Origin of the sequence: Synechococcus lacustris str. Tous (assembly GCF_003011125.1) — a bacterium.
Classification (GTDB): domain Bacteria; phylum Cyanobacteriota; class Cyanobacteriia; order PCC-6307; family Cyanobiaceae; genus Synechococcus_D; species Synechococcus_D lacustris.
Genome location: NZ_PXVC01000008.1, coordinates 1 through 48,472 on the forward strand (window position 1 = coordinate 1; position 48,472 = coordinate 48,472).

Genomic DNA, 48,472 nt, shown 5'->3' on the forward strand with positions numbered 1-48,472 from the left:
CTGTTAATGGTGGAATGTTCCAATTCAATGCCCTCGCCCAAGCCCCTGGAGATATCCCCATGGCCGGCTATTTGGGCAGCTGGGTGATTGAAGTTACCAACTAGGCAAGCTTGCTGGTAAACTTAGAAATTGGCCCACAGCCCAGCCCAGTCCCATGACCAAGCGCACCCTTGAAGGAACCAGCCGTAAGCGCAAGCGCGTATCTGGCTTCCGCGTGCGCATGCGCACCCACACCGGCAGGCGCCTGATCCGCACCCGCCGCAAGCGTGGYCGCGCCCGCTTAGCGGTGTGATCCMMTTGGGTTTAAGCCTTTAAATTCAAATTTTYGGTTGGTGAATTAAGGTGGTTCTCCCGCAAAGGCACCGCCTCAGGGGCAAGAATCTTTTTGATTACATCTATAAACAAAGCCGCCGTTACTACGGAGGTTCTCTAWTGGTTTTGAGGGTRGCTGCTGCCAAACCCAATCTTCTAAAACCAGATGAGGCCTCCACCGCAATGGAGTTGCGCCTTGCTGTTGTGATCAGCAGCAAAGTTAGTAAGCGGGCTGTGCAACGCAACCGGCTTAGGCGTCAATTTCATCAGAGTTTTGTGGATTTGTGCCACCGCTGGGAAAAGCCGGAATCCCCCTGCCTTCGGCCTCAAAGTTGGCTGCTGTTAAGCCTCAAACCAGAGGCGGGTTCCGCCACTKGCAACGATCTACTGAGAGAATGGCAAGCAGTGTTGCAACAGGCAGGCTTTTTAGATGACAACAACACCCCCCATCACCCTTCAGGAGGAACTCTTCTATGAAGGCGGGCCAGCCAAAGGGGACCTGATCTTGAACTTGGTTTTTGGAATTACCTTGATTGGCCTGCCTTTTGCGGTGGGGGCCATCGTGCGGGCCCTATGGCTGAGGTTTCGAATCACCAGCCGCCGGGTATCGGTWACTGGTGGCTGGCTGGGTAGGGATCGCAGCCAGGTCACCTACAGCCAAATCAAAGAAGTGCGCGCTGTGGCCAGGGGCTTTGGTGCCTGGGGGGACATGTGCCTTCTACTCAACGATGGAGCGCGGCTGGAAATGCGCGCCGTACCTAGGTTTAGGGARGTTGAAGCATTTATCAAAGAACGCATGGATAGCCAAAGCCGCAGCAGCACTCCCCCCAGCGGTTTTGCCGTAGCCAGCTGAAGCTGAGCCCGCGCTCGGGCACACTCACACCACATACATTCCCACCGCCCTTAATCGCCTGTGATCGGTTACATCTCCGACAACCTGCTGCTGCCAATCCTTGATTTCTTCTATGGACTAGTGCCCAGCTACGGCCTTGCAATCATTGCCCTCACGGTGGTGATTCGCCTGGCCCTATTCCCTTTGAGTGCTGGTTCGATYCGTAATGCCCGCCGCATGCGCATTGCCCAACCGGTGATGCAAAAGCGCCAGGCTGAAATCCGCGCCAAATTCGCCAGCAATCCCCAAAAGCAGCAGGAGGAACTGGGCAAATTAATGAAGGAATTCGGCAGTCCCCTGGCGGGCTGCCTGCCCCTAGTGGTGCAGATGCCGATTTTGTTTGCCCTGTTTGCCACCCTGCGGGGATCACCCTTTGCCGATGTGCCCTACACCTTCAATGTGAAGGTGGTTCCAGCTGATCAGGTGGCTTCCGTAGAGGCCAAACCATTTGCCAGTGCYAGCCATTCGATTTTCATCACCGAAACAAACCACATTCCCGTGGTAGCTGCCCTGCCGGGTGGTAATCGCCTTGGCGTTGGCGAACAGGCCAAGGTTTTATTGCAAACCAAAGACGGCAGCGAAAGCCTTGAGGCCGTGGAGCAGCGGCTCACACCAACGATCGACATGAGCCCCCAATGGAAGCTCACAAAAGGCGATGGCGTGGTTTCCCTGGCGGCGGATGGCAGCTTGAAAGCGCTCAGCCCCGGTGATGCCACCGTTGAGGTGAAAATCCCCGGTTTAGCTGCCCGCAGCGGCTTCCTCTTTATCAAGGCCCTTGGCCAGGTTGGGATTCGCACCGATGGCCAAGTGAATTGGGATATTGCAGGGCTTGTGGCTGGTTTTGGCATCAGCCTTTTCCTTTCCCAAATCCTTTCCGGCTGGGGGATGCCGGCTAACCCTCAACAGGCCACCGCCAACAAGATCACACCGGTGATGATCACGGGCATGTTTTTGTTTTTCCCCCTGCCCGCTGGGGTGCTGCTYTATATGGTGATCGCCAATATTTTCCAAGCGYTCCAAACCTTTGTKCTTATCCGTGAACCCCTGCCTGAAAATCTCCAGGCAATTCTCGATCAACAGATGTCYCAGCAAACGGTAACGGCAAGTGCCACTGCGATTTCATCGGAGCGCTTGCCATTTGAACCAAAAGGGAAGCGCTAATGAAGCCGATCCCATTAMGGGAACTGCGTTTGCTAGGGGTGGCAAAACGCTGGCAAATCGATTACMCCCTTAGCCAGCTCGATAGCCTTGAACCGGTTAAAGGCTGGGTGCAAGCGCAATTGAGTGGTTCTGAACTGCAGGTGAGTGGCTCTGGCTCCACCTTGGTGGAACTCTGTTGTGATCGCTGCTTAAAAACTTTTAGTTATCGGCTTAAGGCCCACGCCGAGGAATTAATTGCGGTTGGCTCAAATTTAGATAGCGGCTTGAATRCTGAATTGGATGGTGCCGTGGAAAGCCTTRATCCAGAAGCCAGTTTTGATGGCRATCAATGGTTATTTGAACAGCTAAGCCTGCAATTACCGCTTAAGCGCCTTTGTGATTTCAACTGCAGCGGCATCATGGTYAACCAAATCAACCATGAACCAAAGGCCGTTGACCCCCGCTGGGCAGCTTTAGGGGAGTTAAGCGAAAAACCATGAGCGCCGCCTGGATCGCTCAACTTGATCTATTGATCCGCAGCCGCACGCCAATCCTKTGGATACGCCAGCARGAGGAGGAACGCCTGGTGCGTTTACTGCAACAGGTGGCCCAAGGTTTRGAGCAACGGCCATTGCTGCGTTGGGATTTTGTTGCTGGTTTGCAGGGTTTACCAAACCACGCTGGTGCCGCCGCCCGCCAACCGCTAGCGGCCCTAGACAGCCTTGATCTATTGCCATCAGGTAACCCAGGCCTGTTGCTGCTGCTTGATTTCCATCGCTTTGTAGACGACAGCGCCATCTGCAGGCGCCTGCGCAACCTGGCGGTGGAGCTATGCCAACAACCGCGCACCTTGGTAATCGCCGCTCCSGATCTGCAATTGCCGCGGGAATTGGAGGCCACCGTAACGGTGTTGGAATTGCCATTGCCGGATGCAACTGAAATTCGTGCCCTCCTTGGYGGCATTGGCATCGCAGCTGGCAGCCCCCTGGAGCCCCAAGCCCTGGAACTACTGGTGCGCAGCTGTAGGGGCCTGCCGGAGCAAAGGATTAGGCAATTGGCGGCTAGGGCTTTAGCCCGCCACGGCCGACTAGATGCCGCCGACCTAAGCGATGTGTTGGAGGAAAAAAGACTCGCCCTAGCCCGCAGCGATCTACTCGAATACTGCCCCGCCGATGCTGATCCCAGTGAAATTGGTGGTTTAGATCAATTAAAACTTTGGCTGGAAAGGCGCCGGCTTGCTTTCACAGCAGAAGCACAGAGCTATGGGCTGCCCAATCCCAGGGGGGTGCTGCTGGTGGGTCCCCAAGGCACTGGTAAGTCGTTAACGGCAAAAGCAATTGCCCACAGTTGGGGAATGCCKCTGCTGCGCCTTGATTTAGGGCGCCTATTTGCCGGCCTGGTGGGAGCCAGTGAAGCCCGCAGCCGCGACATGATCCGTACGGCGGAGGCCATGGCCCCTTGCATCCTTTGGATCGATGAAATCGATAAAGGTTTTAGTTTGGATGGCCGCAGTGATGGCGGCACAAGCCAAAGGGTATTAGCAACGCTGCTCACTTGGATGGCAGAAAAAAGCAGCCCCGTTTTTGTTGTGGCAACYGCAAATGCAATCGATAAATTGCCGCCGGAACTGTTGCGAAAGGGCCGTTTCGATGAGCTGTTTGTTTTAAACCTGCCTGAAGCCGAGGAAAGGCGTCAAATCCTCAACCTGCACCTGCGCAGGCGCCGGCCCCAACACCTGATCCCACTCGACACGCTCGTGGATCGCTGCGCTGGCTTCTCRGGTGCCGAATTGGAACAGGTGGTTCTTGAGGCAATGTTGGTGGCCTTTAGTGAAGGGCGCGAATTTGGCGAAGCGGATCTGATCGCCGCTGCCGCCGATCTGGTGCCCCTAAGCCGCACTGCTCGAGAACCGCTGGAGCGGCTGCAGCAATGGGCAAGAGAAGGCAGAGCAAGGCCMGCTTGCTAGGGCGCAAATATATAAATTCAGATGTATTTACATTGCGGAGAGTAAAGAAGMAAAGCTTTTGTCAAGTGTTCCCTGGCACTTCTGCCTACGGTCTTTTTATTAACACCACCGGCAGGCTGCGATGAAGCTGAATCTTCCCCCAAACCGCGCTGAACTCACCAATCAATTGGCCGTTGCTGCCCTTGGTGCTGGCGTGATCACCACCTTGGCCGTAGCCCAAGGTCAATCACCGATCACAGCCCTCGGTATCACATTGTTTTCTGCAGTTGCTGCAGTAGCTGTGGGTCAGATGCTCTGAAGCATTGAGCCTCACTCTGCGGCAGCAAATGCCTGCCCTCACGGGCAAGCATTATTTCAATTACGGCGGCCAAGGCCCATTACCAAATGACTCCTTGGCGGCCATGGTGGCCTGCTGGCAAAAATTGCAGCAACTKGGTCCCTTTGGCCGTGATGTGTGGCCCTGGTTAAACCTTGAACTTTCCGCCTTACGCAAGGCCCTGAGCCAATTATGTGGGGTGCCACCCCAGCGGATAACACTCACKGAAAATGTGAGCAGCGGCTGCGTTTTACCCCTATGGGGCCTGCCCTTTGAAGCTGGTGATCGCCTYCTAATTAGCAACGCAGAACACCCCGGGGTGGTGGCTGCCTGCCGTGAACTTGCTAGGCGCCAGGGTTTGGCCATTGATTTTTTTCCTGTGCAACAGGTGCGCAGCGATAGGGAGCTGCTGGAGGCGCTGAACCAAGGATTGCAAGCYCGCACCCGCTTGGTGGTKTTATCCCATCTGCTCTGGAATACGGGAGTTGTGATGCCMATTGCGGCGGTAGCGCAACAGCTGCAAGCAAAGCAAAACCAGCCTTGGTTGTTGGTTGATGCCGCCCAATCGGTGGGCAGCCTTGAGCTGGGTGATGCGGCGGCCCAAGCTGATATCTACGCGTTTACAGGCCACAAATGGTGTTGCGGGCCTGAAGGTTTAGGGGCAGTGGTGCTTTCAGAGCGGSTTCTAGCAGAAKCAAACCCCACGCTGATCGGTTGGCGCAGCCTGAGCAATGAAAGCGAAGGCAGCAGCARCTGGCATAAAGATGGCAGACGTTTTGAAGTGGCCACAAGCTGTGTTCCCCTCGGGGCTGGCCTGCGGAGATCTCTGCAACTACTAGAAAACTGCGGTGATGCAGGCCAGCGCCATGGCCGCATCTGCGGGCTGAGCWGCAGGCTCTGGCACGGCTTAACCACCATTGAGGGAGTGGAGCCGTTGCTGGAGGCGGGGCCACCCCAAAGCGGCCTGGTGAGCTTTCGAATGCACAACCAAAAGCCAGCGGAGCTGGTGAACTACCTAGCTGATGCCGGCCTGCATTTACGCAGCCTGGAYGATCCTGCCTGCCTGAGGGCCTGCACCCATRTCACCAGCACGGAGGCTGAAATCGATCTGTTGCTAGAGCACCTAGCGAACATCAGCAAAGGCGGATGAGGTCCTAAGGTTGCGCCACTTGGGGGAACTCCCATGTTGTACGAGGCGCAGGCCAGTTTTCTGCACCCGCTCTCGGTGGTAGAGCCGAGTGATGATCCAGAGGTGCTCTTATTTAATGCATTTGCCCTTGGCGAGGAGATGGTTGTTGCGGCTTTGAGCCCCGAGCGACCAGATGCCAATTTCCGTGTGGTGCGRATCTTGTTTGAAACCGGATTGCCCACTAGCCACATCCAAGAGATGTTTGCAGAAACCCGCTCTGGTAACAAGCAGGCACTTCTACGRCTGATTGAATACGTGGCGGATGCATTGGTGGATGAAAGTGATGCTMGAGAAATTGAAACTGCTAATTAATTAATAGCTTGCTGAGCAAGAAACCGGGCGGCTTCYTCCCTGTCGCTGAAATGACTTTTTTCAGTGCCGATAATTTGATAATCCTCATGGCCCTTRCCGGCAATTAGCACTAAATCACCAGAGCCACCAAGGGCGATCGCCTTTTGTATTGCTAAGCCACGATCAGGTTCCACAATCATGTTGCTGCCAGCTGGCATGCCCGCCAACACGTCGTTGAGTATTTGCTGGGGATCTTCCGTACGGGGATTATCGGAGGTGAGTACCACTTGATCAGCAAGGCGAGCTGCGATTTCACCCATTAAGGGGCGTTTGCCACGGTCGCGATCACCGCCGCAACCAAATAAACAAATCAAACGGCCTTGCGCAAAAGGTTTACATGCACCTAAAGCATTTGCCAAACCATCTGGTGTGTGGGCGTAATCAACCAAAACAGCAGGTTGGCCGGGGCCATGGGACACCCGTTCCATCCGGCCAGGTACCCCCTGAAAACTGTGCAAACCCTGGAGCAGTAATTCCAATTCAACCCCCTGCTGCAGCAACACACCAACCGCCTGCAGCAGGTTCATCAGATTGAAACGGCCCACCAGCGGTGATTGAAAAGCGGCGGCACCTTTAGGGCTATGGATCACACCTGCAACACCAGCTGCGCTGAATTGCAAAGCGTCCATAAATAATTCAGCGGTGGGATCCAGCAAGGAACTACGCCAACATTTGGCGGCTAAATGTGCTGCCAGGCGTTTGCCATGGTGATCATCGCTATTAATTACCGCCATACCTTTTAGGTAAATAGGTTCAAATAGCATTGCCTTGGCTTCGTAATAGGCCTCTAGGGATGGGTGGTAATCAAGATGATCCTGGCTGAGGTTTGTGAACACAGCGCCGCTAAAGTTGCAACCGGCTACGCGTTGCTGATGCAAGGCATGRGAACTCACCTCCATGGCAGCTAGCTGAACACCAGTGGCTAGAGCTGCTGCCAACTGGGCCTGCAACTGATCAGCGAATGGTGTGGTGTGGGTGGCGGTGATATTGCAACCGGGCCAGCGGTTGGCCAAGGTGCCAAACAAGGCAGTGCTCAAACCAGCTTTAGCGGCCAGGTGTTCGATCAAAAAGGTGGTGGTGGTTTTGCCATTGGTGCCAGTTACACCAATCAAACTCAGGTGGCTGCTGGGCTCAGCCCAGAAAGCGGCAGCTATCCTGCCCGCCACCTCAGCCACCGGATCTGCCACCACTAAAACGGGATCACMGGGGGCAGGGGGATCAGCCTGGGCTGCGGCAGGGCCAATAACAGTGGCGGTGGCACCTGATTGCAATGCCGCCCGCCAAAAACTGCCGCCATCAACTTTGGCGCCGGGTAAACCAATAAATAAGGTGCCAGCGCCCACCCGGCGGGAATCGCAAGTTACATCGCAAATCAAGGGGTTAGGTAATAGGGCGGGCACACTGAGGCCGGCATCTCTCAACAGCTGGTGCAACCTGCCTAGGGGGGGGGCCTCAGCCATGGCTAGGGAACAAAAACTTCTAGTGGTTTTAGGCTAATTCTTGGCTTGCTATTTGTTTTTGCAGCCATTGGGCTAAGCGATCCCCCTGCAACCTGGGGGGCACCCTGGCCAGCAACTCGCCGTTGTGGCTTAAAAGCGGCACTTCCAAACCATATTTGGCTTGAAGATTGGGATTGGAATCCACATCAAGCAGCTCCAACTCAGGCGGATTGGCCAATTCCCGCAGGCGTTCTTCTAGGCCAACGCAAAGGCAACAGCCTTGACGGGTGAATAACAGCAATTTCATTCCGGCACCGGATCAAAACCACCGGCACTGAAGGGATGACAGCGCAAAAAGCGGCGCAAACTGAGCCAACAACCACGCCARGGGCCATGGCGTTCGATCGCTTCTCGGGCATAGCCACTGCAACTGGGCACAAAACGACAGCGGGGTGGGCCGAGCAGRGGGGAGATCAGCCTTTGATAGAAGCTTATTAATGCYAGGAGCAACCAACTGATGGGGTTCCGGCTTGGRGCTAAGCTATTGGATTGGTTAGCTGTTTCCTTGCACACTTARGTGAGGCAATGGTTGGTCAATTTCCATCCTGACGGTTTTTTCATTTATGTCTCGTTACCGCGGTGCTCGATTAAGGGTGACGCGGCGCTTGGGGGACCTTCCCGGTCTCACCCGTAAGTCTGCTAAGCGGGCTTATCCACCAGGTCAGCACGGCCAAGCCCGTCGCAAGCGCTCCGAATACGCCATCCGCCTAGAAGAAAAGCAAAAGCTGCGCTTCAACTACGGCATTTCCGAACGGCAGCTCGTTCGCTACGTGAAGAAGGCCCGRGCCCAAGAGGGTTCAACGGGTACCAATCTTCTCAAGCTGCTGGAAGGTCGCCTCGACAATGTTTGTTTCCGCCTTGGCCTTGGGCCCACAATCCCCGGTGCCCGCCAATTGGTGAACCACGGCCACATAACCGTTAATGGACGGGTGGTTGATATTCCCAGTTATCAATGCCGGGCCGGTGATGTGGTGGCAGTGCGTGAAACAAAACCCAGCAAACAGCTGGCAGAAACCAACCTTGCTTTCCCTGGCCTTGCCAATATTCCACCTCATCTGGAATTTGAAAAAACCAAAATGGTGGCMAAGGTAACTGGTAGATGTGAAAGGGAATGGGTAGCCCTTGAAATCAACGAACTACTTGTGGTGGAATTCTATTCACGCAAGGTTTAATTACCAGAGCTCAAACCTGTTCCGCTCCAAATAACCCTGAAAACCCCGCCAAGGCGGGGTTTTTTCATAGCTGCCATTTCGTAAATACCCTAACGTGRGCAGGCTTRCATGAAGTGATGCCCGGCTGTTATGAATCGAAAGCMACCMYCCTTAGTTTCTGAAGATAACAACGGGGCAAGGGTTCCATTGGAGGATTTTAAAAAACTATTTATCATTGGCGAAGCYAGGTTTTTGCTTGCCTGCCTCTCAAGGGAGTTTGATCCCTCATTTATTSTTGTTGGCAAAAGCAATTTCGAGTTTGYYRCGGGATACAAGGCGGTTAAAATAACTAAAGATTTTCGTGGTGCCGCAAAATCRTCWGCCCARGCYATTRATTTGCTARMYGAAGTTAAWCCTGGATTTGTTTTTATCCATGAGAGRGGCGAGCAACTTGAATTCGCAGAACTAGCTCAATATATATCTCAATCGCGCCCAAATACAAGGTCTTACATATTAATTGATAGCTTAAATRTGTTGGAAGATTACACAAAAATTGACCCTGATGTAATCGTWGCAGACGCAGACATTTTCTTGCCGAATAATCCTTTAGTACAAGGTTTAATGGCTATGGTTGCCGGCACCACATACCGTAGCCCTTCGGTWGAAAATTATCTTAATCAAATCTCCCAGCCYATTGATCAATCAGCTTCCAGCCGTGTTGTATTAAGCCTGCGGGAACAGCAGCTTTTGGAGGCCTATGTTTTAGGACTTAGCAATCGCGAAGTGGCCGAACAGCTAAATCTTTCCGTGCGMAGTGTTCAAACCTATAGCGGYCAGCTTCTTACACGCTTGGGAGTGAATAATCGCCAGAAAGCATTAATACAGATTGCCAAAATGGGCRTATCAGTAACTACTAGATTTYTSAAAGGCAATCCTAATTAAAAAATAGCAACCTATAAATGCAAYCATTGCTTGTTTTTTTTGCGCTTTCTACTAATATATAACTSGGCTGCAACTGGAGAATTTGGCTATCTAAATCACGTAATTAATTAGATCTMACWGCCATGAATCAAAGCTTGCAAWGCATCCGCTATGTGCTCTTCTCGCATCAACGCTTCACCTACCAAAACAGCATCAGCACCAGCAGTTTGAACGCGATCAAGATCATCACGGCTGAATAAACCGGATTCACTCACAAGCAGGCAACCCTTAGCACGGATTTGCGAACCATAAATTGCGGTGAGTTGTTCAGTGGTGGCTAGATCAGTGTGAAAACTAGCCAGATCGCGATTATTAATACCAATAAGTTGCACCCCATCAAGGGCAAGTGCTCGCTGGAGTTCCTCAGCGTTATGCACCTCAAGCAACACCGCCAGCTGTAGCGCCTTGGCTGCTTTTAGCAAATAAGCCAAATCTTGATCGCTGAGGATTGCTGCAATCAGCAGCACTGCATCAGCGCCAGCTGCTCGCGCTTGATAAAGCTGATAGGGGGAAAGAATGAATTCTTTGCATAGCAGCGGCAGGTTCACAACTTCGCGCACCTGCACAAGCACATCAAAACCACCCTGGAAGAATTGCTTATCAGTTAAAACTGAGATGCAGCTGGCACCTGCACTTGCATATTCTTTTGCGATTGCAACCGGATCAAAATTTTCCCGGATTACACCTTTACTGGGGCTGGCCTTTTTAATTTCAGCAATCACTGCGGGCTTAAGGCAGGCTGCTTTTAAAGCCGCCACAAAATCTAAAGGTGCTGGCAATAAAGCAACTTGCTCCTTCAGTTTTGCAAGTGGCACTCKCTCCCTTGCGATAGYAATTTCACGATCTTTTGCCCACACAATCTCCTCAAGAATGTGTTGGGGCTTTTCATCCGGCAGGGGCACACCATATTCAAGATATGAAACCCGCACCTTGGGGCTTGGTGGTTTACGGCGGATCTGCATAACTCAACCTGCCACTGCCATAGCCGCCTGTTTATAGGCAACTTCTACCACTTCACTAAGGGTTGGATGGGTATGAACTTCATTAGCTAATTGCTTCACACTTAAMCGCCTGGCTACTGCATTTGCAACCTCCTGAATCAAATCAGCGGCATGGAGACCATAAATATGGGCACCGAGCACTTCACCMGTGCCCTTATTAAATAACAACTTCATGATCCCATCACTTTCTAATTCCGCTAATGCCTTGGAATTAGCCTTGAAATAACTGCGCACCGTACCCAATTCAAAACCAGCCTCCACTGCTAATGCCTTAGCCTCAACTTCACTTAAACCAACGGAACTGATCTCYGGATGGGTGAAGGTAGCMGCTGGAATTGAGCGGTAATCAATCTGGCGTTGATGGCCCAAGATATTATCTACAGCAACAGCCCCCTGGGCTGCAGCCGTGTGGGCAAGCATCATCTTTCCTGTTACATCACCAACGGCCCATAGGTGGGGTACCGGCTCAGCATTCGCCAGCACCCGCATCTGATCATCAACGGGTATGAAACCACGGTTGGTTTCTACACCAACGGCAGCAAGATTTAGATCTTTACTGGTTGGAACGCGGCCGGTGGCCACCAGCACCGCATCAACTTCCAACACCTCAACTAATTCCTTGCTATTGGCATCAATTAATTCAATCCGCACCGGATTCCCGGGGACAACCTTACTAGCAAAAACACCAACCTTTGTTTCAATATCGCGGCCGTCAATTAGTTTGCGGGCTGCTAGTTTTGCAATATCTGGATCAAATGTAGGCATCACTCGATCTAAGGCTTCAATCATCGTTACTTCACAACCWAGCGCTGTATACACATCAGCAAATTCAAGGCCGATATATCCACTGCCGATAATTGCAAGCCAAGGGGGCAAGCTTTCTAATTTGATTGCATCRTCACTTGTAAATACCGTTGAGCCATCGGTTGTAATACCCGGGGGCACGAAGGGGTCTGAACCACTGGCAAGCACCACATCTTTTGCCGTGAGCAACCTTTCGATGCCATCCAGTTGGCGCAATGCCACCTGCTGGCTTCCCTGCATCCGCCCTTCACCCCTGAGGATTGATACCCCAGCTCGCTCAAGGGTTTTGGTGAGATTTTCGCGGATATTTGCCACTAATTGATTGGCATGGTTTGCAATGGCCTGGCGATCAAAACTATGGCCGCTTGTTTTGATCCCAAATTGGGCTAGGTGGCCAGCATCACTAAGTTCTCGCACCTTGCCACTGGCAGCTAACAGCGCCTTAGAAGGCACACAGCCGCGGTTAACGCAGGTGCCACCCATGTCGCCTTTTTCAATAATTGCCGTGCGCAAGCCATGGTCGGCAGCATGTTTTGCGGCATCAAAGCCGCCATATCCAGCGCCAATCACGATCAAGTCGTAATCGAAATTGTTTTGGGATCCCTTTGCAGCGGTCAAGGGTGTGGCTCAGCTATGGATGATTCTCCCCTGCCATGGCCCGCCATTAGTTTTTGCCTGTTCCGCTCCATCAAAAGCAAGCCTGCCGCCACTGCCACATTTAAAGATTCCACCCGATTGCCATGGGGAATGGTTACCAATTGAACGCCCTCCAAAAGGTTGGCAGCTAGGCCACTGCCCTCATTGCCAAGCAATAACAAACTTGGCAATTGCCAATCCACAGCCCAATAGGGCTTTCCGCCCTGCTGCACCGCCGCTAAAACCTGCAGCCCGGAGTTCAAAGCAAGGGCAAGGCCAGCTTCCAAATTTGGGTAGCGGCGCATTGCTAATTGCAATGAAGCACCAGCAGAGGCGCGTAAAACCTTTGGTTGCCATGGATCGGCGCCAGCGCCCAACCAAACCTGATCAACGCCTGCCGCAAGGGCAGTGCGCAAAATCGTTCCCATGTTGCCTGGATCCTGCACCCGATCAAGGCCAAGCAGGAGGGGCCTAGGCGCTAAATCCAGCTCAGCCAGCTCGGTTTCATCCTTGGGCGCAGCTAATAAAGCCACCACACCATCGGGGCTTTCGGTGCTGGCCATGGCCGCCAACACCTCAGGGCTAACCGGTTGGCAAGGGGCTAATTGCAATAAATCGGGATGGCGCTGGCCCCAGGCTGTGGTGGCACAGATCAGCTGCAGTTTTAATTGCAGCCGCCCACATTCCTGCAGCAGATGGGTGCCCTCTAACAGGATTAGGCCCTGCTCCCTCCTGCCCTTGGCTTGATGCAGAGCCCGCAACTTGGCAACAAGTGGATTGCGCCTACTTGTAATTATTTCAGTGGCCAGGATTTATATCTCCTCAAAACGACGCATATGTAGGTCTGTTTTCAGCTTTAGGCCATCGCTTGAGAGGTCTAGCCCTTTTACAGATGCCACCGAACCACGAATGCCCTCTGCCCGCAGGTTTTCAACAAGCTTTTTGATTACCTCCTCCTCCACCTTGGCTTCATCAAGGCCATCGGGGGTGAGCATTTCTAAAAACCTGCCAACCTTTGAAGCAACCAAATCCGATGCATTGCTGATTTTGAGAACGATCACCGCATCTGAGATATCACACCCATAAAGGATGGCAACAATCCACAGTTCTAGCTAGCAATTAAAGAAAGAAATGCGGATGGGGAGACTTGAACTCCCACGACATTGCTGCCACTAGTACCTGAAACTAGCGCGTCTACCAATTCCGCCACATCCGCTGGCGTTGCCGTAAAACACGGCAGCCCCAAACCATAACCCACAACCAAACCGCCCCAACCATTAACAACCAAGACAGTTCGGTGGCCGGCCGTCTAGACGGTCTCAAACTTGATTGTCATTATGTGGTGCGCAGACGGCAGCCTCCATGACAGCAACCCTCATACCGTCTCAGCAGCTTCTTGTTCCCCAATTAGAGATTCGCGGCGGCAAAAAACTGGAAGGCGAAGTGAGGGTTAGCGGCGCAAAAAACTCGGCCCTCGTTTTAATGGCCGCCAGTTTATTAACCGAAAACAGCTTGCGGCTGCGCAATATGCCAGCCCTTTCTGATATCGGTGGCATGGCCGATATCCTTGCCGCCCTTGGCGTTCAAATCGAACGCGGCTCCGATTGGGTTGAACTGCAAGCAAATCACCTCAGCCATATTTCGCCGCCCTACGAACTTGTAAACAGCCTTAGGGCAAGCTTTTTTTGCATCGGCCCCCTGCTTGCCCGCCTCGGGGTAGCGCGGGTGCCATTGCCTGGGGGTTGCAAAATCGGCGCCCGCCCGGTGGTGGAGCACGTAAAAGGTTTAAAGGCCCTAGGCGCCCAGGTAACGATTGAACATGGTGTTGTGTCTGCGGTGGTGCCAGGCCGCGGCCACCGCCTAACTGGTGGACGCATCTACCTCGATTGCCCCAGCGTTGGCGCCACCGAAACATTAATGATGGCCGCCGCCTTGGCGGATGGCGAAACGGTGATTGAAAATGCCGCCCAGGAACCAGAGGTAATTGATTTAGCTGGCTTGATCATCGCCATGGGTGGCAGGGTTCGTGGCGCTGGCACACCCACCATCACGATCGTGGGCATGGAGAAACTCCATGGTGCCAACTACATGGTTATTCCAGATCGCATTGAGGCGGGCACCCTCTTGCTTGCTGGTGCGATCACCCGCTCCTGTTTACGGGTAACACCTGTAATTCCAGAGCACTTAGGGGCTGTTATCAGCAAGCTTGAGGAATGTGGTTGCCAACTTAATAACGATGGCATCGGCATAACGATCAAGGCAGATCGCATTAATGCCGTTGATCTGCGCACCCAACCATTTCCAGGGTTCCCCACCGATTTGCAGGCTCCATTTATGAGCTTGCTGGCCACTGCCGAGGGCTCCAGTGTGATCACTGAAGCGATTTTTGAAAACCGCCTCCAACATGTGGGTGATCTGCAAAGGATGGGAGCTGATATCCGCACCCAAGGCAACACCGCCTTTGTGGAAGGTGTGGCTCGGCTTAGCGGCGCCCCTGTTACCGGCAGCGATCTAAGGGCAGCTGCTGCGATGGTGCTCGCTGGTTTAGCTGCAGATGGCACCACATCAGTGCAGGGTTTACAACACCTGGATCGCGGCTACGACAACCTAGAAGGCAAGCTAAATGCAGTAGGTGCCTCGATTAAGCGAACCTACGCTTGATGGGGGCAGTCGGACTCGAACYGACAAAGCCGAAGCCGGCGCATTTTGAGTGCGCTGCGTCTACCAATTCCGCCATGCCCCCAAGCCCTAAATCTACCGCTGTGATGGCCACCTATGGCCGTTACCCCTTAAAAATTGAAAAAGGTAGGGGCGTATGGCTAAAAGCCAGTGATGGCAAGTGGTATTTGGATTGCGTTGCCGGGATCGCCACCTGCAGCCTTGGCCACAGCAATCCGCGCCTGCGCCAAGCCCTAACCAGGCAATTGAGCAAATTGCAGCATGTTTCCAACCTTTATGAAATTCCTGAACAAGAGGAACTAGCAACCTGGTTGCAGGAGCACAGCTGCGCTGATCAGCTTTTTTTCTGCAATTCAGGCGCGGAAGCGAATGAAGCAGCGATCAAATTGGCCCGTAAATACGGCCACAGCAAAAAGCAAATTGAGCGCCCCTTAGTGCTGAGTGCAAGGGCCAGTTTCCATGGCCGCACCCTCGCTGCCGTTACCGCCACCGGCCAAGACAAATATCACCGCGGCTTTGAGCCCCTACCCGATGGCTTTGCCTATTTCACCTACAACGACATCGATAGTTTTAAAAGCAGCCTTCAACAGCATTGCGATCGGGCTGTTGCGGTTTTGATTGAACCCCTCCAGGGAGAAGGGGGAGTGGTGCCTGGCAATCCAGCCTTTTTCAAAGAACTGCGGCAGCTATGCAGCCAACATCAACTGCTACTTATCTCTGATGAGGTGCAAGTGGGGATGGGGCGCAGCGGCAGCCTCTGGGGCTATGAACAGCTGGGCATCGAACCTGATGCTTTCACCATTGCCAAGGGTTTAGGGGGTGGTATTCCCATCGGTGCTTTGGCCGTTAAAAACCACTGCGCCGTATTTGAACCGGGCGACCATGCCAGCACCTTTGGTGGCAACCCCTTTGCCTGCAGGGCCGCCTTAACCGTTGCAAAGGAACTGGATCGCCGTCAATTGCTTTTTAATGTGCAGCAACGCGGCGAACAGCTGCGGGATGGCCTCAGCCAAAGGGTGGCTAAGTGGCCCCAGCTATTAAGTGGCGAAAGGGGCTGGGGGTTAATTCAAGGTTTATTGCTGCGGGATGGGGCGATAACCGCAGCAGAACTGGTAAAAGCWGCAATGGCTGAAGGTTTGCTATTGGTGCCCGCCGGTGCCCAAGTGGTGCGTTTTGTGCCGCCTTTAGTGATCAGCCGCCGGGAGTTAAACCAGGCCCTTCATCGGCTTGATCGAGCCCTGGCCAAGCTCTGAAGGATTTGCAGCTACCCGAGCCGGTTGATCTTTCCGATCTACTTGAACCCTTTGCCCGCCGGGGCATCCAGCTTGGCCTTGGCCGGCTGCTGGCTGCCCTAGGGGAGGCAGGCCAACCACAGCTCTGCTTCCCTGCCGTGCAGGTGGCCGGCACCAATGGCAAAGGTTCGATTTGCACCATGCTTGGCGCAATGCTGCAGGCGGCAGAAATTCGCACCGCCATCTACCGCTCCCCTCACCTGGTGAGCTGGTGCGAACGCTTGGAAGTGGCTGGTGAACTGATTAGCCCCGGGGAATTAAGGCAAGCCTTACAAAACTGGCAGGGCCTGGCCGCTAAACATCAGCTAACCCCCTTTGAACTGATAACAGGGGCAGCTTTTAGCCACTGCGCCAGCGCAGCAATCAAATTGGCGGTGCTGGAGGTGGGCCTTGGCGGAAGGCTGGATGCCACTACCACCCACAACAACCGTTCCGTGCTGGGCATAGCAAGCATCGGCCTCGACCATTGCGAACACTTGGGCAACAGCCTGGCGGCAATCGCCAGGGAAAAAGCAGGTATTTTCTCCCCCGGGGCCATTGCCATCAGCGGCCCCCAACCAGAGGCAGTGGCAAGGGTGCTAGAGGAGCAAGCAGCCGCCTGCAATACCCAGCTGCGCTGGGTGGAACCCCTCAGCAGCGAACAACCACTGGCCCTAGCTGGGCACTGGCAGCGCACGAACGCCGCCGTAGCCCTTGGCATTGCAAGGGCACTTAAGGAAAAGGGCTGGTTGATCAGCGATGGCGCCATGGCTAAAGGTTTAAGCACGGCCCGCTGGCCCGGCCGCCTGCAGCAACTGGAGTGGCGCGGCCGCAAAATATTGCTTGATGGTGCCCACAACCCGCCGGCAGCCCTTGCCCTACGCCAGGAGTTATCAGCTCAACCGCGCCGCTGGCTGCTGGGAATTCAACGCCATAAGGAGGGTGCTGCGATTGTGGAAACCCTGTTGGCTAAGGGAGATCAGGCCTGGATCCTTGCCCTACCAAACCACCCCAGCTGGAGTGCCGCCGATTTGATAGCAGCCCTGCCCCATCGAAGTGAACAAATTCAGCAGGCAAACAGCCCCCTGGAGGGCTTAGAGCAATTGCTAAAGCCAGGCGCAACACCTGTTATTGCGGGATCGCTATACCTGATCGCCACCCTGGGGGAATATTTAAAATAAAAACATAAATTAATCCAGCAATTAAATCATGTAAGCTGATTTCTACATCCGAGCAGCGCCAGTAACATGGCCAGTAGCATGCACTTTAAAATGTTTAATATTAGGCAGAATTTGCTTGTGCTGCGAAATATAATTGCCGTATTTTCGCTGGCATTTGTTTTATCACTAATCAACTTTTCAAACAGCGCGAATACCGCCCTGGCCGTTTCTAGTTATTTAGAAAAAACCGATTACACCCTCACAAATCAGAGCAACGGCGATTTTGAAAATCAAAAACTTGAAGGCAGCTCTTTTGCCGGAACCCTAGCCCGCGGTGCTAATTTTTCTGGCGCCCAGCTCCAGGGGGCGATCTTTACCCAGGGCTCTTTTGCTGGTGCAAATTTTGAAGGGGCAAACCTTAGCGATGCCCTTATGGATAGGGCTGATTTTAGTGGCTCAAATTTAAAAAATAGTATTTTAACCAATGCAATTGCCAGCGGCAGCAGCTTTGCTAATGCTGAAATTGAAGGGGCCGATTTTAGTGATGCTTTACTTGATCGGGAAGATTTAAAAAATCTATGCCGCAGGGCAAGCGGTAGCAATCCCACAAGCGGGATCACAACACGCAACAGCTTAAATTGCCCCTAAAATAACATTTTATATCTCTTTCTAAGCCTGGCCAATTGCCTCCATATAGCCCTTTAATTTACCTGGATTAAGCAAGCCTTTTGGATCATTGGCAAATTTTGCTGCCACCTGATCGCCATCAACTACCCCTAGGCCACCCGCTTCCACCGTGATGGCATGGGCATTGAAAACCAAACCACCGGCTGCTGCCATTGCCTGATTAAGGGCAATGAACTGCTCTTCTCCCCGCCAAGGGAAAACCGGCAGCCCCACCCAACGCTGCTTACCGCCTTGGCGCACCCGCTCCAGGTGCCAATGGAGCCAACCGGGCCAATGGCCATCGATGGCATCGATAAAGGCCAACTCCGGCTCCGGTAGCAACACAAGCTGATAGGTGAAGCTGGGATCCAAGGAACGCATCTGCAGGGTGGTGTGGTTCCAGCAGAGCTCCCGCAATAGCAATCCCTTGGGCGGCCATTGGGGCCGTTGCCAAACAAGGCAGCCGCCGGCTTGGGCCGTGAGTTGTTCGATCACTGGGATCGAGCAAGGGCTTGCCAAAAGAAGCAAACGATCACCCCTGGCAGTTGCTAGCTCAGGCAGATCGGGCAGCTGCTGCGCCAGGCGCTGCTCCAGGTAGCAAAGGGCATCTATTTCAAGGGCAGCAACACCTAATTGCGCTGCTAGCGCCAAGGCCTTGGGGCGATCAGGCAATTCCAAAACCAGCTCCTGCCAGTTTTGCCATGGGGCCGTGGGCACTGTGATGGCAGTGAAGATGCCGTTGCTGCCATAGGCATGGTTTAAGGCCTGGGCTTGGGCTGGCCCCAGCTGCAAAAGGCGTGGTTCCGCCTCAACTGTTACCACCTCAAGCCCCAACAAATTGCCTGGATCCCGCAATAACCCCCAGCGCAAACTGCCAACACCGCTGGAGCCACCGGCGATAAAACCACCCAAGGTGGCGGTGCGCCAGGTACTAGGTGCCAAGCGCAGGGCCCAACCTTGGGGTTGCAACCATTGATCCAATTCCAACAACTTGCAGCCCGGTTCTGCCGTTAACAACCCAGTGCTGCTGTTGAAACTACGCACTTGCTCCAGGCCAGAGGTGTCGAGCACCACACCCCCCTGGATGGGCACGCATTGGCCGTAGTTGCCACTACCGGCTCCCCGAGGTGTGAGGGGAATGCCCAGGCGATAACAAGCAGCAGCCACCTGCAACACCTCATGGGGCTGCTTCACCCGCACAACTAAATCGGCTARGCAGGGTTGCAACTGCGGCTGTAGCAGGGGCGAGAAGCAAAATTGATCGTGGGAGAGGCGTTCCAATAGGGGGCCCTGCTCCACCAGCTCAAGGCCGCTGCAGGCTTCGATWAATGCGGCCCTATCGGCTTCAAGGAGCATTGCTTTCGGTTGCTTTTAACACCAGGAATTGACCAGCCACCGCAAGGGTTTTCAGTTCATAGCCAGGCAGGGCCAATTGGGGCAGCAGCTGCCCRCCAGCCAGCTGGGTTGTGTAAACGCTAAACAGGCCGAAGTTGAGCCGTTGGCTGAACTGATCTGCCAGGGCACCTAGGGGTTCCCGTTGGGCGCGGATCAGTTCAGGGCAGTTCTGCACCACCAAACGCAGCATCAGGGGAAGCTTGCCTGGCGGGCAAAATTCCGCCACTGCTTGCTCTGCAAGTTCCGTGCCAGCAAATTCACGGAAATCCTTAGGGCTTGGGTTGGTGATAACCAACAGGGCACCAATCCCCACAACAAGTAACCCCAAAGGTTTTGCTAGAGCTTCAGCCACTGGGTTGTTTCTGYCTAACTGGTAGATTTTGTACTCCACGGCGGGCGTCGCCAAGTGGTTAAGGCAGCGGCTTGTGGTGCCGCCATACGGGGGTTCGAATCCCCTCGCTCGCCCTTCAACTCAATAGGGCCGCTAACAGCAGTTCCCTATCTCCCCTAACCGRATCGCCGCAGGGCAATCCGGTTAGTTGGTTGGCTTTTTTGATTTCCAGCTCAGCTGCATCGCCCTCRAGGTGGCCGGTATTAAGGGCTATCGCCTTTACCCGTGGTGGCTTTGCCGCCTGGGGTGTTGCCAAGGCAGCTAGGGCTTCACAGGTGGMGATCAATTGGGGCAAGGGTGGCAGGGGAATGTCTGGCAGATTTCGGATTGCMTGCTGGCCAGCTCGATGCACCAGCAAGAGTTCGGTGGGTTGRCTGCCCCGCAAAAGCGGCAAGCTGGCGCTTGAACCCGGATGGCAAAAGGAACCCTGACCCTCCACAAAAACAATCGCAGCGGGGCCGGCCCCCTCCGCCGTTTGCAATAAAGCCGCTTCCACTGCCCCAGCGGCGTAATCGATGCGCACTGCATCTAGGGCAATGCCGGCACCTGAAATCAAAATTCCCCCTTGGCCGGTTGCCACAAACCGAGCATCAAGGCCTTGGCTGCGGGCAGCAGCTGTTAATTCCAAAGCGGTGCTCATCTTGCCCACGCTCATGTCGCTGCCAAGGGCCAACACCCGGCGGCAGGGCAAAGCCGCAGCCCGGGCAGCTGCCACCTGCAGCTGGGCWGGYTCCTGGCGTAGATCCCAAATCCAACAACCCGGCTGCACTAGGGCCGCCAACTCGGGATCAGCAGCGAGCTTGGTGTGTAAACCACTGGCCACGCTTAGGCCAGCTGCCAGGGCTTCCGCCACGCTCTGACGCACTTCAGGCGCTAGGCGGCCGCCGGAGGGCGCAAGCCCCACCACCGCCACCTGGGGCCCGTAAACCATCGCTTCCGCCAGGGAAGCAACGATCGGCACCGAACGGGGAATACCTGTTAGCAATGGCAGATCCGCCCCTGCCTGGCTTGGATCAAGCACCGCCACGATCGGGCCCTGGCGGTAACGCAAAAAGGCCAGCCCGGTTTTACCGGAAAGGTTGGTTAGCCCGCCGTGCTGAAGCAGAACCACCGGCGCAGCAGCGTTCAACATCTCTCCACCCCTAAACCTGGCAGTTGGCTTGGCAGCAGCTCATCCCCCTGGCGCGGAGGTGCAACAAAAGGATCATCACTGAGATTGAGATGGGAATCGAGGTCTGGCCATTCCACCAATGGCAAGAGATGGGCCGCTGCCCCATTCAGCAAGCTGCTATCTGAATAACAGCCAAGCATCAAGCYCACCCCAAGGCGTTGGGCTAGGCGGGCCATCAGCAAAGCCTCGGTTAGCCCGCCGGTTTTAAGCAATTTCAAATTCACCCCCTGCACGTGGGGGGCCAAGCGCAATAAATCAGCTGTGCCCCAGCAGCTTTCATCAGCCACAAGGGCCATGGAGCTGAGCCCCTGCAGGGCAGCAAAATCAGCTTCATCGCCGCTGCGGGCCGCSAGGGGCTGCTCCACCAACACCACCCCCCGCTCGGCCAACCAGGGCAGCATCAATTTGGCTTGCTCCAGGTTCCAACCACCATTGGCATCAACCTGGAGTTCCGCACCAGCCAGGGCCGGCAGCAARGCCTCCACCAGGGCTTGATCCGTTTCAATGCCAGCGGGGCTACCGAGCTTGAGCTTCAGCCGYKAGGCAGGCAGAAGGCTGCGCCACTGCTCAAGCCGTTGCAGCAGCTGTTCCACTGGTGCAATACCCAGGGTGACGCTGGTGGCTTTACAACTGCCTAAATCCAGGCCCCAGAGCTGCCAGAGGGGATAGCCCAGCTGTTTAGCCCACCAATCATGCAAAGCCAAATCCACGGCGCAACGGGCCGGTGGGCTCAAGGGAGCTAAGAGGGAGCCCCATAGCTGGGGCGGTGGTGGAGCCTGCTCCCCAAGGCAGGGAAGCCATTGCAGCAGTTCATTTTCCAGAGCTGCCGTTTGATAGCAATGGTTGCCGGTATCAAATCCACCGGTTTCACCGCGGCCCGTGCAACCCCCATGGCTGATCTCCAGCAGCAGATGCTCCACTGTTGCGGTGGTGCCCCTGCTGATGGTGAGAGGCRCCCGTTTAGTGAGCGAAAAGCGGCTCAGCTGCCAAGCCATGGAGTTAAAAACAAATACCCGTTTGTTTCACCCTGCCATGGGAACCGCTTTAGATAACACTGGAGTTAGCTGATCACCTCATCTCTTAAGCCCATGGCCGATCCCACCTATTGGATTACCACCTTTGGGTGCCAGATGAATAAAGCCGATTCAGAACGAATGGCTGGCATTTTGGAAACCATGGGCTATCGCCAAGGGGTAGCAGAGGCTGAAGCTGATTTAGTGCTCTACAACACCTGCACAATTCGCGATAACGCAGAGCAAAAGGTTTACAGCTACCTGGGCCGCCAAGCGATTCGCAAACGCCAAAATCCAAATCTCACCCTGGTGGTGGCCGGTTGCGTTGCCCAACAGGAGGGGGCTGCCCTATTGCGGCGGGTGCCCGAACTCGACCTAGTAATGGGGCCCCAACACGCCAACAGGTTGGAAACGCTCTTAAATCARGTTGGTAATGGCCAGCAGGTGCTTGCCACCGATGAAAATCACATCCTTGAAGACATCACCACCGCCCGCCGGGAAAGTGAACTTTGCGCCTGGGTAAATGTGATCTACGGCTGCAATGAACGCTGCACCTACTGCGTGGTGCCAGCGGTGCGGGGCCAGGAGCAATCGCGTTTACCTGCGGCGATTCGCACTGAAATCGAATCATTAGCAGCAAAGGGATATAAGGAAATCACCCTGCTTGGTCAAAACATTGATGCCTACGGCCGCGATCTACCTGGGATAACCCCCGAAGGCCGACGTCAACACACCCTCACCGATCTTCTGCATCACATCCATGATGTGGAAGGGATTGAACGGATTCGATTTGCCACCAGCCATCCCCGTTATTTCACCGAACGCCTGATTGAAGCCTGCGCCAATTTGAGCAAGGTGTGCGAACACTTTCACGTGCCTTTTCAAAGTGGTGATGATGAATTGCTTAAGGCCATGGCCCGCGGTTACAACATTGGCCGCTATCGCCGCATCGTTGAACAGATCCGCAGCCGCATGCCCCATGCGGCCATCAGCGCCGATGCAATCGTTGGCTTTCCAGGKGAAAGCAACGCTCAATTTCGCAATACCTTGGCCCTGGTTGATGAGATTGGCTTTGATTTAGTTAATACGGCTGCCTATTCCCCCCGTCCCCACACCCCAGCGGCCAACTGGCCAAACCAAGTGCCGGAAGCGGAGAAGGTGGCAAGGCTGCAGGAATTAAATGCGTTGGTAGAAAAGAAAGCCCGCCAGAGTGGTGAGCGCTACCTAGGCCGTTGCGAGGAGGTTTTAGTGGAGGGCATCAACCCTAAAAATCCCCAGCAACTGATGGGACGCACCCGCACCAATCGGCTTACTTTTTTTGAAGCCAGGGGCCATCAAGTTGGCAGCACTGTGGCTGTAAAAATCGAAGCTGTTCGTCCGTTTTCCCTSAGCGGTARCGCCATTGCAAAAGCGGCGCTGGTACCTTGAGGCCCCCGCAACGGTTCCGTGGATAGCAGCCCAACTAAAGCAAAATTAGTGGTGGGCTTGATATTTGGTGGCGCCTCAGGGGAACACGCCATCTCRATTAGATCGGCCTGCACCGTGAAGCAGGGTTTTAACGAAGGCAGCAATCCGGAGCGCTATCAAGTGCGCTGCTTYTACATCGATCAAAAGGGCCGCTGGTGGGGGGAAGAGGTTGCCGAGGCCGTATTRAAAAGCCAGCTTCCCGCCCCCCTCGATGATCAGCTTGAAAGGGAGGGCTTCCATGGCTTCCCGCCTGGCGCATTGGAGGTGCAATGTTGGTTTCCGGTGCTCCATGGCCCCAATGGGGAAGAYGGCACCATCCAGGGTTTATTTAGCTTGATGCWGGTGCCCTWTGTGGGTTCTGGGGTATTGGGATCTGCCGTTGGCATGGATAAGTTGGCCATGAAGGCCGCGTTTGCAGCAGCCGGTTTGCCCCAGGGTGCTTACCAACCGGTGGCGGCAGCGGAACTTGAACAGCCAAACCAACTGCTCAGCCGGCTGGAGGCGGCACTTGGCTACCCCTGTTTCATAAAACCAGCCAACCTTGGTTCATCTGTRGGCATCAGTAAAGCCAGCAACCGCAACGAGCTACTAGCGGGCCTGCAACTTGCCGCYAGCCACGACCAGCGGATTGTGGTGGAACAGGGGCTCAAGGTGCGGGAACTGGAATGCGCCGTATTGGGGCGGGAAAAATTAAGGGCTTCTGTGGTGGGCGAAATTTGCTTTKATGCTGATTGGTACGACTACGAAACCAAATATTGCGAAGGCCATAGCCAGGCTGTAATTCCAGCCCAGGTGCCAGATCAGGTGGCAAATGAAGCCCAAAAACTGGCGATTGCCGCCCTGCAGGCGGTGGGTGCCAGTGGCCTTAGYCGCGTTGATTTGTTTTACGAAGAGGCAACAGAACGGCTTTTGATCAATGAAATCAATACGTTGCCAGGGTTCACGCACCTCAGCATGTATCCGATGCTTTGGTTTGCCAGCGGTATCCCCCTGGCAGATCTGGTGCACCAATTAGTGGAGCTGGCGAGATGACCCATGGATTGCTCTGGTTACCGCTGCTGGTGGCCTTTGTGGTTTTAGCGGCCCTCGGCTGGCTTGAACGAAGRCGACAACGGCTTTTTTTGGAATGGGCGGCAGGTTCTGAACTATCCAAATTGGATGGTGGTGGTGGCGCMAGGYTGAAGGATGGCTGCCTGGAGTGGACCAGCTTTGAAGCGGGTAAGTTCAAACCGCAGGGGTCGTTGATGGTGTCGAAATTGGAGCTGGTGGAATTGCTGTCGTTGGGTTCTGGCGATGCCCCYYTAACAGATGAAAGCCATGGGGCCTGCCGGCTCAGGCTGATAGGTGATGGCCGCGAATACGACCTGCCCTTTTCCGATGCYGATCGGGCACGCCGCTGGATTGGTGAATTGATGAGTCGCTCCCGCTGTGAGCTCTGATCTGTGGTGGAGCAAAGCCGTGAAAATTTGGCAGAGGGCATCCAGCGCCGCAAGGAACTACGCCGGCGTAAACGCCTAGACACCATCGCCCAACTCTGGCGGCTGCTTGCCTTGATGGCGATCAGCGCAGGCCTTGGCTGGCTGGTTATCAAACAAGCCTGGATCCTGCGCAGCCCCAATCAAGTGGAGGTGAGCGGTGCCCCGGATCTAAACCGCGAGCTGGTGGTTAGGGCATCTGGCCTCACCTTTCCACTAAAGCTGTTGGAATTAAATCCAATCCTGATCAAACAMCGGCTTGCGGCTGCCCTGCCGGTRGATCAGGTGCGCATACAACGGCAGATGCTGCCGCCCCGTTTGGTTATTAATTTGAGCGAACGGGCGGCCGTTGCTAGGGCCCAACGCAGCGGTAGCAGTGGCCCTGAGCAGGGTTATATCGATCGCACCGGCCGCTGGATTAGCCCACGCCAACAGGCGGGCCTTGGCGGAGCAGCCCTGCCAAACCTGATGGTGCTGGGCTGGCAAAGCCGCTACCAACCCACATTGGAACTACTGATTGGCGTGCTCCCCAAGCAGGCGGATGTGCGGGAACTGCGCTTTGAAGCCAATGGCGACCTTTGGCTTGTAAGCAACAAGTTAGGTGCAGTGCGGTTTGGCCCCATTGATGAACGCACCGGCAGAAGGCTGCAGGTGCTGAGCCACCTAGCAAAAAATCTTGATCGCCCAGCGGGGGCAAAAGCACTGGATTTAAGCGACCCGGAACATCCTGAGCTGGTTATGGCGGCACCCAAGCAGCAACCAGAAAATTAAGAGTTCAACTCRAATGTGCGAATGCWGATAAAWAAAAYTTCAAATATGAACTWAGCCTGGAATAATGCAAGGTATTGAAAGCTTTGCTTATTCGATGGATAGCTTCGAATCCAAATCCGCCATGGCGGGCCAGGGAATTGTGCCCAGCCAAAGCGCCCGGATCGAAGTTATCGGTGTTGGTGGYGGCGGCAGCAATGCAGTTAACCGGATGATCGCCTCTGAGCTCCATGGGGTGGGCTTTTGGGTGCTCAATACCGATGCCCAAGCCCTGCTGAATGCCTCAGCTAACCAGAGGGTGCAGTTGGGCATGAAGCTCACCCGCGGCCTTGGTGCTGGGGGTAATCCAGCCATTGGTCAAAAAGCGGCTGAAGAATCGCGCATCGAATTGCAGCAAGCCCTWGAGGGCACCGATTTGGTGTTTATCACCGCTGGCATGGGCGGCGGCACYGGCACCGGAGCAGCCCCGATCGTGGCGGAAGTGGCCAAGGAATCCGGCGCCCTCACCGTTGGCATYGTTACTAAACCCTTCACTTTTGAAGGCAGGAAACGCATGCGGCAGGCGGAGGAGGGCATTGCCCGCCTGGCGGAACACGTGGATACCTTGATTGTGATTCCAAATGATCGCCTGCGGGATTCAATTTCTGGGGCACCACTGCAGGAAGCATTTCGCGCCGCCGACGAGGTGTTGCGCAGCGGYGTGAAGGGCATCAGCGACATCATCACAAAACCAGGCCTGGTGAATGTGGATTTCGCCGATGTGCGTTCGGTGATGGCCTGCGCTGGCACCGCACTGTTGGGWATTGGCATTGGCTCGGGTAGATCAAGGGCAACAGAAGCGGCGATGGCAGCCATGAGCAGCCCGCTGCTGGAATCGGCCCGCATCGATGGCGCCAAGGGTTGTGTGATCAATATCAGTGGCGGCCGCGACATGACCCTGGAAGACATGACCACCGCATCTGAGGTGATCTACGACGTGGTGGAYCCTGAAGCCAACATCATTGTTGGCGCTGTTGTTGATGATCAATTGGAAGGCGAAATCCACGTAACTGTGATTGCCACTGGCTTTGAAGGGGGCGGCATCTATGTGCCRAAACGGCTCAGCCAAAACTCACTGCTCGAGCCCGTTTCCCCAAGCCGCAATGGCGATGAGGGCGATYCCAGTGGTGTGCGCATACCTTCCTTTCTGCTGCAACGCCAAAATCGCGCTGAAAACTGATTCTGAAAACTGATTCTGAAATTTAATTRGGTGACCCGGAGTCCACGCCTGCCTCGAGCATCCCGTGTGGCTGCTGCCTTCCGGATCTGACCAGGTTTAGGCGTCGGAGCCGCATGGATCCGAGTCRASCCCATGTTAGCAATGGCTGGCWCTTACAAGTTCAAACGGCTTGAGCCTTACCCCTCCCCAATTGGGCCTTCAACTGCAGCGCCTCAAGCAGGAGGGAAAGCCCATTGCTGTGCTCACAGCTTGGGATGTGATGAGTGCCCAATGGGCGGAAGCGGCTGGGGTTGATCTGGTGCTGGTGGGGGATTCCCTTGCCATGGTGAGCCTTGGCCATGCCACCACCCTGCCCGTAACGGTGGAGGCGATGCTGCACCATGCAGCGGCCGTGGAGAAGGGAYTACAGCACACGCCGATGGTGTGYGATCTGCCATTTTTGAGCTATCAATGCGGCCCGGATCGRGCTGTRGCGGCGGCCGGTAGGTTCCTCAAAGAAACCAACTGCCTTGGCGTGAAACTTGAGGGGGCAGAACCGGAAACCCTGGCAGTGGTTAGCCGCCTAGTRCGCAGCGGCATTCCGGTGATGGGTCACCTGGGGCTAACACCCCAATCGGTGCGTCAGCTTGGTTACCGCCGCCAGGCMACCGATCCGGTAGCCCAAGAGCGCTTGCGCCAAAGCGCCCATGAACTGGAACAAGCCGGCTGCTTTGCCTTGGTGCTCGAGCATGTGCCACMCCCCCTRGCAGGCCAAYTAAGCCAGGAATTAGAGCTGCCGGTAATCGGCATTGGCGCCGGCAACAACTGCGATGGCCAAGTGCGGGTAACAGCTGATCTACTTGGGCTTACGGCAGCCCAACCGCCCTTTTCCAGTGCCCTGCTGCCGGGGGCCGAATTATTTAGTGAGGCCCTYAGGGGCTGGGTTGCATCCTTGCAACCAGGCCAGTAGGTCCCGCAACACCGCATTGCTAAGGCTGAAGCCAGCGGGGGGCACCAAGCGCAAACGASCTTGATTTAATTGCACAAGCCCATCGCTTAACCAGGGGGCCAGAACCTGGCCGATGGCGGCAGCCAAGGAGCCCTCCACCGGCCAACCAACGGCAGCCTCCAGCCAGGCGAGGTCAACCCCTTCCCGGCGCCTGAGGCCCACCAGCAGCAGATCTTCCAGGGGTGGGATAGACCCCAAAGCGATGCCTGCTGGCAACTGCTGGCCTGGGTAACTGAGCAGCCATTGGCCGTAGGCCTCCCTGGTGCGGGGCCTGGCCMACCGTTCGGCGCCAGCACCGGCTGTGGCACCAAGGCCAAAAGCCCACCATGGGGCACCACTCCAATAAACGCGGTTGTGGCGGGAGCAATGGCCGGGGAGGGCCCAATTACTGATTTCGTAATGGCCATAGCCCGCAGCGGCAAGCTGCTGGTGGGTGTAATCCAAATGTTCAGCGGCGGCATCTTGGCTTGGTAAGGGCAATTCACCCCGCCTTTGGCGCCACTCAAACACCGTGCCGGGTTCCACGATTAGGTCGTAAATCGAAAGATGGGGCGGATATTCCCTAAGGGCTGCGCTTAATTGCTGCTGCCAGTGCTGCTGCGTTTGACCTGGCAGGTTGAGGATTAAATCAAGGCTCCAGCTGTTTAATTGCCCTGCCGCCTGAAATTGACGCAACCAGGCGCAAGCTTCCCGCAACTGGGCAGCACTATGGCGCCGGCCAAGGCCATGCAAAACCTGATCATCAAAGCTCTGACCCCCCAGGCTGAAGCGGTTAATGCCAAGGTTCAACACCGCTTCCAACCAAGGGCGATCAAAGCTGGCCGGATCGATCTCAAGGCTKATTTCAACGCCAGGCGCCAGCCCCCATTGCTGTTCCAGCCGCTCAAGCAGGGCGCCTATTTGAGCAACGGAGAGCAACGATGGTGTGCCGCCACCGATGTAAACGGTGGAAAGCGGTGGGCCTGGAGCTGCGGCCTCCAGGTCGAGGTTTAGTTGAGCTAGGTAATTTGCTACGGAWTTAGAAGTAGCGCCAGAAGCATGGTCACCCAAAGGCACCACAGGAAAATCGCAATAAAAACAGCGGCGATGGCAGAAGGGGATATGGAGATAAAGGCTGCGGGGCAAGCGCCGATGGAGCGGAAGCGGCACACTCATAKAAATCTATTTAGGGGCTAATCCCTGAAGCTCTCCCTGCTACGCCGTGGTGGATGCCCTGATTCTGATTCTGTTTTTGATTTCCGGCGCTGCCTCCGGCTGGCTTGGGGTGGACTTACTGCCGGAAAGGCTGCTGGTGCAGGTAACCAATTTGGAGGGGCTGCGCTGGGTGCTGGGKGGCTTTGGCGCCCTTTTTGGCCTGGTGGCAGGGCTGCTTTTTCAACAATTGCGCCAGAAATTAATGCGCCAAGTGCGCACCATGCCAACGGATTTATTAATCAGTAGGGCGGTGGGTTTGATCCTGGGGTTACTGGTGGCAAACCTGCTGCTGGCACCGATCCTGCTRCTGCCATTGCCGTGGGAGGTGGGTTTTGTAAAACCACTGGCGGCGGTGTTGAGCAACGTATTTTTTGGCGTGAGCGGCTACAACCTGGCCGAAGTGCATGGCAGAACCCTGCTGCGCTTGTTTATTCCGAGCAGCAATGAAGCCCTGCTGGTGGCCGATGGGGTRCTGCAACCGGCAAGCCCCAAAATCCTTGATACGAGCGTGATTATCGATGGCCGGGTGCAATGGCTGGTGGAATGCGGGCTATTGGAAGGTCAGGTGATCGTGGCCCAATGCGTAATCGATGAACTGCAACAGTTGGCCGATTCTGGCAATGCTGAAAAACGGGGTAAAGGCCGCCGCGGCTTGAAATTGCTCACGGAGATGCGCCAGCAATATGGCCGGCGTTTGGTTGTTAACAACACCCGCTACGAGGGAGCKGGGGTAGACGACAAATTGCTGAAACTAGCGGCCGAYACCAATGGGCTGCTGCTCACAACCGATTACAACCTGGCCCAGGTGGCCCAGGTGCAAAACCTACGGCCCCTCAACCTGAGTGAACTGGTGGTTCGGCTCAGGCCTGAGGTACAACCGGGGGATTTGCTCCAGCTCAAGATCATCAGGGAGGGCAAAGAAGCTGAGCAGGGGGTTGGTTACCTGGAAGACGGCACGATGGTKGTGGTGGAAGGGGCGCGCAGCAGCATTGGTGAACGGCGGGARGTAACCGTTACGGGCGCCCTGCAAACCCCTGCGGGAAGGATGGTGTTCGCTCGCGCCTCCGACCCTCGCTAGGCTCGCTGCATCCGCACCTACTTGATGGTTTCGGCCGTATCGGCTCCCTATTCAGAAGGGGGCAGCAGTTCATTTCGCACCCCGCCGCCGGATCTGCCTTCGCTGCTACTGAAGGAACGCATCGTTTATCTGGGCTTACCCCTGTTTTCAGACGACGATGCAAAACGCCAGATGGGTATAGATGTAACTGAATTAATCATTGCCCAATTGCTGTATTTGGAATTTGATAATCCAGAAAAACCAATYTTCTTCTACATAAATTCCACTGGCACCAGCTGGTATTCAGGAGATGCAATCGGTTTTGAAACTGAGGCATTTGCCATCTGCGACACGATCAAATATGTGAAACCACCTGTGCACACGATTTGCATTGGTCAAGCGATGGGCACGGCAGCGATGATCCTTTCCGCTGGCACCAAGGGKCAAAGGGCATCTTTRCCCAATGCTTCAATCGTGCTGCATCAACCCCGCAGTGGCGCCCGGGGCCAAGCCACCGACATCCAGATCAGAGCAAAGGAGGTGTTGCAAAACAAGCGCACCATGTTGGAAATGCTCTCTTTGAACACGGGCCGCAGCCCTGAACAATTGGCTGAGGATTCCGATCGCATGACCTACCTAACACCTAAGGAAGCGCTCGAATATGGCTTGATTGATCGGGTATTGAGCAGCCGTAAAGATCTGCCCAGCTAACCGCTGTTTTTTGTTTTCTTCCACACCCCTAACCCTGCATTTTTCACCATGCCCATCGGCACCCCAAGCGTTCCCTACCGTCTCCCAGGCAGCCAATATGAGCGCTGGGTAGACATCTACACCCGCCTTGGTGTGGAAAGGATCCTCTTCCTTGGCCAAGAGGTAAATGATGGTGTTGCTAATGCTTTAGTTGCACAAATGCTGTATCTCGATTCCGACGACAGCAGTAAGCCGATTTACTTGTATATCAATTCCCCAGGCGGATCGGTAACAGCAGGCCTTGCTATTTACGACACGATTCAATATGTAAAAGCTGATGTGGTAACCATTTGCGTGGGCCTTGCCGCTTCCATGGGTGCTTTTCTATTGGCGGCTGGCACCAAGGGCAAACGCTTGGCGTTACCCCATAGCAGGATCATGATCCACCAGCCYTTGGGGGGCACTAGCCAAAGGCAAGCCAGCGACATTGAAATCGAAGCGCGGGAAATCCTGCGCCTTAAAGATCAGCTAAACCAACAGCTGGCGGAGATGACTGGTCAAAACTTGGAAAAGCTAGAGAAAGACACCGACCGCGACTACTTCTTAAGTGCCGCTGAAGCAAAGGAATATGGCCTGATCGATCGGGTAATTAGCAACCCAAGCGAAGCCTAGGGATGGCGTTTGGGTAGGCTCCTCCTTTGCCCTGCCCTTACCCCGGATGGCCACCCTTTACTACGACAACGATGCAGACCTTGATCTTCTAAGCGGTAAAACCGTGGCGATCATCGGCTATGGCTCCCAGGGCCATGCCCATGCCTTAAATCTCAAGGACAGCGGCGTTGATGTGGTGGTTGGCCTCTATGAAGGCAGCCGCTCGGCGGAAAAAGCAAAGGCAGACGGCCTCGAGGTATTGAGCGTGGCCGARGCTGCCGCCAAGGCTGATTGGATCATGGTGYTACTGCCTGATGAATTCCAAAAAGCCGTTTACGACACTGAAATTGCACCCCATCTAAGCGCCGGCAAGATGTTGAGCTTTGCCCATGGGTTCAATATTCGCTTTGAACTGATCAAACCACCGGCTGATGTGGATGTGGTGATGGTTGCCCCAAAGGGTCCTGGCCACACGGTGCGTTGGGAATATCAAAACGGCATGGGCGTRCCCGCCCTATTTGCAATTGAACAAGATGCCAGCGGTAAGGCGCGGCAACTGGCGATGGCCTACGCCAAAGGGATTGGTGGCACCAGGGCRGGCATCYTGGAAACCAATTTCAAAGAGGAAACGGAAACCGATTTATTTGGTGAACAGGCGGTGCTTTGCGGTGGCCTGAGCGAACTGGTGAAAGCTGGCTTTGAAACCCTGGTGGAGGCTGGCTACCAACCGGAACTGGCCTATTTCGAATGCCTCCATGAAGTGAAGCTAATYGTTGATTTAATGGTTAAAGGTGGCCTCACTGCCATGCGGGATTCGATCTCTAATACGGCTGAATATGGCGACTATGTGAGTGGCCCAAGGTTGATCACAGCAGAAACCAAAGCTGAAATGAAGCGCATCCTTAGCGATATTCAAGATGGCACCTTTGCCCGCAATTTTGTGGCTGAATGCGATGCAGGCAAGCCCCAGATGACAAAAATGCGCCAAAGAGACAGCCAACACCCGATTGAATCGGTGGGTAARGGCCTGCGTTCAATGTTCAGCTGGTTAAAAACCGCCTGATCTGGCCGCTGCTGCTGGTAATAATTGCCAGCGGCCTTGATCGGCTGCTGGGCGATCCGCCCCATTGGCCCCACCCCGTGATGGCCATGGGGGCACTGATCAAGCTATGGCGCAGTTGGGCAGAAGCCTGGGCTGGCTACAGCCCCTGGCGGCTGCGCCTAGGGGGCTTTGTGATAACMACATTGCTGCTGCTCGGAAGCGGCCTGGCGGGTTGGTTGATTGAACGGCTTGCTTTAGCGAAACCATGGGCCATGCCCCTGCTTTTAATCGCCATGGCCAGCTGCTTGGCGGGCCGCAGCCTGGCCCTAGCCGTTAGGGCAGTTTTAGAACCATTGGCAAGCCAACCCGATGATTTAGCAGYAGCCCGGGAACGGCTTGGCTGGATTGTTGGCCGCGATACGGCGGGRYTAAACCAAATGGAAATCCTGCGGGCAACAGCTGAAACCGCCAGTGAGAATGGCGTAGATGGYTTGTTTGCCCCATTGTTTTGGCTGCTGCTGGGGGCACTGCTCTGGTGCGCTGGCTTAACTGAGTGGCCAGGGCCCCTGGCMATGGCCTGGGGGTTTAAGGCCAGTAGCACCCTTGATTCGATGCTGGGCTATCGCCGGGGGCGACTGCGCTGGCTTGGCACCGCAGGGGCTCGCCTGGATGATTTATTGGTGTGGCTGCCCTCAAGGCTGGTGGCCCTAAGCCTTGGCGAATTGTGGGCTGCCTGCCGCGATGGCAAAGCAGACGCTTCTCCMAATGCAGGWGTATCCCAGGCCGCCTATGCCTACGCCCTAAACATTCGGCTTGGAGGTTTAAATTATTACGAAGGTGAAGCTATTAATAAACCCATATTAAATAGAGGKGGCAACGTAGTAAATAGCGATGCTGTTTTAGCCATATTGCGCATAAACCAATGGCTTGCCTTGCAATGGCAGCTAATCGCTTTAATCCTAGTAGGCGCCTTTRTCGGCTGGAAATAAAACAACTGCGATGGTGCGAAGCAGAATATTGAAATCAAGCCTCAAATTGYGGCGGCGCACATAAATGAGATCCAATTCAACTCGGCGCTTGTAGCTAAGATTATTCCTACCTGAAACCTGCCACAAGCCAGTGAGACCAGGCCTCACTGAAAGCACCTCATCCATGGATTGCCCATATCGACGAATTTCATCTTGAACGATGGGCCGCGGGCCCACCAAACTCATCTCACCACGCAAAATATTAATCAATTGTGGCAATTCATCCAAACTAGTAACCCTTAGAAATTGGCCGATCGGTGTGATTCGCGGATCGTTTTTCAGCTTGTGATCCTTAGCAAATTCCTGGCGCAGTGCCGGTGAACTGGCGAGCAGGTTTTGCAGGCGTTGATCAGCAYCCAATTGCATAGTGCGAAATTTGATGCAACCAAARCGGCTGTAGCGTTTACCGATGCGCTCCTGGGAATAAAAAATTGGTCCGGGGGAGGTGATTTTTACAAGCAGGGCGATGGCAAGCAATAAGGGGGAGCCAAGGCAGAGCAAACCAARGGAAAAAGCAATATCAGCTGTGCGTTTGATGCTTGCATTGGGCCTTATTTGCAGGCCTTGGCGGCTGCAGCTGTAAGACATTGATTTCGCCGCCAAGGGGAAATTAGCTGAAACTGATGAAGCGGAATTACTAAATGCAGCTAAATTTTTTAGTGGCGAACGCGCGAGCATTTGCACTGCATGAGTTRCACCAAACGTACAAATCGCATGCACCGCAACCAGAGAACCTGGGTCAGCTAATTCACAGGCACAGCGCCATAGGGATCACTGTTGTGGGTATCCCACCAGTTGTGTAGCAAACGCTCTAGGCGGGCTSTAAATGCTTGAGGTGCAAAGCTTTCYGCGTGWATGCGYAGGCGCTCCGCTGGCAATTCACGCCACAACCGCCCTTCTTCAAAGGCGTTTAAGGCACTGCGCAGTTGAGCCAGTTCCTGATCTGGGAAGAGCAAACCAGTGGCAGTTTGGCGATTTTGGCTTAGGCAAAGCACTGAATCACGCAAGCCGCCCCGCCCCARTGCAATCACTGGAGCCCCAGCGGCCATGGCTTCCACMGGGGCGATGCCGAAATCCTCCACACCGGCGTASACATAGGCGCGGCAACGGGCCATCAATTGCTCCACCTCAGCGGCGGGGCAATGGCCCAAAAAGCGAATATTGGCCTTAGCTATGGATTCAAGCCGTTTGCGTTCGGGTCCATCACCCACCACCAACAGAGGTAGATCTAAATCAACGCAAGCCTGCACAACCAAATCAACGCGCTTGTAGGGAACTAGGCGGCAAACACATAAATAAAAAGAGTCCCGTGGTTGCTGCCAATCAAAACGTTCCACGCCAACGGGGGGTGGCAGCACGGTGGCAGAGCGGCCCCAGTAGCGGGCTATGCGTTGGGCGGTGAAACGGGAATTGGCAATCAAATGGTTGGGGCGGCTGGCACTCAACACATCCCAAAGGCGCAACTGATGGAGCTGCCAGCGCACCCAAGGGCCGAGGGGGCCCCTAGCGATGGAGGAGGCCCGAAGGTATGCGTGCATTTGATCCCAGGCGTAGCGCACTGGGGTATGCACATAACTCACGTGCAGTTGTTCGGGGCTGGTTAGCACTCCCTTGGCAACCAAATGGCTACTGCTTAAAACCAGGGGATAACCCTCCAGGTTGAGCTGTTCAATCGCCAGGGGTAGAAGGGGCAAGTATTGCTGCACATGGCTTTTGCCGAAGGGGAGCTTCTGGATAAAAGATGTGYGGATTGAACGCCCTTCAAGCCAGCTGCCGGGGTGGCTTGATTCAGCATCAACCAAGCTGAACAACTGGGGTTGCAATARRYGGTCTAGCTGTTGCACCACCAATTCAGCACCACCAACTGARCGGGGGCTAAACCACTCGTGAACGAGGGCGGTTGGGAAAGAAAAACTGCTCATCGCCGCGGAGGYTAGGTGAGCTCCACTACAAAAGCTCACGGTGTGTTGCCGCGAAGCATTTTCGTTATCAGGCTAGGGRCTGGTTGGTGAAATCCTTGCCRCTGCGCTCCCTACTGGAAGAAGCCCTGATGGAAGAGGCCATATGGGTAACCGATGGCTTYACATGGCATGCAACATCTGTGGGTATTGCAGCCCTCTGCACCGATAAAACAATTCCAAACCAACCACCATTTGAACAAGCGCTAAAGGAGGGACTCGGCGTTGGCATCGACCTAAGCCGGGAGGAAAGGGAGTTTCATCAGGTGAGCCAAGGGTTGGTATTGCTCTTTCACAGCTAAACTGAATTAATGGACAACTCATTGCTGCTGCCGATTCTTGGGGGTGCCGTATTGGTGCTGATGGTTGTGGTGGGAACAGTATTTGTGTTCCTAAAACCAAGCGACACCCAAACACCWCCACCCAAATCCTGAGCCAAAAAATGATKAAKCAAAACAAGCAAATCTGGTTGGGTGCCCTGCTTGGCATATTTACAAGCGCTAATGCCRGCTTTGCCCAAAGCTGCAACTTCCTGATGCCAATCGGCGGCAGCGGTGGAACCACTGTTGTTAAAAGGGTGGGTGCGCCCAAAGTTTCACCAATAGGCTTGGCATTAGGKAGAACCAATTGGAATACCGACTTTGCCGTAAACAAAGCMTATAACACMTATAAATTATTTTTCACAGCCCAATCAACGGAAGCAGCCCGTTATCCAGTGCAGGCATACTTAAAATTTAGTGATGGCACAAACCTACAGGTTGTGAATGAATTAATCACACCGCCAATGGGCAGTGGCGCAATGTTTGGCCCGTTTGCTGCGGTGCAAGGTAAAACCGTTAGCCAGGTAAATTTCAAGATTGGTGCCAGTGCTGATCCAGGCAGCACMGGCTTCAGCTACCGAATTTCAGTGCAGGGTTGCATGTGAAGATTTTAAATCTGGAATCGTTTGCAAATAGCGGCGCACAGRTAGAGGAATAGGCTGAMCAAATATCAAARAYAAGTGACTTRATCACATGATGTTGAAAAACATCTTCGCGAACCAAAAGCACATCGCCATCACAAATAGAAAGGTCAAATTTGATATCAGATATCTGCAGCTTATCCTTGAGGAACATCTTGCTAATTGSCGTGGYGTAGATCAAAGTTTTTGAATCGCAACAAGCGCCCTCCCAATGCCGCCAGTTGTATTTAAGAATTGGGCGCCTATTGCGCCATAAACCCAARGCAGMCAATAAATTTGCCTTGCTTGGAAACAAATTMGCTAAGGTAGCAAGTGAAGGGAAGAATCGAAAATCATTTGGCTTGATTTGATCAGCAGATGCYAAAGGGTGGTTWGGGCTAGCACTCAATGTAAGCGGAAAGCTCGAAAGRCCAATGGCAATAAACYTATCAAASKGAAATGGAWTCGAATTAATTATGGTTTTAGYTGGAAATACATCTAAACAACTAACAATAGCTAGATCTATAACCCTATCTCTCAACAAATTCAATGTTTKCTCCTCTCCAAACCAGGGCCTAGCTAAAGGAAGAGGAAAAGATGAATGTTGAGAAAAAATCCAATCATGATATAAACCAGAAACCCAACGCAAGGAAGCKGGATTATTTAAGCGCAAAAGCTGAGAAGCRGTGCGAAGGCAGTGCAAAACAGCAAGGTTATTTGAAGCAGAGTAAAACCCATTTTCATTCTTAATAAAATTCAAATCRAGCGATCTACTAACCTGMCTATAAATACGGGAAACACCGCTTTGATGCCTGCCAAGGTGGCTTGCCGTGTAATCAAGATCAGCTGATATTTGAAGCAAATCAATAATTGGGATACCATCTTTTAATAAATCTGGCACAAGAATGAAGTGCTGAAGCAAGCTAATTTAAATATAAATAAAACGCCTAATTAGGGCCATACCCAGAAGTGGGTAGAGAAAGGGCTGGGAAACACAATTCAACMAGMGCACCACCGRAGGCRGAGCGGCCAAGCTTAAYAAAGCCATTATGATTTTCCATAGTGCATTGCACTAAAAACAAACCMARRCCTAAACCTGAATCACCAGAGGAATTTAAAAGCAAATTATCAAGATGATRATCACTGAAACCAGGGCCATTATCYGAAAYAGAWATAACAATATAATCAGCTTGCCGAAACAAACCAAGCTCTATTAAAGCCAAATCAACAGAAYAGGATTGCAGAGCAACWAGAGAATTCTTAAATAAATTAAWTAAGGCCATTTGGATCTGAGACGCATCCGCCAAAATCCAAAAGCGTTCAGAATCAAAATTGAGCTTAAGCAATGCAGGRAGTTGAGGAAGGTTACTGTTGGCATAAACAACAATAGAATTTAAWAGATTTTGTAARTTAATAACCTCCTGCCTAGATTGMACGYTTGCCAAAAGAGACCGCATCTTTTCAACTACAGCTGAAATCTCAGATGCTTGAGAATTTARAAGCAAAAGGCCGGGATCATTGGGAGCATGGCGCARAAGAATACTAGAATTTAAAATAATGGCACTAAGTGGTTGATTAATTTCATGGGCAATGGCAGCAGCCTTAAGGCTGGTTTTAAGTTTATCGCGAAGGATAGCAATAGATTGYGCATCCTTRATAGCCTCCCWTTCCGTTTGCTCGRWTARYAATCTGARYTGATAATTGTAAGCCTTAATAAGTTTATCAATTGAAACAGACATTGAATRRATTTCYGAAGGCTGATCAGAGAAAAACTTAATTTCGCCAATTGGCAAATCATTAGAGGCAAGTGCCTCAGCGATACCATCTGCTTGGCTGCGAAGARAGGTTAAAGGCAATAACAACCAAGAAATAATAGAACGTAAACTAATCCATATARAWAWWGCAAGAAYWAAAAAAGMACAAARAGCWAMAAYARCAAACARYGARGRTGMTAAWAATCCYAAATCTGATTCAAAAAAGGTAATAAGAAWCCAATTYAGGCCAAGTTCTTGGCCCCAAGGAGAAGCATCTAAKAGGATKTCACGSTGGTTAGAACCAGARGCAATTGAGATYGGTGRGCTAGATACAGCTGAAAAATTAGGTTGTAATTGATTGGATAAAGGAGAACTTTTAACSAAAAAGGTATTAACTGCGGTTTGAACTTTTTGGAGAGAAACTTGGTCTATTCTTCTACGCTTTAATTGATTGCCAACGCGTGTAAATAACAAATTTGAATCAGAGCTAGCTACCAAATAGCCATTWTTATCAACAATTAAAGCGAGCCCGTTAGCTGGTTGCCAAACAGACTTCATCCATGTACTCAGTTGAGCAAGAACAAAATCAACACCAATAACACCCAATAATTYGCCATCGCGTGATTTTATGGGTTGATTAAAAGAAATTGCAAAAACATTTGGATCATCTTCCCATTGATATATTGAACTCCACATTGGACGGTTWGCCAACACAGTTTCGGTATACCAGGGTTCTTCATGRAGCWGRCTCATCCCTTGAACAATTTCAACAAGCTCACCTCTTTTACCATGGGGGCCTAGTTTATAAATAGACAAGCTCCCAGGCTGTGGTTTATTAGTGTTTTCATTAACTAAAAACTGGCCATTATCAAGCCGCTGCACACCAAGAAATTCACCATTGGTGCCTCCATAATTAATATAGGAAACAGGGAATTGTTGCAACTGACTCCAAAATCGATCAGACATCTGATTGAAGTTTTTTAAATCCAAATCACCTTGGGCGATAGMAGTTGCRTTTAAATTATTTATATATATAGGTGCAGACAACCTACTAGATAGACCGCTAGTAAAGGCCGTTAATGCCCCCTGCTGTTTATAATTAWTWGCTTCAAACTGCTTTGAGCGTAAACCGGCAATAAAAGAWAGAATACCAACTCCAAATGAAATAAATAGAATTTGCAAAAGAACACTTAAAACSAGCCGAGAAGAAAGCCTTTCAGGAAAAAGAAATGCTAWTTTAAATTTAAACATACAAGCGAGTAAAAGTGGCTGCGTAAACAAGTAACTCAGCGCCACTTTTATTTAAATGCCTAGCAATAGCCTTGCGATGGGTTTCAACTGTGGTGATAGATAACTGCAAGTGTGAAGCAATTTCCTTATTTTGAAGCCCATTGCCAATAAGCGTAAAAATCTGCCGTTGGCGAGGGGTAAGAGATAAMAARGGATTAACAAAGAGTTTCTCTAATAAAATCTGCAAGTTTTCAAAAGCTGCTGTTTTATCAACCACACCAAAAATATAATCCAAAAATTCAGGGGGAGMAATAAAACTACTGGCATGGCCAGATARGATWATAATTTTTCCACTAGGTGAAAAACGACTAAAAACCTCCGCAACCTCAATACCGTCACCATCCGGTAAATTTAAGTCTAGGATTAACAAATCAGGCTTTAAYTTCTCACATGCAATMAACGCCTCAGAAACACTTGAAGCAGTGGCAATAAGGTCTACATTTAAATAATTTTGAAGKAAACTRCATAATAAGCGCGAAAAAATTTCSTGATCCTCAACAACCAAGCAACTACAAATATTCGWTTGTGGTTSTGTGAGCTGCAATGGAATTGAGATTGACATTTAGATRTGTAAAGCCTATTATACCCTTGTGGAGCTTTAGGGAACCTTTTTCATGCCCTTARGAGCTAGCAATCCTTAAGATTAGGATGAAAATTCCAAAAAATGAACTCTTCAAGCCATTTSATCTTGCTCTTAGCATGGCTTGTATTTAGCGCTGGGATAGCAATTAAATTATGGAACTTAGGTATTTTGTTGAGAACTAAATTAACAAGGAATAATTATAACAATCAAATGTTCAGGGATAGCTTAGAAAGAAATTGGCTAAAATCATACCAGAAAGAAAACTATTGATTCAAGCCATAAAACTAAAAATGGTTTGAATTAGAACAAAACCCACCACTGCAACGATAGCCAGTAGGGAAGGAATACTAGTGAGGCTCATTTGGGACACCATTCAGCTCAGCTAAAACTAGGGCTTATTCTCTATCAAAACAGTATTTAGATACACATCCACACCAATCAACACCTGTCTTCATCAAAAACTTAATATAACTATGCCTTAGAATCTGCTTAATGRRAAGTCAAAATGACGCCACCTACAGAAATCCGTTGGCAGCAGCGCTTGGCTAGCTTTGAKAGGGCCTTGAGTTTATTGCGCGAAGCGATGCTAAACGGCCCTGGGGCTTTGAACCAACTGGAGAAGGAGGGCGTGATCCAWCGCTTTGAATACTGTTTTGAATTGGGTTGGAAAACAAGCAAAGACTATATGGAAGCAAATGGATTTGTATTTGCCGTAGTGATGCCAAGGCAAGTATTGAAAGAAGCTTACGCAGCTAAAATAATTACCGATGGTGAGGCCTGGATCGCCATGCTTGATCACCGCAATTTGCTATCGCACACCTACAGCCCAGTGGTGTTTGAGCAAGCGGTGGCCGCAATTCAAGAACGCTATCTTCCTGCTCTAGAGCAGCTGAAAGGGTTCATGCAGCTCGAGGCAGCACGATGAAAAAGATGCCGCTGCAACCTGCAGAACTGGAGCAGGTACTTTATGTTTTTAAACAGTATCCAATGGTGCTTAACGCAACTCTGTTTGGATCCCGTGCCAAGGGCACCCATACCGAACGYTCTGATATAGACATTGCCTTAACCGGCCCCATAGATGCTCTTAATGCAGAAGCAATTGCCGCAGAACTTGAGGAACTGCCTCTTCCATACCGGTTCGACGTGCAGGCCCTAAATAGCATCACTTATGARCCCTTACTCGAACACATTAAGCGGGTGGGAATTGAAATTTATTCTCGGCTCTCTTGATAAAWCATACGTMATTTAKAKATTRTATTKATCWAYATTCYARWTAAAATTTAAACCTARGGCTTTAAYTTKTTAGAGCTTCGMTCGTTTTGCCCTTAAAACGGAGCGCCTAATACACCAATATACACACCAACACTTTTGGTGGTATCGTTTCGGAGGAATGGGAACTGAAATATAAGGATAAATCTTGCATCCACTTCAAATTGCCTTATCCATCAGCACAGCCATCCCCGCCAATATCAACACAGCACCCACCAAGTCCCGAAAAGTCAGCGGCACCCCATCCACCAGCCTCAACCAAACCAACGCCACTGAAACATAGACAGCCCCATAGGCGGCGTAGACCCTGCCAGCTGCAGTTGGATGCAGGGTGAGCAACCACGCGAAGAACGCCAGTGACAGCGCCGCAGGAATGAGCAGAAGCGCTGTCCTGCCGCCCTTGAGGACTAGATAGGGCAAATAGCACCCAATAATCACAACAACTGGCCTGGAATAAACAGATGTTTACACATCACAAAAACCCATCGCAATCGATAGATCATTCACGGCAAATAAGGTTTAATGTTTAACTGCAGTATTTGCTGCTACTCCTCCAGCGCGTGCTCTCCACTTCTGGTAATCCACAAGTATTCCGCTAAATGATTCTATTATTACTAAAAATACTAAAAGCGATACACCAAATTGCAATATTGGATCCAATCTCCAACCCTGAAAGAATAGAATTCCACCACAGAGTGGCATCACAATCAATCTGCCCAGTGATTGAAATAACAGAAAGATTGTATTTAGAATCACTTGCAAAGACGTATCCGCCCTTCTTTGCAATATAAAAAATATTTGGAATACTCCCAATGCGGCAGATGGTATTGACCATAGGGCAAGCAAAATCCCTGTTGCACTTGCCCAGTTTAAAGACGCATTCAGCATTGGAGCAATCCTTTTTAATACCATACACAATATTTGAGTGATTGCCAATCATTGAAATAAAATTCTTTTATATGTACTTTTTCTAAATATATGCGCTAAATCACTTAACCCGCAATTCAAAACTTGTACCAGTTTTCTTGCTAACACAAGCAATAGTACTGCTGCTGCCAGATGCTGCCAAAGAAGAGCAGCAGCAAGGTTAGATCGTATAATCTTGTTATGACGTGATGAACAAATCCGATTTACAAATGAAAATCAATTTGTTAACCTTCTAAATAATCCTTGGAATAAAATCTTTTGTTGTGGCATCACCCCCCGCCGCACAAGCCAAAAGGTGCCTAACAGTTTCTGCAAATGTTGCACAATCATCAATGTGGGACTATTGCGAAGTATTGTCTGAGGAAGAAGGAGCAGAATCTCCAGGAAGACCCTTTTATTGCTGTACTCGTTGATAACGGATCCGGTAATGCAAAAGAATTTCAATTAATATTTTGTTTGATTCCTTTTTTGCATAAACCCAAACAACCAAACATACGTCYCAAAACCTTGAYTAAACGGAGAGGGTGTCCGCTTTAGGTAGACGARAGKGSACTRCTAMRAACGATTTTTRGATTTTGAGACGCCTAATACACCAACATTTACACCAACACTTTTGGTGGTTTCGTTACGGAAGAATAGGGACTGAAATGGACAGATAAATCGTCCGTCGATTTCAGAAACGCCTCATTCAGCAGCGCATCCAGGGGYAAATGTAAAAATAAGYACAAYTACAGATTCTCTTAACTCATAAAAACTTTACGGAGCGTCATTTTTGCTCTGTTGCTCGTTAGGRTTGCTGCAAATARTTCAATTCATTTCCTTACAGAAATGACCGCCCCAAGTTCTATGCAATCCCCAATTCTATTTTCACTCAACTGGCATTCTTCTGGGGAACTGGCAAAAGAAGATCTTGAGCATATWTTGATGTTGCTTGCWGGGGCAAATGAATCGAGTTCTGAYGAAYATAAAGCGCATCAAATCAARGTGGCGTAAAAYATCTGCCTTAATGCAACYAATTCAAGATACTGATACTTGAGTTGTGTGGGTTGAAAGTTACAACAACACATCCAACAAMGCAGACACTACAAAATAAGATGGAAATCGTCTCCGTGCAGTCACCTTTYTTGTCGCACTAAAACKACTTSGCATCATTCGAGTTCAGGATGYYTCAMCCACCCTCAGAACACCACCCAACTGCTAATTCCCGCCGTGCCACCCACCCAGAGCAGCGTTTAGTGAGGTGCTCGCCTTGGGGTATCAGACCCTGGTGAATCGGGCAGGTGAGCARGGTGACGCAGTGYTKRYCMWCCTCATAGCGAAAGTGCTGACAGGTGATGCAAACACTGGAGGAGCGGGATGGAGATCAAAAGCAACCAATGGACTTTCAAGCAGCACCAGCAGACCAAGCGGTATCTGGTATCCAAAGAGAAGTCATTGTAACGACGGTCAATGGCGTGACTCAAGGGAGTCGTGGAGGGAGTTGCTGAGATATAGGACCGGGCATAGAATTAAATATATTAATATCTGTTAAACCAGCAGTGTCGAAAGTGGAAGCAGGGACAAAGTTTGCCCTAGTCAGAGAACGTGTTACCACTAAACAGTACGGAGAAGATGGGAGACTACAAATAAACGGAGGAATTCTAAGAGAAATTGAATATGATCACCAAAGACAGGAAATAACTTTTCGCGGCGATAATGGTCTTATCCAATTGGTGATATCAGATTTTGCGTTGCTGGAAACAAGAGATGGCAATACAATAATTATTCGGTGTACAAAAAAATCGATTGAGGTCACAGGGGCAAACGCTGAGATCGAACTCAAGAGTATTGCTRAACTAATAGAAAAAAACTGTTCTCCAAAGCAACACCAAGAAGAAGAGTTCGGCACCATCAAGGAATTAGAGAATGATATCGATGGGCATTACACGGTTCTAGGTGTGAAGACTGACGCAACACAAGAGGAAATCAAAAAAGCATATAGAAGGCGAAGTCTAGAGGTTCACCCAGATGTCAATAAAGACTCCAACGCACAGGAAATGTTTGTGCGACTAAAGACAGCATATGAGATCCTTGGGAATTCCAGAAAGAGATCCGAGTATGACGCTCAATGCATTGAAGTCCCAGGGTCGAATGCAAATACAAGTCCCAAYAGCAAAGATGACTCACTTGAACCAATAAGGTGTTCAGTCTGCAACTGTGTTACCGCGCAACCGAGGTACGTAGTCTTTTGGGAAACCATAAGTTTCATTAAAACAGTAAGGTCTCCAGTTCAAGGAATTATGTGCATAAAATGTGCTGGCAAAGCAGGAGTTGATGCCACAAGAAAGAGTCTTGTGTTTGGTTGGTGGGGCATRTGGGGATTACTTTTGACTCCAGTATCAGTAATCACAAATCTTTCAGGAGGAGAAAGACCATCAGAGAATAATGGCAGAATTTTATTGCATCAATCCTGGTACTTTGCTCAAAAAAACCGACCAGATATCGCGTATTTCCTGGCGAGTGACTCTCTTCGCTATCTTAAATCATCAAGTGCTGTAGACAGAGAAGAATTAAAGGTATTGTGCGAAAGAATAATTGATACATGCGCTCCTTTTGCCAAGGGAAAGGAGATGGAAAAGATATGGGAAAAAGGTCTCCCCATGGTCATTGAACAATGGAAGGCAGTYGGCATATGCTTGGTTATCGGCAGCATTGGTATTGGAGCAATAGGCACATATCTAGAGACAGAGCAAAAAAAAGCAGTGGAKGGAGCACCGCAGTATTCGTACCAGAATCAAGAAGCACCACCGCCGGAAATGCCATCAGAGAGTGCCCCAGCAGCAGAACCAGTTCAACCACCACCAATTCCCTCCGTCTATCTCCCACTAAGCACTGGTTATCTCCCCAACAAAGAGGTTAAAGACAATAGTGGATATTCAGAACTCACACTAAAAAACAATAGCAACAGCAACTTTCACATCAAATTATATTATTGGTATTCGGGGAAATGGATGCTCAGTAGAGAGGCATACGTGAAGGCACTGGAGGAATTCACCATGAAAGACCTGAATCCTGGCAAATTCGAAGTCAGAAAGATGGATGTGCAGACAAAGAATGCTAGCAAATCCGAATCTTATACCTTTGAAGAAACGAGGAATGCGWCTGGAGTTGAGTACTCAACAATGACTCTTACTTTCAATGCCTATAACGGTAATAGTAGAAGTACCCCAATAAGTGCGAAAGAATTTTAGTCTCAGTCAATCCTGAATGATTTTTGAATACAGCAGAGCRAGAAGGCGGCACAGGRAGAGCRGCAGGCATCRGRYRGYAATCAATACAYATGTATTRCTCGTAYTGAGGTGGTTTGGTCAAGTGCGTGGARCAAAAACCTCCATYTCCTCTTCGCARAAACTCAWCACGCTCGRTAGKTCTTCCAGTAGCAAMCGCAGTCGTGGYGACTTYTCAGGGTGAGAACCAAAATTWAAGGTAATAATGCACATCTTTTTATKAATACCYGAGWAATATGCTCTAAAATAATCTGGTTTTATTTTCTAATCTAGTTGAAATGAAGCAAAAACTCCTTTCATTCCTTATTTCTTGCTTTTATTTTAACTGGCGACCTAAAACCCGTCTTGGATATGTTGCTCAACCTCTATTTGCGATAACATGTTATTCATTTGGCATGGTTGCCACTATTTTAGTTTTGAATTCAATATTTCCTTCTTGCGAAGCAATGCTAAAAACTAAAAATGAGTTTCTGCGTAWTTCAGAAAATAAAAAAGCACTCGMAGTTGAGGCARRTATGAARAGAKSRAATTGCCCTAACTAAACCGATTTATGCYYCAGTGYWYCTTGCCAAAACTGGATARAGGGTCAAAACCCAGATTTYMAGGGASAATGGGCATAAGCGACCTGCCCCAGTGACCGAYTCAGCRAYCTYCAYTACCTCAGAAGAAGAMGACGAGGAACTGGGWGAAGACCTGGGTGATCTGGATGACCTGTTGACCTCATTGCGATCTGAAGAAGCGGTAGCACCAAAAAAAAGCAGAGCAAAGAAGGAAGCACCCGCCAAGGATTTCAAAGCAGTGCTCTGGGCAASTGCCGACAAACTTCGTGCCCAGATGGATGCGGCGGAATACAAGCATCTGGTTCTGGGTCTGATCTTCCTCAAATACATCTCAGACACCTTTGCTGCGCAGCAAGGCAAGGTGCTGCTGATGGTCAGCGACCCTGACTCTGACAACTTCGTGGGCGATAACCCTGCTGATCACCAAGCAGCACTGGAAGACCGTGACTAYTWCACTCAGGAGAACGTGTTCTGGGTKCCTGCTGATGCTCGYTGGGAGTCATTACGRGCAMGGGCAAAACAACCAGATATTGGKCAACTRATYGATAAGGCACTGGTTGCYATCGARAACGAAAACCAAACTCTTAGAGGCAAATTAGATAAACGGTTTGGTGCCGCCCAACTGGAACCAGGGCGAATGGGTGAACTGGTGGATTTGATCTCCACTATTGGATTTGTTGACGATCAAAGATCTGGTGATGTGCTGGGTGAGGTCTATGAATACTTCCTCGGTCAGTTCGCAAGTGCAGAAGGAAAGAAGGGCGGTCAGTTTTATACCCCTGCTCACGTTGTAAAAACACTGGTTGCTGTTTTGGCACCACATAAGGGTCGGATCTATGACCCCTGTTGCGGATCAGGTGGAATGTTTGTTCAGAGCGAGAAGTTCATTCAGGCGCACGGGGGCAAGCGTGATGATGCCTCGATCTACGGGCAGGAAAGCAACCCCACCACCTGGCGATTGGCAGCAATGAACCTGGCGATTCGTGGGTTTGCTGCGGATCTTGGTAATGAACCTGCTGATACTTTCGCTCGTGATCAATTTCCTGATCAGAAGTTTGACTACATCCTTGCTAATCCACCATTCAATATTTCAGATTGGGGCGGTGAAAAATATGAAAGTGATCCACGCTGGTTATACGGCAGACCACCAGTAGGTAATGCCAACTATGCGTGGTTACAACATATGCTCTGGAAACTACGCCCTGGTGGTGAAGCAGGCGTAGTGCTGGCAAACGGGTCAATGAGTTCCAACCARAGCGGTGAGGGGCAGATCCGTGAGGCGATGGTGAAGGGTGATGTGATTGAAGTGATGGTGGCGCTGCCTGGGCAACTCTTTTTGAATACTCAGATTCCTGTTTGCCTGTGGTTTCTGACGAATGACAAGACCCAGCGWGGTCGTGATCGTCGTGGCGAAACGCTGTTYATTGAYGCCCGCCAGATGGGCACGATGAAGACACGGGTTGAACGAGTATTAACAGATGAGGATATTGCCAAGATTGGAGACACCGTTCACGCCTGGCGTGGTGATGGCGAGGTGTCTGATGCTTATGAAGATGTTGCTGGATTCTGTTATAACGCCAGGTTAAATGAGATTGAGAAGAATGGATTTGTGCTCACTCCTGGGCGCTATGTGGGAGCAGCAGATGTTGAAGATGATGGCGAAGTATTTGAAGATAAGATGAAGCGCCTCACTGGATTACTTAAGCAGCAGCAGGAAGAGGGGGCGAAGTTGGATCAGCAGATTGCTGAGAACCTGAGGAGGTTGGGATATGAGTTCTGATTGGAGTTCAGTTGAGTTTCAAAAACTCTTCTTAGTGCCTCTCCGCAATGGTCTGACAAGACCAAAGGCAGTCAGGGGAAGCGGGGTCAAGATGATCAATATGGGCGAACTATTTGCCAACGAGAGAATCGGAAATCTGCCAATGGATAGGGTTCCAGTGACTGACAAAGAACTCTCCGTGAATGCCGTCTATCCAGGCGACCTCTTGTTCGCTCGACAATCACTTGTGCTCTCTGGCGCTGGGAAGTGCTCTCTATTCATTGAAGACAAAGAACCTGTCGTTTTTGAATCACATCTAATCAGATGCCGACTCGATCGCGCCAAGGCAGACGGAGGATTCTATTCATATTATTTTCGGTCAACAAGTGGAAGAGCAAAGATTGAATCCATCGTTGAGCAGGTTTCTGCTGCGGGCATCCGTGGAAGCGATCTGGCAAAACTTGAAGTAGCGCACCCACCGCTAACAACTCAAAAAGCAATCGCCCATATTCTCGGCACACTTGACGACAAGATCGAACTGAACCTCAAGACCAACGAAACCTTGGAGGCGATGGCAAAGGCGCTCTTCAAGTCGTGGTTTGT

52 protein-coding genes, 3 tRNA genes, 1 other RNA gene and 1 pseudogene are annotated in these 48,472 nt (G+C 51.7%); 36 read left to right on the forward strand and 21 right to left on the reverse strand.

The annotated features are described in order from the left end of the window. The 10 genes from C7K08_RS03310 to C7K08_RS03350 all read left to right on the forward strand — a co-directional run. Positions 1 to 104, forward strand: a 104-nt coding sequence (locus C7K08_RS03310; protein ID WP_117434628.1) for a DUF2808 domain-containing protein, incomplete at its 5' end; no start/stop codon positions are given. 50 nt (positions 105 to 154) lie between these two features. Next, positions 155 to 292 carry a 50S ribosomal protein L34 gene (rpmH, locus tag C7K08_RS03315; protein ID WP_106499237.1) on the forward strand — a complete coding sequence of 46 codons (138 nt, stop codon included), beginning with the start codon at positions 155 to 157 and terminating at the stop codon, positions 290 to 292. A 50-nt stretch (positions 293 to 342) separates the two neighbouring features. Continuing rightward, positions 343 to 789 (forward strand): ribonuclease P protein component, encoded by a 447-nt coding sequence (locus C7K08_RS03320; protein WP_106499238.1) that lies wholly within the window; start codon positions 343 to 345, stop codon positions 787 to 789. Continuing rightward, positions 743 to 1,165, forward strand: a complete 423-nt coding sequence (locus C7K08_RS03325; protein ID WP_106499239.1) for a PH domain-containing protein — start codon at positions 743 to 745, stop codon at positions 1,163 to 1,165. Before C7K08_RS03320 ends, C7K08_RS03325 begins: the two co-directional genes overlap by 47 nt. A 60-nt stretch (positions 1,166 to 1,225) precedes the next feature. After that, positions 1,226 to 2,365, forward strand: a complete 1,140-nt coding sequence (gene yidC, locus C7K08_RS03330; protein ID WP_106499240.1) for a membrane protein insertase YidC — start codon at positions 1,226 to 1,228, stop codon at positions 2,363 to 2,365. Beyond that, positions 2,365 to 2,844, forward strand: coding sequence for a YceD family protein (locus C7K08_RS03335; protein ID WP_106499241.1), 480 nt, complete (start codon positions 2,365 to 2,367; stop codon positions 2,842 to 2,844). Before yidC ends, C7K08_RS03335 begins: the two co-directional genes overlap by 1 nt. Next, positions 2,841 to 4,310, forward strand: a complete 1,470-nt coding sequence (locus tag C7K08_RS03340; protein ID WP_106499242.1) for an AAA family ATPase — start codon at positions 2,841 to 2,843, stop codon at positions 4,308 to 4,310. The genes C7K08_RS03335 and C7K08_RS03340 overlap by 4 nt, the downstream gene beginning before the upstream one ends. A gap of 121 nt (positions 4,311 to 4,431) precedes the next feature. Further along, on the forward strand, positions 4,432 to 4,608 hold the full coding sequence (locus C7K08_RS15945) for a hypothetical protein (RefSeq protein WP_162842883.1): 177 nt from the start codon (positions 4,432 to 4,434) through the stop codon (positions 4,606 to 4,608). A gap of 28 nt (positions 4,609 to 4,636) precedes the next feature. Beyond that, positions 4,637 to 5,776 (forward strand): aminotransferase class V-fold PLP-dependent enzyme, encoded by a 1,140-nt coding sequence (locus C7K08_RS03345; protein WP_106499280.1) that lies wholly within the window; start codon positions 4,637 to 4,639, stop codon positions 5,774 to 5,776. 33 nt (positions 5,777 to 5,809) lie between these two features. Beyond that, positions 5,810 to 6,127, forward strand: a complete 318-nt coding sequence (locus tag C7K08_RS03350; protein ID WP_106499243.1) for a hypothetical protein — start codon at positions 5,810 to 5,812, stop codon at positions 6,125 to 6,127. Here C7K08_RS03350 and C7K08_RS03355 read toward each other — a convergent pair. From C7K08_RS03355 to yidD, 3 genes are read right to left on the reverse strand one after another with little or no spacing between them, the layout of a single operon-like run. Continuing rightward, a complete protein-coding gene (locus tag C7K08_RS03355) occupies positions 6,124 to 7,626 on the reverse strand; it encodes a UDP-N-acetylmuramoyl-L-alanyl-D-glutamate--2,6-diaminopimelate ligase (protein WP_106499244.1) in 1,503 nt (500 codons plus the stop codon). The genes C7K08_RS03350 and C7K08_RS03355 overlap by 4 nt on opposite strands. A gap of 28 nt (positions 7,627 to 7,654) precedes the next feature. Continuing rightward, positions 7,655 to 7,912: a glutaredoxin family protein gene (locus C7K08_RS03360; protein WP_106499245.1), complete on the reverse strand. Its 258-nt coding sequence runs from the start codon at positions 7,910 to 7,912 to the stop codon at positions 7,655 to 7,657. After that, positions 7,909 to 8,124 carry a membrane protein insertion efficiency factor YidD gene (gene yidD, locus C7K08_RS03365; protein WP_390623240.1) on the reverse strand — a complete coding sequence of 72 codons (216 nt, stop codon included), beginning with the start codon at positions 8,122 to 8,124 and terminating at the stop codon, positions 7,909 to 7,911. Before yidD ends, C7K08_RS03360 begins: the two co-directional genes overlap by 4 nt. 104 nt (positions 8,125 to 8,228) lie before the next feature. On the opposite strand from yidD, the gene rpsD reads away from it, so the two are divergent. Both rpsD and C7K08_RS16780 read left to right on the forward strand, forming a co-directional pair. Continuing rightward, positions 8,229 to 8,837: a 30S ribosomal protein S4 gene (gene rpsD, locus C7K08_RS03370; protein WP_106499247.1), complete on the forward strand. Its 609-nt coding sequence runs from the start codon at positions 8,229 to 8,231 to the stop codon at positions 8,835 to 8,837. A 606-nt stretch (positions 8,838 to 9,443) separates the two neighbouring features. Next, a complete protein-coding gene (locus C7K08_RS16780; protein WP_423218676.1) occupies positions 9,444 to 9,758 on the forward strand; it encodes a response regulator transcription factor in 315 nt (104 codons plus the stop codon). Positions 9,759 to 9,865: 107 nt separating this feature from the next. On the opposite strand, the gene trpC is transcribed toward C7K08_RS16780, so the two are convergent. The 5 genes from trpC to C7K08_RS03400 all read right to left on the reverse strand — a co-directional run bounded on the left by trpC (position 9,866) and on the right by C7K08_RS03400 (position 13,454). Beyond that, positions 9,866 to 10,759, reverse strand: coding sequence for an indole-3-glycerol phosphate synthase TrpC (gene trpC / locus C7K08_RS03380; RefSeq protein WP_106499249.1), 894 nt, complete (start codon positions 10,757 to 10,759; stop codon positions 9,866 to 9,868). A gap of 3 nt (positions 10,760 to 10,762) precedes the next feature. After that, on the reverse strand, positions 10,763 to 12,220 hold the full coding sequence (gene lpdA / locus C7K08_RS03385; RefSeq protein WP_106499250.1) for a dihydrolipoyl dehydrogenase: 1,458 nt from the start codon (positions 12,218 to 12,220) through the stop codon (positions 10,763 to 10,765). Continuing rightward, entirely contained in the window at positions 12,217 to 13,050 is an 834-nt protein-coding gene (locus C7K08_RS03390; protein ID WP_423218677.1) for a TrmH family RNA methyltransferase, read from the reverse strand. Before C7K08_RS03390 ends, lpdA begins: the two co-directional genes overlap by 4 nt. Beyond that, positions 13,051 to 13,299 carry a hypothetical protein gene (locus tag C7K08_RS03395; RefSeq protein ID WP_106499252.1) on the reverse strand — a complete coding sequence of 83 codons (249 nt, stop codon included), beginning with the start codon at positions 13,297 to 13,299 and terminating at the stop codon, positions 13,051 to 13,053. A gap of 71 nt (positions 13,300 to 13,370) precedes the next feature. Further along, a tRNA-Leu gene (locus C7K08_RS03400) sits at positions 13,371 to 13,454 on the reverse strand. Between the two features lie 146 nt (positions 13,455 to 13,600). Between C7K08_RS03400 and murA the strand changes: the two genes are divergently transcribed. Next, entirely contained in the window at positions 13,601 to 14,899 is a 1,299-nt protein-coding gene (gene murA / locus C7K08_RS03405; RefSeq protein WP_106499253.1) for a UDP-N-acetylglucosamine 1-carboxyvinyltransferase, read from the forward strand. Here the strand turns inward: murA and C7K08_RS03410 are convergent. Continuing rightward, positions 14,900 to 14,981: transfer RNA gene (locus tag C7K08_RS03410), tRNA-Leu, on the reverse strand. On the opposite strand from C7K08_RS03410, the gene C7K08_RS03415 reads away from it, so the two are divergent. The 3 genes from C7K08_RS03415 to C7K08_RS03425 all read left to right on the forward strand — a co-directional run bounded on the left by C7K08_RS03415 (position 14,974) and on the right by C7K08_RS03425 (position 17,996). After that, positions 14,974 to 16,170, forward strand: coding sequence for an aspartate aminotransferase family protein (locus C7K08_RS03415; protein ID WP_106499254.1), 1,197 nt, complete (start codon positions 14,974 to 14,976; stop codon positions 16,168 to 16,170). The two genes, C7K08_RS03410 and C7K08_RS03415, sit on opposite strands and share 8 nt — an antisense overlap. 5 nt (positions 16,171 to 16,175) lie before the next feature. After that, positions 16,176 to 17,369, forward strand: a complete 1,194-nt coding sequence (locus C7K08_RS03420; RefSeq protein ID WP_106499255.1) for a bifunctional folylpolyglutamate synthase/dihydrofolate synthase — start codon at positions 16,176 to 16,178, stop codon at positions 17,367 to 17,369. 90 nt (positions 17,370 to 17,459) lie between these two features. Then, complete coding sequence (locus C7K08_RS03425) at positions 17,460 to 17,996, forward strand: pentapeptide repeat-containing protein (RefSeq protein ID WP_241537004.1); 537 nt, start codon at positions 17,460 to 17,462, stop codon at positions 17,994 to 17,996. Between the two features lie 21 nt (positions 17,997 to 18,017). Here C7K08_RS03425 and C7K08_RS03430 read toward each other — a convergent pair whose 3' ends face one another. Further along, positions 18,018 to 19,370, reverse strand: a complete 1,353-nt coding sequence (locus C7K08_RS03430) for an FAD-binding oxidoreductase (protein ID WP_106499256.1) — start codon at positions 19,368 to 19,370, stop codon at positions 18,018 to 18,020. Continuing rightward, positions 19,360 to 19,761: a DUF4359 domain-containing protein gene (locus C7K08_RS03435; RefSeq protein ID WP_241537006.1), complete on the reverse strand. Its 402-nt coding sequence runs from the start codon at positions 19,759 to 19,761 to the stop codon at positions 19,360 to 19,362. Before C7K08_RS03435 ends, C7K08_RS03430 begins: the two co-directional genes overlap by 11 nt. A gap of 40 nt (positions 19,762 to 19,801) precedes the next feature. Between C7K08_RS03435 and C7K08_RS03440 the strand changes: the two genes are divergently transcribed. After that, positions 19,802 to 19,874 (forward strand) — tRNA-His (locus C7K08_RS03440). A gap of 2 nt (positions 19,875 to 19,876) precedes the next feature. Here C7K08_RS03440 and C7K08_RS03445 read toward each other — a convergent pair. Both C7K08_RS03445 and C7K08_RS03450 read right to left on the reverse strand, forming a co-directional pair. Beyond that, positions 19,877 to 20,932 (reverse strand): DUF1611 domain-containing protein, encoded by a 1,056-nt coding sequence (locus tag C7K08_RS03445; RefSeq protein WP_106499257.1) that lies wholly within the window; start codon positions 20,930 to 20,932, stop codon positions 19,877 to 19,879. After that, positions 20,926 to 21,966: a dipeptide epimerase gene (locus tag C7K08_RS03450; RefSeq protein WP_106499258.1), complete on the reverse strand. Its 1,041-nt coding sequence runs from the start codon at positions 21,964 to 21,966 to the stop codon at positions 20,926 to 20,928. Before C7K08_RS03450 ends, C7K08_RS03445 begins: the two co-directional genes overlap by 7 nt. Before the next feature lie 93 nt (positions 21,967 to 22,059). Here C7K08_RS03450 and miaB point away from each other — a divergent pair, with 93 nt between their 5' ends. The 5 genes from miaB (at position 22,060) to ftsZ (ending at position 26,913) form a co-directional block, all read left to right on the forward strand. Further along, positions 22,060 to 23,412 carry a tRNA (N6-isopentenyl adenosine(37)-C2)-methylthiotransferase MiaB gene (miaB, locus tag C7K08_RS03455; protein ID WP_106499259.1) on the forward strand — a complete coding sequence of 451 codons (1,353 nt, stop codon included), beginning with the start codon at positions 22,060 to 22,062 and terminating at the stop codon, positions 23,410 to 23,412. A gap of 18 nt (positions 23,413 to 23,430) precedes the next feature. After that, positions 23,431 to 24,483 (forward strand): D-alanine--D-alanine ligase family protein, encoded by a 1,053-nt coding sequence (locus tag C7K08_RS03460; protein ID WP_241537007.1) that lies wholly within the window; start codon positions 23,431 to 23,433, stop codon positions 24,481 to 24,483. Further along, on the forward strand, positions 24,480 to 24,890 hold the full coding sequence (locus tag C7K08_RS03465) for a hypothetical protein (RefSeq protein ID WP_106499260.1): 411 nt from the start codon (positions 24,480 to 24,482) through the stop codon (positions 24,888 to 24,890). The genes C7K08_RS03460 and C7K08_RS03465 overlap by 4 nt, the downstream gene beginning before the upstream one ends. A gap of 3 nt (positions 24,891 to 24,893) precedes the next feature. Next, a complete protein-coding gene (locus C7K08_RS03470; RefSeq protein ID WP_106499261.1) occupies positions 24,894 to 25,697 on the forward strand; it encodes a cell division protein FtsQ/DivIB in 804 nt (267 codons plus the stop codon). A 94-nt stretch (positions 25,698 to 25,791) separates the two neighbouring features. After that, positions 25,792 to 26,913, forward strand: a complete 1,122-nt coding sequence (gene ftsZ, locus C7K08_RS03475; protein ID WP_241537008.1) for a cell division protein FtsZ — start codon at positions 25,792 to 25,794, stop codon at positions 26,911 to 26,913. A gap of 29 nt (positions 26,914 to 26,942) precedes the next feature. Here ftsZ and ffs read toward each other — a convergent pair. Next, positions 26,943 to 27,039, reverse strand: an RNA gene (ffs, locus tag C7K08_RS03480) — signal recognition particle sRNA small type. A gap of 64 nt (positions 27,040 to 27,103) precedes the next feature. On the opposite strand from ffs, the gene panB reads away from it, so the two are divergent. Then, complete coding sequence (panB, locus tag C7K08_RS03485) at positions 27,104 to 27,862, forward strand: 3-methyl-2-oxobutanoate hydroxymethyltransferase (RefSeq protein WP_106499285.1); 759 nt, start codon at positions 27,104 to 27,106, stop codon at positions 27,860 to 27,862. On the opposite strand, the gene hemW is transcribed toward panB, so the two are convergent. Beyond that, complete coding sequence (hemW, locus tag C7K08_RS03490) at positions 27,809 to 29,026, reverse strand: radical SAM family heme chaperone HemW (RefSeq protein WP_241537009.1); 1,218 nt, start codon at positions 29,024 to 29,026, stop codon at positions 27,809 to 27,811. The genes panB and hemW overlap by 54 nt on opposite strands. A 76-nt stretch (positions 29,027 to 29,102) precedes the next feature. Here hemW and C7K08_RS03495 point away from each other — a divergent pair, with 76 nt between their 5' ends. Genes C7K08_RS03495 through cbiB form a run of 5 tightly spaced genes read left to right on the forward strand, consistent with a single transcriptional unit; the run spans position 29,103 to position 33,524 of the window. Next, a complete protein-coding gene (locus tag C7K08_RS03495; protein ID WP_106499263.1) occupies positions 29,103 to 30,173 on the forward strand; it encodes a PIN/TRAM domain-containing protein in 1,071 nt (356 codons plus the stop codon). Positions 30,174 to 30,197: 24 nt separating this feature from the next. After that, positions 30,198 to 30,863 carry an ATP-dependent Clp protease proteolytic subunit gene (locus C7K08_RS03500; RefSeq protein ID WP_106499264.1) on the forward strand — a complete coding sequence of 222 codons (666 nt, stop codon included), beginning with the start codon at positions 30,198 to 30,200 and terminating at the stop codon, positions 30,861 to 30,863. A gap of 48 nt (positions 30,864 to 30,911) precedes the next feature. Further along, positions 30,912 to 31,514, forward strand: a complete 603-nt coding sequence (locus C7K08_RS03505; RefSeq protein ID WP_106499265.1) for an ATP-dependent Clp protease proteolytic subunit — start codon at positions 30,912 to 30,914, stop codon at positions 31,512 to 31,514. Between the two features lie 46 nt (positions 31,515 to 31,560). Next, positions 31,561 to 32,556, forward strand: a complete 996-nt coding sequence (gene ilvC, locus C7K08_RS03510) for a ketol-acid reductoisomerase (RefSeq protein WP_106499266.1) — start codon at positions 31,561 to 31,563, stop codon at positions 32,554 to 32,556. Between the two features lie 23 nt (positions 32,557 to 32,579). Then, on the forward strand, positions 32,580 to 33,524 hold the full coding sequence (cbiB, locus tag C7K08_RS03515; RefSeq protein WP_423218678.1) for an adenosylcobinamide-phosphate synthase CbiB: 945 nt from the start codon (positions 32,580 to 32,582) through the stop codon (positions 33,522 to 33,524). On the opposite strand, the gene C7K08_RS03520 is transcribed toward cbiB, so the two are convergent. Both C7K08_RS03520 and C7K08_RS03525 read right to left on the reverse strand, forming a co-directional pair. After that, the gene (locus tag C7K08_RS03520) at positions 33,495 to 34,151 is read right to left on the reverse strand and encodes an undecaprenyl-phosphate galactose phosphotransferase family protein (RefSeq protein ID WP_106499268.1); all 657 of its coding nucleotides are present in this window, start codon (positions 34,149 to 34,151) and stop codon (positions 33,495 to 33,497) included. The two genes, cbiB and C7K08_RS03520, sit on opposite strands and share 30 nt — an antisense overlap. A 155-nt stretch (positions 34,152 to 34,306) precedes the next feature. Further along, the gene (locus tag C7K08_RS03525; protein ID WP_106499269.1) at positions 34,307 to 35,485 is read right to left on the reverse strand and encodes a glycosyltransferase; all 1,179 of its coding nucleotides are present in this window, start codon (positions 35,483 to 35,485) and stop codon (positions 34,307 to 34,309) included. A gap of 95 nt (positions 35,486 to 35,580) precedes the next feature. Between C7K08_RS03525 and C7K08_RS03530 the strand changes: the two genes are divergently transcribed. From C7K08_RS03530 to C7K08_RS03535, 3 genes are read left to right on the forward strand one after another with little or no spacing between them, the layout of a single operon-like run. Further along, positions 35,581 to 35,823: a hypothetical protein gene (locus tag C7K08_RS03530; protein WP_193464805.1), complete on the forward strand. Its 243-nt coding sequence runs from the start codon at positions 35,581 to 35,583 to the stop codon at positions 35,821 to 35,823. 9 nt (positions 35,824 to 35,832) lie between these two features. Next, positions 35,833 to 35,955, forward strand: a complete 123-nt coding sequence (locus tag C7K08_RS16615) for a hypothetical protein (protein ID WP_255096329.1) — start codon at positions 35,833 to 35,835, stop codon at positions 35,953 to 35,955. Positions 35,956 to 35,963: 8 nt separating this feature from the next. Beyond that, complete coding sequence (locus C7K08_RS03535) at positions 35,964 to 36,446, forward strand: hypothetical protein (protein WP_423218675.1); 483 nt, start codon at positions 35,964 to 35,966, stop codon at positions 36,444 to 36,446. 962 nt (positions 36,447 to 37,408) lie between these two features. On the opposite strand, the gene C7K08_RS16785 is transcribed toward C7K08_RS03535, so the two are convergent. After that, entirely contained in the window at positions 37,409 to 39,466 is a 2,058-nt protein-coding gene (locus C7K08_RS16785; protein ID WP_106499271.1) for a sensor histidine kinase, read from the reverse strand. Then, the gene (locus tag C7K08_RS03550) at positions 39,459 to 40,067 is read right to left on the reverse strand and encodes a response regulator transcription factor (protein WP_106499272.1); all 609 of its coding nucleotides are present in this window, start codon (positions 40,065 to 40,067) and stop codon (positions 39,459 to 39,461) included. Before C7K08_RS03550 ends, C7K08_RS16785 begins: the two co-directional genes overlap by 8 nt. Positions 40,068 to 40,593: 526 nt before the next feature. Between C7K08_RS03550 and C7K08_RS03560 the strand changes: the two genes are divergently transcribed. Both C7K08_RS03560 and C7K08_RS03565 read left to right on the forward strand, forming a co-directional pair. After that, positions 40,594 to 41,013: a nucleotidyltransferase substrate binding protein gene (locus tag C7K08_RS03560; protein ID WP_106499274.1), complete on the forward strand. Its 420-nt coding sequence runs from the start codon at positions 40,594 to 40,596 to the stop codon at positions 41,011 to 41,013. Then, positions 41,010 to 41,318 (forward strand): nucleotidyltransferase domain-containing protein, encoded by a 309-nt coding sequence (locus C7K08_RS03565; RefSeq protein ID WP_106499275.1) that lies wholly within the window; start codon positions 41,010 to 41,012, stop codon positions 41,316 to 41,318. The genes C7K08_RS03560 and C7K08_RS03565 overlap by 4 nt, the downstream gene beginning before the upstream one ends. 198 nt (positions 41,319 to 41,516) lie before the next feature. Here the strand turns inward: C7K08_RS03565 and C7K08_RS03570 are convergent, their stop codons facing one another. Both C7K08_RS03570 and C7K08_RS17025 read right to left on the reverse strand, forming a co-directional pair. Then, positions 41,517 to 41,795 (reverse strand): YnfA family protein, encoded by a 279-nt coding sequence (locus tag C7K08_RS03570; RefSeq protein WP_106499276.1) that lies wholly within the window; start codon positions 41,793 to 41,795, stop codon positions 41,517 to 41,519. A 185-nt stretch (positions 41,796 to 41,980) separates the two neighbouring features. Further along, positions 41,981 to 42,053, reverse strand: a pseudogene (locus C7K08_RS17025) (Ycf66 family protein); the annotation flags it as partial. Positions 42,054 to 43,822: 1,769 nt separating this feature from the next. Between C7K08_RS17025 and C7K08_RS03585 the strand changes: the two are divergent. The 3 genes from C7K08_RS03585 to C7K08_RS03595 form a co-directional block, all read left to right on the forward strand. Further along, positions 43,823 to 45,514, forward strand: coding sequence for a J domain-containing protein (locus C7K08_RS03585; protein WP_161955807.1), 1,692 nt, complete (start codon positions 43,823 to 43,825; stop codon positions 45,512 to 45,514). Positions 45,515 to 46,264: 750 nt separating this feature from the next. Beyond that, positions 46,265 to 47,890 carry a class I SAM-dependent DNA methyltransferase gene (locus C7K08_RS03590; protein WP_241537012.1) on the forward strand — a complete coding sequence of 542 codons (1,626 nt, stop codon included), beginning with the start codon at positions 46,265 to 46,267 and terminating at the stop codon, positions 47,888 to 47,890. Continuing rightward, positions 47,880 to 48,472 (forward strand): restriction endonuclease subunit S (locus tag C7K08_RS03595; protein WP_133165150.1); only part of this gene is annotated, 593 nt, incomplete at its 3' end. The genes C7K08_RS03590 and C7K08_RS03595, both read left to right, overlap by 11 nt.

Bases quoted from the DNA above. Each gene is read 5' to 3' on its own strand.
- C7K08_RS03360 (WP_106499245.1), bottom strand. From the start codon at position 7,912: ATGAAATTGCTGTTATTCACCCGTCAAGGCTGTTGCCTTTGCGTTGGC.
- C7K08_RS15945 (WP_162842883.1), top strand. From the start codon at position 4,432: ATGAAGCTGAATCTTCCCCCAAACCGCGCTGAACTCACCAATCAATTG.
- murA (WP_106499253.1), top strand. From the start codon at position 13,601: ATGACAGCAACCCTCATACCGTCTCAGCAGCTTCTTGTTCCCCAATTA.
- C7K08_RS03425 (WP_241537004.1), top strand. From the start codon at position 17,460: ATGTTTAATATTAGGCAGAATTTGCTTGTGCTGCGAAATATAATTGCC.